This is a genomic window from Peribacillus cavernae (genome assembly GCF_003989135.1).
Lineage (GTDB): Bacteria > Bacillota > Bacilli > Bacillales > DSM-1321 > Peribacillus > Peribacillus cavernae.
The window spans coordinates 688,478-746,148 of sequence record NZ_RYZZ01000007.1; the positions used below are offsets into that span (position 1 = coordinate 688,478).

Annotated in this window: 55 protein-coding genes, 2 tRNA genes, 2 pseudogenes and 2 riboswitches (2 of these 61 running past the window's edge); of the genes and pseudogenes, 48 read left to right on the forward strand and 11 right to left on the reverse strand. The window is 40.0% G+C overall.

The genetic code is table 11. The features are described from left to right. The 14 genes from ELQ35_RS09405 to ELQ35_RS09470 all read left to right on the forward strand — a co-directional run. Positions 1 to 1,066, forward strand: the 3' portion of a protein-coding gene (locus ELQ35_RS09405; protein ID WP_126864558.1) for an NAD(P)-dependent malic enzyme. It extends 137 nt beyond the left edge of the window; 1,066 of the gene's 1,203 nt are visible here — the last part of the coding sequence; its start codon lies off the left edge, out of view; the stop codon is at positions 1,064 to 1,066. Positions 1,067 to 1,079: 13 nt separating this feature from the next. Then, entirely contained in the window at positions 1,080 to 1,859 is a 780-nt protein-coding gene (locus ELQ35_RS09410; RefSeq protein WP_126864559.1) for a fumarylacetoacetate hydrolase family protein, read from the forward strand. Between the two features lie 76 nt (positions 1,860 to 1,935). Continuing rightward, positions 1,936 to 2,712, forward strand: coding sequence for an IclR family transcriptional regulator (locus ELQ35_RS09415; RefSeq protein WP_126864560.1), 777 nt, complete (start codon positions 1,936 to 1,938; stop codon positions 2,710 to 2,712). A gap of 487 nt (positions 2,713 to 3,199) precedes the next feature. Continuing rightward, complete coding sequence (locus ELQ35_RS09420) at positions 3,200 to 4,891, forward strand: L-lactate permease (protein WP_126864561.1); 1,692 nt, start codon at positions 3,200 to 3,202, stop codon at positions 4,889 to 4,891. A gap of 355 nt (positions 4,892 to 5,246) precedes the next feature. Beyond that, positions 5,247 to 6,194, forward strand: a complete 948-nt coding sequence (gene miaA / locus ELQ35_RS09425; RefSeq protein WP_126864650.1) for a tRNA (adenosine(37)-N6)-dimethylallyltransferase MiaA — start codon at positions 5,247 to 5,249, stop codon at positions 6,192 to 6,194. A gap of 34 nt (positions 6,195 to 6,228) precedes the next feature. Then, positions 6,229 to 6,462 carry an RNA chaperone Hfq gene (gene hfq / locus ELQ35_RS09430; RefSeq protein WP_126864562.1) on the forward strand — a complete coding sequence of 78 codons (234 nt, stop codon included), beginning with the start codon at positions 6,229 to 6,231 and terminating at the stop codon, positions 6,460 to 6,462. A 334-nt stretch (positions 6,463 to 6,796) separates the two neighbouring features. Continuing rightward, the gene (gene spoVK / locus ELQ35_RS09435; protein ID WP_126864563.1) at positions 6,797 to 7,753 is read left to right on the forward strand and encodes a stage V sporulation protein K; all 957 of its coding nucleotides are present in this window, start codon (positions 6,797 to 6,799) and stop codon (positions 7,751 to 7,753) included. A 145-nt stretch (positions 7,754 to 7,898) separates the two neighbouring features. Then, entirely contained in the window at positions 7,899 to 9,152 is a 1,254-nt protein-coding gene (gene hflX, locus ELQ35_RS09440) for a GTPase HflX (RefSeq protein WP_126864564.1), read from the forward strand. A 13-nt stretch (positions 9,153 to 9,165) separates the two neighbouring features. Then, positions 9,166 to 10,434 (forward strand): methionine gamma-lyase family protein, encoded by a 1,269-nt coding sequence (locus ELQ35_RS09445; protein WP_126864565.1) that lies wholly within the window; start codon positions 9,166 to 9,168, stop codon positions 10,432 to 10,434. Between the two features lie 138 nt (positions 10,435 to 10,572). Next, entirely contained in the window at positions 10,573 to 10,977 is a 405-nt protein-coding gene (locus ELQ35_RS09450; RefSeq protein ID WP_126864566.1) for a MerR family transcriptional regulator, read from the forward strand. A 51-nt stretch (positions 10,978 to 11,028) separates the two neighbouring features. Next, on the forward strand, positions 11,029 to 12,363 hold the full coding sequence (gene glnA / locus ELQ35_RS09455) for a type I glutamate--ammonia ligase (protein WP_126864567.1): 1,335 nt from the start codon (positions 11,029 to 11,031) through the stop codon (positions 12,361 to 12,363). Between the two features lie 517 nt (positions 12,364 to 12,880). After that, a tRNA-Arg gene (locus ELQ35_RS09460) sits at positions 12,881 to 12,954 on the forward strand. A gap of 335 nt (positions 12,955 to 13,289) precedes the next feature. Next, positions 13,290 to 14,441 (forward strand): histidine kinase N-terminal domain-containing protein, encoded by a 1,152-nt coding sequence (locus tag ELQ35_RS09465; protein ID WP_126864568.1) that lies wholly within the window; start codon positions 13,290 to 13,292, stop codon positions 14,439 to 14,441. Between the two features lie 179 nt (positions 14,442 to 14,620). Next, positions 14,621 to 15,178 (forward strand): GNAT family N-acetyltransferase, encoded by a 558-nt coding sequence (locus tag ELQ35_RS09470; RefSeq protein WP_126864569.1) that lies wholly within the window; start codon positions 14,621 to 14,623, stop codon positions 15,176 to 15,178. Between the two features lie 122 nt (positions 15,179 to 15,300). Here the strand turns inward: ELQ35_RS09470 and lexA are convergent, their stop codons facing one another. Continuing rightward, complete coding sequence (lexA, locus tag ELQ35_RS09475; protein WP_126864570.1) at positions 15,301 to 15,924, reverse strand: transcriptional repressor LexA; 624 nt, start codon at positions 15,922 to 15,924, stop codon at positions 15,301 to 15,303. Positions 15,925 to 16,082: 158 nt separating this feature from the next. On the opposite strand from lexA, the gene yneA reads away from it, so the two are divergent. The 6 genes from yneA (at position 16,083) to ELQ35_RS09505 (ending at position 20,583) form a co-directional block, all read left to right on the forward strand. After that, positions 16,083 to 16,391 carry a cell division suppressor protein YneA gene (yneA, locus tag ELQ35_RS09480; protein ID WP_126864571.1) on the forward strand — a complete coding sequence of 103 codons (309 nt, stop codon included), beginning with the start codon at positions 16,083 to 16,085 and terminating at the stop codon, positions 16,389 to 16,391. Positions 16,392 to 16,404: 13 nt separating this feature from the next. Beyond that, positions 16,405 to 17,061 (forward strand): YneB family resolvase-like protein, encoded by a 657-nt coding sequence (locus tag ELQ35_RS09485; protein ID WP_126864572.1) that lies wholly within the window; start codon positions 16,405 to 16,407, stop codon positions 17,059 to 17,061. Between the two features lie 66 nt (positions 17,062 to 17,127). Then, positions 17,128 to 17,364, forward strand: a complete 237-nt coding sequence (locus ELQ35_RS09490; RefSeq protein ID WP_126864573.1) for a DUF896 domain-containing protein — start codon at positions 17,128 to 17,130, stop codon at positions 17,362 to 17,364. 218 nt (positions 17,365 to 17,582) lie between these two features. Beyond that, positions 17,583 to 19,589 carry a transketolase gene (gene tkt, locus ELQ35_RS09495; RefSeq protein WP_126864574.1) on the forward strand — a complete coding sequence of 669 codons (2,007 nt, stop codon included), beginning with the start codon at positions 17,583 to 17,585 and terminating at the stop codon, positions 19,587 to 19,589. 252 nt (positions 19,590 to 19,841) lie between these two features. Continuing rightward, complete coding sequence (gene sirA, locus ELQ35_RS09500) at positions 19,842 to 20,282, forward strand: sporulation inhibitor of replication protein SirA (protein WP_126864575.1); 441 nt, start codon at positions 19,842 to 19,844, stop codon at positions 20,280 to 20,282. 85 nt (positions 20,283 to 20,367) lie between these two features. Then, the gene (locus tag ELQ35_RS09505; protein WP_126864576.1) at positions 20,368 to 20,583 is read left to right on the forward strand and encodes a YneF family protein; all 216 of its coding nucleotides are present in this window, start codon (positions 20,368 to 20,370) and stop codon (positions 20,581 to 20,583) included. A gap of 317 nt (positions 20,584 to 20,900) precedes the next feature. On the opposite strand, the gene ELQ35_RS09510 is transcribed toward ELQ35_RS09505, so the two are convergent. Continuing rightward, positions 20,901 to 21,068: an aspartyl-phosphate phosphatase Spo0E family protein gene (locus tag ELQ35_RS09510; RefSeq protein ID WP_126864577.1), complete on the reverse strand. Its 168-nt coding sequence runs from the start codon at positions 21,066 to 21,068 to the stop codon at positions 20,901 to 20,903. A 309-nt stretch (positions 21,069 to 21,377) separates the two neighbouring features. On the opposite strand from ELQ35_RS09510, the gene ELQ35_RS09515 reads away from it, so the two are divergent. The 3 genes from ELQ35_RS09515 to ELQ35_RS09525 all read left to right on the forward strand — a co-directional run bounded on the left by ELQ35_RS09515 (position 21,378) and on the right by ELQ35_RS09525 (position 23,240). Next, entirely contained in the window at positions 21,378 to 22,085 is a 708-nt protein-coding gene (locus tag ELQ35_RS09515) for a cytochrome c biogenesis CcdA family protein (RefSeq protein ID WP_126864578.1), read from the forward strand. 164 nt (positions 22,086 to 22,249) lie between these two features. Continuing rightward, on the forward strand, positions 22,250 to 22,618 hold the full coding sequence (locus ELQ35_RS09520) for a response regulator (RefSeq protein ID WP_126864579.1): 369 nt from the start codon (positions 22,250 to 22,252) through the stop codon (positions 22,616 to 22,618). Positions 22,619 to 22,793: 175 nt separating this feature from the next. Next, positions 22,794 to 23,240 (forward strand): CcdC family protein, encoded by a 447-nt coding sequence (locus ELQ35_RS09525; RefSeq protein ID WP_246026028.1) that lies wholly within the window; start codon positions 22,794 to 22,796, stop codon positions 23,238 to 23,240. 278 nt (positions 23,241 to 23,518) lie between these two features. Here ELQ35_RS09525 and ELQ35_RS09530 read toward each other — a convergent pair. Further along, positions 23,519 to 24,681, reverse strand: a protein-coding gene (locus tag ELQ35_RS09530) for an IS3 family transposase (RefSeq protein ID WP_126864581.1) whose coding sequence is annotated in 2 segments (ribosomal slippage) — positions 23,519 to 24,366 and positions 24,366 to 24,681 — 1,164 coding nt in all. Because the reading frame shifts where the segments join, the coding sequence is not laid out codon by codon here. 251 nt (positions 24,682 to 24,932) lie between these two features. Here ELQ35_RS09530 and ELQ35_RS09535 point away from each other — a divergent pair. The 5 genes from ELQ35_RS09535 to ELQ35_RS09555 all read left to right on the forward strand — a co-directional run bounded on the left by ELQ35_RS09535 (position 24,933) and on the right by ELQ35_RS09555 (position 31,853). Next, on the forward strand, positions 24,933 to 28,976 hold the full coding sequence (locus tag ELQ35_RS09535; RefSeq protein ID WP_126864582.1) for a BC_2427 family protein: 4,044 nt from the start codon (positions 24,933 to 24,935) through the stop codon (positions 28,974 to 28,976). Between the two features lie 161 nt (positions 28,977 to 29,137). After that, positions 29,138 to 29,908: a CsxC family protein gene (locus ELQ35_RS09540; RefSeq protein WP_126864583.1), complete on the forward strand. Its 771-nt coding sequence runs from the start codon at positions 29,138 to 29,140 to the stop codon at positions 29,906 to 29,908. 368 nt (positions 29,909 to 30,276) lie between these two features. After that, positions 30,277 to 30,477, forward strand: coding sequence for a cold-shock protein (locus ELQ35_RS09545; RefSeq protein WP_117305052.1), 201 nt, complete (start codon positions 30,277 to 30,279; stop codon positions 30,475 to 30,477). A 163-nt stretch (positions 30,478 to 30,640) separates the two neighbouring features. After that, positions 30,641 to 31,075 carry a peptidylprolyl isomerase gene (locus tag ELQ35_RS09550; protein ID WP_126864584.1) on the forward strand — a complete coding sequence of 145 codons (435 nt, stop codon included), beginning with the start codon at positions 30,641 to 30,643 and terminating at the stop codon, positions 31,073 to 31,075. 241 nt (positions 31,076 to 31,316) lie between these two features. Next, the gene (locus ELQ35_RS09555; protein ID WP_126864585.1) at positions 31,317 to 31,853 is read left to right on the forward strand and encodes a type 1 glutamine amidotransferase domain-containing protein; all 537 of its coding nucleotides are present in this window, start codon (positions 31,317 to 31,319) and stop codon (positions 31,851 to 31,853) included. Between the two features lie 71 nt (positions 31,854 to 31,924). Here ELQ35_RS09555 and ELQ35_RS09560 read toward each other — a convergent pair whose 3' ends face one another. Next, complete coding sequence (locus ELQ35_RS09560) at positions 31,925 to 32,248, reverse strand: hypothetical protein (protein ID WP_126864586.1); 324 nt, start codon at positions 32,246 to 32,248, stop codon at positions 31,925 to 31,927. Positions 32,249 to 32,686: 438 nt separating this feature from the next. Between ELQ35_RS09560 and ELQ35_RS23065 the strand changes: the two genes are divergently transcribed. From ELQ35_RS23065 to ELQ35_RS09575, 3 genes are all read left to right on the forward strand, one after another. Then, positions 32,687 to 32,899, forward strand: a complete 213-nt coding sequence (locus ELQ35_RS23065; RefSeq protein WP_246026019.1) for a heterodisulfide reductase-related iron-sulfur binding cluster — start codon at positions 32,687 to 32,689, stop codon at positions 32,897 to 32,899. 112 nt (positions 32,900 to 33,011) lie between these two features. Next, complete coding sequence (locus ELQ35_RS09570) at positions 33,012 to 33,857, forward strand: ABC transporter ATP-binding protein (RefSeq protein ID WP_126864587.1); 846 nt, start codon at positions 33,012 to 33,014, stop codon at positions 33,855 to 33,857. A 16-nt stretch (positions 33,858 to 33,873) separates the two neighbouring features. Beyond that, positions 33,874 to 34,668 carry an enoyl-CoA hydratase/isomerase family protein gene (locus ELQ35_RS09575; RefSeq protein WP_246026020.1) on the forward strand — a complete coding sequence of 265 codons (795 nt, stop codon included), beginning with the start codon at positions 33,874 to 33,876 and terminating at the stop codon, positions 34,666 to 34,668. Between the two features lie 488 nt (positions 34,669 to 35,156). On the opposite strand, the gene ELQ35_RS09580 is transcribed toward ELQ35_RS09575, so the two are convergent. Beyond that, the gene (locus ELQ35_RS09580; protein ID WP_126864589.1) at positions 35,157 to 36,404 is read right to left on the reverse strand and encodes a hypothetical protein; all 1,248 of its coding nucleotides are present in this window, start codon (positions 36,402 to 36,404) and stop codon (positions 35,157 to 35,159) included. Between the two features lie 362 nt (positions 36,405 to 36,766). Continuing rightward, the gene (locus ELQ35_RS09585) at positions 36,767 to 39,406 is read right to left on the reverse strand and encodes a PBP1A family penicillin-binding protein (RefSeq protein WP_126864590.1); all 2,640 of its coding nucleotides are present in this window, start codon (positions 39,404 to 39,406) and stop codon (positions 36,767 to 36,769) included. 555 nt (positions 39,407 to 39,961) lie between these two features. Here ELQ35_RS09585 and ELQ35_RS09590 point away from each other — a divergent pair. The 9 genes and pseudogenes from ELQ35_RS09590 to ELQ35_RS23070 all read left to right on the forward strand — a co-directional run. After that, on the forward strand, positions 39,962 to 40,174 hold the full coding sequence (locus tag ELQ35_RS09590; RefSeq protein WP_126864591.1) for a hypothetical protein: 213 nt from the start codon (positions 39,962 to 39,964) through the stop codon (positions 40,172 to 40,174). 209 nt (positions 40,175 to 40,383) lie between these two features. After that, entirely contained in the window at positions 40,384 to 40,959 is a 576-nt protein-coding gene (locus ELQ35_RS09595) for a GNAT family N-acetyltransferase (protein WP_126864592.1), read from the forward strand. Between the two features lie 205 nt (positions 40,960 to 41,164). Continuing rightward, positions 41,165 to 41,365, forward strand: coding sequence for a cold shock protein CspC (cspC, locus tag ELQ35_RS09600; RefSeq protein ID WP_126864593.1), 201 nt, complete (start codon positions 41,165 to 41,167; stop codon positions 41,363 to 41,365). Between the two features lie 164 nt (positions 41,366 to 41,529). Continuing rightward, positions 41,530 to 42,027, forward strand: coding sequence for a GNAT family N-acetyltransferase (locus ELQ35_RS09605; RefSeq protein ID WP_126864594.1), 498 nt, complete (start codon positions 41,530 to 41,532; stop codon positions 42,025 to 42,027). A 939-nt stretch (positions 42,028 to 42,966) separates the two neighbouring features. Further along, positions 42,967 to 43,158 (forward strand): annotated as a pseudogene (locus ELQ35_RS23725) (6-carboxyhexanoate--CoA ligase); the annotation flags it as partial. Beyond that, positions 43,139 to 44,485, forward strand: a complete 1,347-nt coding sequence (gene bioA / locus ELQ35_RS09615; protein WP_126864595.1) for an adenosylmethionine--8-amino-7-oxononanoate transaminase — start codon at positions 43,139 to 43,141, stop codon at positions 44,483 to 44,485. The pseudogene ELQ35_RS23725 and the gene bioA, both read left to right, overlap by 20 nt. Beyond that, positions 44,475 to 45,647, forward strand: coding sequence for an 8-amino-7-oxononanoate synthase (bioF, locus tag ELQ35_RS09620; protein ID WP_126864596.1), 1,173 nt, complete (start codon positions 44,475 to 44,477; stop codon positions 45,645 to 45,647). Before bioA ends, bioF begins: the two co-directional genes overlap by 11 nt. Beyond that, entirely contained in the window at positions 45,644 to 46,345 is a 702-nt protein-coding gene (gene bioD / locus ELQ35_RS09625; RefSeq protein ID WP_126864597.1) for a dethiobiotin synthase, read from the forward strand. Before bioF ends, bioD begins: the two co-directional genes overlap by 4 nt. Continuing rightward, positions 46,342 to 46,428 (forward strand): annotated as a pseudogene (locus ELQ35_RS23070) (hypothetical protein); the annotation flags it as partial. The gene bioD and the pseudogene ELQ35_RS23070, both read left to right, overlap by 4 nt. Before the next feature lie 207 nt (positions 46,429 to 46,635). On the opposite strand, the gene ELQ35_RS09635 reads toward ELQ35_RS23070, so the two are convergent. The 5 genes from ELQ35_RS09635 to ELQ35_RS09655 all read right to left on the reverse strand — a co-directional run bounded on the left by ELQ35_RS09635 (position 46,636) and on the right by ELQ35_RS09655 (position 49,410). After that, positions 46,636 to 46,709, reverse strand: a tRNA-Gly gene (locus tag ELQ35_RS09635). Between the two features lie 27 nt (positions 46,710 to 46,736). Beyond that, positions 46,737 to 47,579, reverse strand: a complete 843-nt coding sequence (locus tag ELQ35_RS09640) for an energy-coupling factor ABC transporter ATP-binding protein (protein ID WP_126864599.1) — start codon at positions 47,577 to 47,579, stop codon at positions 46,737 to 46,739. Then, positions 47,579 to 48,367, reverse strand: a complete 789-nt coding sequence (cbiQ, locus tag ELQ35_RS09645) for a cobalt ECF transporter T component CbiQ (RefSeq protein ID WP_126864600.1) — start codon at positions 48,365 to 48,367, stop codon at positions 47,579 to 47,581. Before cbiQ ends, ELQ35_RS09640 begins: the two co-directional genes overlap by 1 nt. Continuing rightward, entirely contained in the window at positions 48,354 to 48,665 is a 312-nt protein-coding gene (locus tag ELQ35_RS09650; RefSeq protein ID WP_126864601.1) for an energy-coupling factor ABC transporter substrate-binding protein, read from the reverse strand. The genes cbiQ and ELQ35_RS09650 overlap by 14 nt, the downstream gene beginning before the upstream one ends. A 1-nt stretch (position 48,666) precedes the next feature. Then, positions 48,667 to 49,410: an energy-coupling factor ABC transporter permease gene (locus ELQ35_RS09655; protein WP_126864602.1), complete on the reverse strand. Its 744-nt coding sequence runs from the start codon at positions 49,408 to 49,410 to the stop codon at positions 48,667 to 48,669. A gap of 178 nt (positions 49,411 to 49,588) precedes the next feature. After that, positions 49,589 to 49,779: riboswitch (cobalamin riboswitch) on the reverse strand. A 217-nt stretch (positions 49,780 to 49,996) separates the two neighbouring features. Continuing rightward, a riboswitch (cobalamin riboswitch) is annotated at positions 49,997 to 50,190 on the forward strand. Between the two features lie 155 nt (positions 50,191 to 50,345). On the opposite strand from ELQ35_RS09655, the gene ELQ35_RS09660 reads away from it, so the two are divergent. The 8 genes in view from ELQ35_RS09660 to cobI are tightly spaced (at most 18 nt apart) and all read left to right on the forward strand, a layout consistent with a single transcriptional unit that may run on beyond the window. Then, the gene (locus tag ELQ35_RS09660) at positions 50,346 to 50,732 is read left to right on the forward strand and encodes a (2Fe-2S) ferredoxin domain-containing protein (RefSeq protein WP_126864603.1); all 387 of its coding nucleotides are present in this window, start codon (positions 50,346 to 50,348) and stop codon (positions 50,730 to 50,732) included. After that, positions 50,729 to 52,387 (forward strand): precorrin-3B C(17)-methyltransferase, encoded by a 1,659-nt coding sequence (gene cobJ / locus ELQ35_RS09665; RefSeq protein ID WP_126864604.1) that lies wholly within the window; start codon positions 50,729 to 50,731, stop codon positions 52,385 to 52,387. Before ELQ35_RS09660 ends, cobJ begins: the two co-directional genes overlap by 4 nt. Before the next feature lie 18 nt (positions 52,388 to 52,405). After that, positions 52,406 to 53,302, forward strand: a complete 897-nt coding sequence (locus ELQ35_RS09670; RefSeq protein WP_126864605.1) for a sirohydrochlorin chelatase — start codon at positions 52,406 to 52,408, stop codon at positions 53,300 to 53,302. Further along, the gene (gene cobK / locus ELQ35_RS09675) at positions 53,299 to 54,069 is read left to right on the forward strand and encodes a precorrin-6A reductase (protein ID WP_126864606.1); all 771 of its coding nucleotides are present in this window, start codon (positions 53,299 to 53,301) and stop codon (positions 54,067 to 54,069) included. The genes ELQ35_RS09670 and cobK overlap by 4 nt, the downstream gene beginning before the upstream one ends. A gap of 13 nt (positions 54,070 to 54,082) precedes the next feature. Continuing rightward, positions 54,083 to 54,733, forward strand: coding sequence for a precorrin-8X methylmutase (locus ELQ35_RS09680; protein ID WP_126864607.1), 651 nt, complete (start codon positions 54,083 to 54,085; stop codon positions 54,731 to 54,733). Between the two features lie 2 nt (positions 54,734 to 54,735). Continuing rightward, positions 54,736 to 55,869 carry a cobalt-precorrin-5B (C(1))-methyltransferase gene (locus ELQ35_RS09685; protein WP_126864608.1) on the forward strand — a complete coding sequence of 378 codons (1,134 nt, stop codon included), beginning with the start codon at positions 54,736 to 54,738 and terminating at the stop codon, positions 55,867 to 55,869. After that, a complete protein-coding gene (cbiE, locus tag ELQ35_RS09690) occupies positions 55,832 to 57,046 on the forward strand; it encodes a precorrin-6y C5,15-methyltransferase (decarboxylating) subunit CbiE (RefSeq protein ID WP_126864651.1) in 1,215 nt (404 codons plus the stop codon). The genes ELQ35_RS09685 and cbiE overlap by 38 nt, the downstream gene beginning before the upstream one ends. Next, positions 57,039 to 57,671, forward strand: the 5' portion of a protein-coding gene (cobI, locus tag ELQ35_RS09695) for a precorrin-2 C(20)-methyltransferase (protein WP_126864609.1). The gene runs 75 nt beyond the window's last position; only the first 633 of its 708 coding nucleotides appear in the window; it begins with the start codon at positions 57,039 to 57,041; its stop codon lies beyond the right edge, outside the window. The genes cbiE and cobI overlap by 8 nt, the downstream gene beginning before the upstream one ends.

Genomic DNA, 57,671 nt, shown 5'->3' on the forward strand with positions numbered 1-57,671 from the left:
GGAAATCTTCCAGCATCCCGAAAAAGTCTACGATTACACGATAAAAGGAAACCTGGTTGGGGTCGTATCCGATGGATCTGCTGTGTTAGGTTTAGGCAATATCGGCGCTGCAGCATCAATGCCTGTAATGGAAGGCAAGGCAGCTTTATTCAAGGCATTCGCAGACATTGATGCGTTTCCAATTTGTTTAAATACAAATGACGCAGAACAAATCATCTCGATTGTAAAGGCGTTGGAACCCACTTTCGGCGGCATCAATCTGGAGGATATTTCTGCACCGAATTGTTTCATTATTGAGGAAAGACTGAAAAAAGAAATGAATATTCCTGTTTTCCATGATGATCAGCATGGAACTGCGATTGTGACAGCAGCGGGGTTAACCAACGCCTTAATCGTAGTAAACAAGCGCATGGAAGATATCAAAGTGGTTGTCAATGGGGCTGGTGCAGCCGGGATTGCGATTACGAAATTGCTGCTCAATATGGGAGTCCGGAATATTATTTTGTGTGACACAAAGGGAGCGATTTATAAAGGCCGTGAAAACGGGATGAACTCTATGAAACACGCAATTTCTGAAATCACCAATAAAAACGGAGTGGCAGGCCCCTTGCATGAAGTCATAAAAGGTACGGACGTGTTCGTCGGCGTATCAGTAGCTGGAGCGGTAACGCCGGAAATGGTAAGGTCGATGAACAAAGACGCGATTATTTTTGCGATGGCAAATCCGGTTCCAGAAATTATGCCGGATGCGGCAAAGGCATCTGGAGCAGCCGTTGTTGGAACAGGCCGTTCGGATATGCCGAACCAAGTCAACAATGTCCTGGCATTTCCGGGAATTTTTAAAGGTGCACTCAGTGTTTTTGCTTCAGAGATAAACGAAGAAATGAAAGTGGCTGCTGTTTACGCGATTGCGAACTTAATCCAACCGCATGAGCTTACGTCTGATTACGTGATTCCAAATGCGTTTGATGATAGGGTGGCGGAAGCGGTAGCCAAAGCTGTTGCCGAAGCAGCTGTAAAAACAGGAGTTTCCCGTAAAAAAACAGAACTTGAAAATTTAGTTTGAGAGGAGTAATACAATGAAATTTACAAGATTTACAGTGAATTCAGAGATTCATACTGGTGTTGTAACGGATGATGCGATAAAAGAAATTAAAGGTAATTTGTTTGGTGACTGGGAGTACACCGGACAAACATTTTCCCGGAGCGATGTGAAACTACTTGCACCACTCGAGCCAAACCAAATTATTGGAATCGGTGCAAACTACGTTTCAAACGTGGAGGACCTGCCTTCCGAGCTTCCGGAAATCCCGGTATTCTTCTTCAAACCGACATCATCAGTGATTGGACCGGAAGAAGAAATTGTCATACCAGCGGGAATTGAACAAGTAAAGTTTGAATCAGAATTAGCGATTGTAATCGGAAAAGAGGCAAAAAATGTACCTGAAGCCGACGTACTGGATTATGTTTTTGGCTATACCGTCGGAAATGATGTTACGGCACCACAATATTTCCATCAAGATGGCCACTGGACGATCGGGAAATCGTTTGACACATTCACTCCTTTAGGTCCAGTTATTGAAACGGAAATCGACCCTTTAAATGTGAAGGTGGAAGCAAAACTGAACGATGTTGAAAAACAAAACAGTGCAACGGAATTAATGATCATTCCAATTCGTAAAATGGTTTCCTATCTAACGACTGTGATGACACTTAAACCGGGGGATGTGATCTTGACAGGCAGCCCAGTCGGTGCGGAGCTGGTTGGTGCCGGTGATGTAATTGAGTGCGGAATTAAAGAGGTAGGAACGCTTCGAAATACGTTTACAGCTGCAAGAGAAAACGCAAAAACGTATTAATAGTGTCTGTCCAATGCCCGGTGACAGATGTGCTATAATATAATTTACTACGTGTTTCACCCTGAGGTGGTTGATTGTGGAAAGAGAGAATATGGTTAAGTCTGTGAGCCGGGCGTTGGATATTATCACTCTAGTAAGCTCAAAAAAGGGCGGCTTAGGTGTCACAGAAATTGCCAAACAAATGGATATTAATAAAAGCTCTGTCTATCGAATCCTGATAACGCTTGTCCAGTATGGATATGTTGAACAGGATAAAGAAACGGGCCGTTATAAGCTTGGATATAAATTTTTAGAAATCAGTTCAAAGCTGCTTGACTCCATTGATTTAAGGTCAGAGGCAAAGCCGTACTTACAGGAGCTGGAAAATGCAACAAATGAGGTGATCCATCTTGTTGTATATGACCAGGGTGAAGTGGTCTATATTGAAAAGTTAGAAGGTAATGAAACTTTACGTATGCATTCGAAAGTTGGAAAAAGGGCTCCGATGCACTGCACTTCAGTAGGCAAAGCAATTCTTGCTTATTTACCTTCCGGTGTCGTGCTGGATATCCTCGAACGAAAAGGGATGCCGATCCATACAGACAAAACGATTACCAATAAAGATGATTTCATTCAAGAATTGGCACGGGTGAAACAAAAGGGCTACGCACTGGACCTGGAAGAAAATGAATACGGAATTACATGCATAGCTGTGCCTATCTTTGACCATTTAGAAAAAGTGAATGCAGCCGTCAGTATCTCGGGGCCGACGATGCGTATGACGGACGAACGAATGGAAACACTTCAAATGCAAATGCTGCATATTGGAAAACAAATTTCTACAAGGCTGGGTTATGGAAGCAGAATCAGTTAATGCAGATAAATTTGTTCGATTTTCTTTAGAAAAAAAGATATATCGAACAAATTTTTTTTGTGAATTTTTATTTAGTTAATCTTCTAAAAATTATTGAAATTACAAAAAAACTTTGTATAATTAAATGTAGACTAGCACAGCTTATATAACACTTTTTCTATTGTTATATAATAATGTTTTCTCATCCGCAACAAAAGCAAACGTCGTTTCTTATTAAGAAACAGAAAGGAGAATGGTCTTAAGGGTCATGGAAGTCTAGTTGTTTTCTCTCTTTCCCCAAGCCTGGCTATGTTTTTATCGTTCTACATAGTCTTCAAGGAGTAAATCGCATAAATTAAAAGTATGCAGTAGTAATTTATCTACCAGTCATCATATGACCCTATCACATGTTTAATAAAAAATGTAAGCGATTTCCTTTAGTAGAAATAGAAAACTAGGGATGTTTTGTTTGAACCTACAAAAAGAAAGAGCAATGGAGGATTAAGCTATGTCATTTACACAGAATTTTACAGCGGTAGGAGATAATCTTGGCCTAACCGCTCTAGTAGCACTTGTTCCAATCTTATATTTTTTCTGGGCATTAGCGATCAAGCGAATGAAAGGTTATGTTGCCGGGTTAACAACTTTGCTTATTGCTTTAGTGCTTGCTGTTGTTGCTTTTAAAATGCCCGCATCAATGGCTTTGATGTCGGCGACACAGGGTGCCACCTACGGAATTTTGCCGATTGGCTGGATCATCATCACTTCTGTGTTCCTTTATAAATTAACTGTAAAGACCGGCCAGTTTGACATTATTCGTAATTCTGTCGTCTCACTTACAGAGGACAGGCGCCTACAAGCACTTTTGGTAGCATTCTCATTTGGAGCGTTCCTTGAAGGAGCGGCCGGGTTTGGTGCACCGGTGGCCATTTCGGCAGCCCTTCTGGTTGGGCTTGGGTTCAATCCCCTATACGCGGCAGGCATATGCCTAATCGCCAACACGGCTCCGGTTGCTTTCGGGGCGATCGGAACACCGATCATCGCGGTCGCAGGACCTACGGGAATCCCAGCGATGGAAATTTCGAAAATGGTTGGACGTCAATTGCCGTTTTTATCACTATTTATTCCATTCTATTTAGTCGTCATCATGGCAGGATTTAAAAAAGCAATGGAAATCATGCCTGCTATCTTAGTTACTGGTGTATCATTCGCAGTGACTCAATACTTAAGCTCCAACTTCCTTGGGCCTGAACTTCCCGATATTTTATCGGCATTAGTTTCATTATTAGCTTTAGCCATCTTCCTTAAATTTTGGAAACCGAAGACGATTTTTCGTTTTTCTGCCGAACAAGAAATGGCTGCATCTGTTGCTGCGAATTCACCTAAGAATGAGCAGATTAAGTATACGGGAGGACAAATCCTTAAAGCATGGTCACCGTTTCTTGTCTTAACAGTATTTATCACGATTTGGGGCATTCCTACCTTTAAACTGGCTTTAACAGGCCATTATGAAGGTACCAACGTCTTTTTGAAAGCAGTTAATTCATTAGGGCATGCTTTAACCCTTTTGCCAGAGGTTCCCTTTTTAAACAATAAAGTGATAAGCTCTGCCGGAGACCCAATACCTGCCATTTATAAGCTTGAAATTTTAGGGGCAGCGGGTACGTCTGTTCTCCTTGCCGCGGTAGTGACAAAGTTTATTGTCAAAATATCATGGAAAGAATGGGTGTCTACCTTTGGTGAAACAATGAATGAACTGAAGTTCCCGATTATTACAATCGGTTCGGTTGTCGGATATGCCTATGTGACAAATGCATCGGGAATGAGTACAACCCTTGGCATGACGCTGGCTAAAACTGATTCCTTATTTGCCTTCTTCTCCCCAATCCTCGGCTGGTTGGGCGTGTTTATTACTGGTTCTGATACTTCATCGAACCTGCTGTTTGGCAATATGCAAAAGGTCACAGCTACCTCAATCGGCATGGATCCGGTCCTTGCCGTGGCTGCTAATTCCTCGGGAGGGGTTACCGGGAAGATGATTTCTCCGCAATCCATCGCAGTCGCCTGTGCGGCGGTGGGTCTTGCCGGGAAAGAAGCAGACTTGTTCCGTTTCACAATAAAGCATAGTATCTTACTGGTTGTTATTGTCGGAATCATGACTTTCCTCCAAAGCAATGTGCTGTCCTGGATGGTCCCATAAACAGATTATGGTTGAAATGAAATCATAAAAAAGGAGCCTGAAAACGTACTTAGAGCTACGTTTTCAGGCTTTTTTGTTTTGAAGGAGAACTTCCTGTTATATATTTATTATGAATATAAGATAAGCTGTTGGTTCGAGAAAAGTTAAAACTATGGGTGATGATGCTTATGTGACAGCCACAATGTGAAGGTAATTTCTACATTGCCAAGTTTTTGAATAGAACAATAGTACAATGCCTTTAGCTGAGCTGAATAAAACCAATCAAGTTCGTACATAATGAATTGATGTTTAACTGGTTAAAAGGATATTATGGTAAGATAGGAAGAAATGAAATAAGGCAGTGACTGGATTGGAAATAAAAAAAGCTCAGCTTCTTGTAATTATAGGCCCTACCGCCGCAGGAAAGACGAAATTGAGCATTGAGCTTGCAAAAAGGTTCAATGGTGAAATTATCAGTGGTGATTCGATGCAGGTTTATAAAGGGATGGATATAGGAACGGCGAAGATTAATGAAGATGAAAAAGAAGGCATACCTCATTATTTAATTGATATCAAAGAACCTGAAGAACCATTTAATGCTGCAGAATTTCAGGAAAGAGTAAACTTAACCATCAGCGAGATACATAGAAGGGGAAAGTTACCTATCATTGTTGGCGGAACAGGCTTATACATTCAATCTGTCATCTATGACTATCATTTTTCTGAAGCTCCATCAAATCCCTCTTACCGGAAGCAGCTCGAAAGACAAGTTCAAGAAGAAGGAATTGAGCCCGTTTTTGCAAAACTCCATACCATCGACCCTGAAAGTGCAGCGCGGATACATCCCAATAATGTCCGGCGGGTAATCCGTGCCCTTGAAATATATCATTGTACAGGTAAAACAATGAGCGGGCAGCTGGCAGATCAGCCATCGGATTTGAAATATGACACGGTGATTATTGGGCTCACGATGGACCGCGGCAAATTGTATGAGCGAATCGATCAGCGGGTCGATGTAATGGTGGCACAAGGCCTGGTAGATGAAGTCCGTTTTTTTTATCAACAAGGACTCAAGAATTGCCAATCAATACAGGCGATAGGGTACAAGGAGCTTTATGATTACTTTGATGGCACCTTAGCACTTGATGAAGCCCTGGAGGCTTTGAAGCAAAATTCCCGTCGGTATGCAAAACGACAGCTGACCTGGTTTCGAAATAAGATGGATGTGAACTGGTTTGATATGACTGCTGCAGGGGACTTTTCAAAAAAGTTTGAAGAAATATCGGCTTTTATTGCAGGAAAGCTCTCGGTTAAAAGCGAATAAATAACAATATAGAGAGAATAGAGGAGGATTTACAATGAAGCAATCCGTAAATATTCAAGATCAATTTCTAAATCAGTTAAGAAAAGAGAGTACGTATGTAACCGTGTTTTTATTAAACGGCTTTCAAATAAGGGGACAAATCAAAGGTTTTGATAACTTTACTGTTCTTTTTGAAACAGAAGGTAAACAGCAGTTAGTTTTCAAGCACGCCATCTCCACTTTCGCACCGCAGCGAAATGTCCAGATCGATTTTGACGCAAAAGAATAGGATATACCAAGCAGGCATGAAAACATGCCTGTTTTGTTTTTTTGCTCCGCTTTCCAAACGAGAAAGCTGAACCGCTGTTGTAAAATTCCCCTGTTTTTTAAACAAAGTATACTGACTTATCTTTTTTTTGAATATATATTAAAGGAGGAAATATTTCTTGGGAAAGCGCAGGAAATGACAAGCCTTCCGGATATCATGTTGGAATATAGCTACATTTGTCAGAAAATTGCGTAAAGTGTAAAGGTATAACTTCAGCTACTTGTAAAACCCAAGCCTACATAGGCATTCGCATAAACATCAGTGTATATTGTTTTGGAATGGAGAGGTGGATGCTTTGGAACAGCCTATCCGTATGAAAAATAACGGACAAATCAATGTCGTTTTAAACGGACAAAAACGTAAAACGATAAAAAAAGACCCTCCTAGGGAAATTCAGGATAGAGACATTCCTCTGCAGCACATGGTCTTAAAAGAAATGGAAGAGGAATTAGCAACGCTTGTCGGAATGGAAGAGATGAAACGGGTGATAAAAGAAATCTACGCATGGATTTATGTCAACAAGAGGCGGGAAGAACGGGGACTGAAAACAGGCAGGCAGGCCCTGCATATGATGTTTAAAGGTAACCCGGGCACGGGTAAAACAACAGTAGCAAGACTGATAGGAAAGCTGTTTCAGAAGATGAATGTCCTCACTAAAGGCCATTTGATCGAAGCGGAACGAGCGGATTTAGTCGGGGAATACATCGGCCATACGGCTCAGAAAACGCGGGATTTGATTAAAAAAGCAATCGGTGGAATTCTTTTTATTGATGAAGCCTATTCCCTCGGCAGGGGAGGGGAAAAGGACTTTGGGAAGGAAGCGATCGATACCCTGGTTAAACATATGGAGGACCGACAGCATGAATTTATCCTGATCCTTGCTGGTTACTCCCGGGAAATGGATCACTTCTTTACCCTCAACCCAGGACTACACTCGCGTTTCCCTATTGTCGTCGATTTTCCGGATTATTCGATCGACCAGCTCCTTGAGATTGCATATAAGATGCTTGATGAAAGGGAATATGCGATTAGCAGAGATGCGGAACGAAAGCTGAGGGACCACCTTACGTACTTGAAAAACGTGCTTGGCCCAGTATCATTCTCGAACGGCCGCTATATCCGCAATGTCATCGAGAAATCGATACGTTCACAGGCGATGAGGCTGCTGATGGAAGATGCTTATGACAGAAATGACTTGATTACCTTGAGAAGCCAGGATTTAGTTTTTGAAGAAGAAGTTGATGGTTTCTGAGGCAATCCAGGCGGGATATAATCTAAAAAAAACGGCTTCAGCCGTTTTTTTGTTAAGGATATTTCAGTAACGTGCAGTATTTTGGAAAGGTTTATTTTTCTGATAAGATAGTGAGTAGAGAAAACCCTAAAGGATGGTGCGTTTTTTGGAACATAAGGAAAAAGAAAACGTCATTTTGATCGGCTGCCAGACGGCAGAGGATGATGCACGCTATGAATATTCTTTGGATGAGCTTGTGTCGCTGACGAAAACGGCAAATGGAGAGGTTCTAATGACGGTCACTCAGAAAAGGGATCGTGTCCATCCATCTACATATATAGGCAAAGGGAAAGTAGAAGAGCTTAAAAATCTGGAAGAGGAATTGGAGCCCGATTTATTTATTTTCAATGATGAACTTTCGCCAAGTCAAATCCGCAACTTGTCCCAGCATTTCAATGCCCGGGTTATCGACCGTACCCAGCTTATTCTCGATATATTTGCAAACCGGGCCCAATCAAAGGAAGGAAAGCTCCAGGTGGAGCTGGCGCAGCTGCAATATTTGCTGCCGCGATTGGTCGGCCAGGGTACTGCCCTGTCAAGATTGGGCGGAGGAATTGGGACGAGGGGTCCGGGGGAAACGAAGCTCGAGAGCGATAGACGCCATATCCGCCGCCGTATCGATGAGATAAAAGGGCAACTTGATGTTGTGGTTAAGCACCGTGAAAGATATCGTGAACGGAGAAAGCGGAACAAAACTTTCCAGGTGGCATTTGTCGGCTATACGAATGCCGGCAAATCAACATTATTCAACCGTGTGACAGAGGCTGGCACGTTTGAAGAAAACCTACTTTTTGCCACTCTGGATCCAATGACAAGAAAATCGGTGCTTCCAAGCGGCTTCACGATGCTCATGACGGATACGGTAGGTTTTATTCAGGACCTCCCAACAACGCTGATTGCGGCATTCAGGTCCACACTGGAGGAAGTAAAGGAGGCCGACCTGCTGCTCCATATTGTCGATTCATCAAATCCTGATTCCTACAATCATGAAAAGACGGTTCATGATCTGTTATCCGACCTGGAAGTAAACCATATTCCCCAGCTGACGCTATATAATAAGAAGGATTTGAAACACGCTGATTTCATGCCTACTTCAAGCGGAAAGTCAATGCTGATCAGTGCCTTTGAAGAAAGGGACCTTGAGGCAGTATTGGCACAAATCGAGGAAAACGTCATTGGCGAAATGGAAATGTACCACGTTTTTCTTCCTGCAAGTGAAGGAAAGCTCCTTTCTCAGCTTAAAAATGAAACAATTCTGCGGTCTTTGTCCTTTAACGAAGAAAAGGAGCAATATGAATGCAAAGGCTTTTCTTTACTAGACCATCCTTTAACCGGACAGCTCGAGAAATACTCAAAGTAAAAGGAGAAACAACATGTACGAGAATTTAACAAACGGCGGCCAATTAAGGGTGCTGGCAAGTTCTGTAGAGGAAATGATTGCCCCGTTGCATAAAGAAGCAAATGACAGAATCGAAGCCAATCAGTATCGTGTATTGCAAAGCTTCCAGAAATACAGAGTAAGCGACTCTCATTTTATCCCATCCACTGGATACGGCTATGATGATATCGGAAGGGATACGCTCGAATCTATCTATGCGGATGTGTTCGGCGGGGAAGCAGGGCTTGTCCGCCCGCAAATCATTTCCGGGACACATGCGATTTCAATTGCGCTGTTCGGGATTTTGCGCCCGGGTGACGAGCTATTATACATAACCGGCAAGCCATATGATACGCTGGAGGAAATTGTAGGCATACGCGGGAGCGGCGTGGGTTCCTTAAGGGAATTCCAGATAGGCTATGACATGGTGTTACTGACTGATGAAGGCAAGGTCGATTTTGACGCCGTAGAAAAAGCGATCACCACAAAAACGAAAATGATCGGGATTCAACGCTCTAAAGGATATGCAACTCGCCCCTCCTTTACGGTTGCTGAGATCAGTGAAATGATCAGGTTTGTAAAAGGAATTAATCCGGAAATCGTCGTCTTCGTGGATAATTGTTACGGCGAATTCGTCGAAACCAAAGAACCCTGCCATGTCGGGGCTGATTTGATGGCAGGCTCGCTCATTAAAAACCCGGGTGGAGGCTTGGCCAAGACAGGCGGGTATATTGTCGGAAAAAAGGAATATGTGGCAGCATGCTCATACAGATTGACTTCACCAGGAATTGGGGCTGAAGCCGGCGCTTCCCTATATAGCCTCCAGGAAATGTACCAGGGATTTTTCCTCGCTCCCCATGTAGTCGGACAAGCCCTTAAAGGGGCGATTTTTACATCCGCGCTTTTGGAAAGGCTTGGAATGAACACCTCACCAAAGTGGAACGCAAAAAGAACCGATTTGATCCAGTCTGTCCAATTTGAGGACCGTGATAAAATGATTTTATTCTGCCAGACAATCCAATTTGCATCACCAGTAAATTCACACGTTACACCTTATCCAAGCTATATGCCTGGCTACGAGGATGACGTAATCATGGCCGCGGGAACGTTCATTCAGGGTGCTAGTATCGAATTAACCGCAGACGGACCAACGAGGCCGCCGTATGTTGCCTACATACAGGGCGGCTTAACCTATTCACATGTAAAAATAGCGGTACTTGCAGCAGTAAATTCATTGATCGATAAAAAGCTGTTTGCGATATAAACGAAGTGAGGCCGCCTTGAAACTGGTTGTCTCACTTTTTGAAAAAATTTCATGTAACACAACTTAACGTTGATTTGACAATAAAGGTAACATGTAATATAGTTATAGCAGGTCAACAAAACAAAGGAGATGCTTCGGATGAGCGGCAACAACATTCGGCGTTCGATGCCTCTTTTCTCTATCGGAATCGTTATGCAGCTGACAGAGTTGTCTGCGCGCCAGATCCGGTATTATGAAGAGCATCAACTGATAACTCCTGAACGAACAGAAGGGAACCGTCGGCTTTTTTCATTAAATGATATCGACCGGCTCCTGGAAATTAAAGAACTAATCGAGCAGGGTGTAAATCTCGCAGGGATTAAAAAGTTATTTTCTGTCAAAGAAGAATCACTCATGCAAGCATTAGAAAACAATAAGGAAAAACTGGAAAAACCTGATTTAAGTGATGATGAGCTGCGAAAGCTTCTCAGGAATGAGCTTTTGCATGGCGGCAATAACCGTACATTCCTCCGTCAAGGAGATATGTCTCGTTTCTTTCATTAAAAAGCATTAGTAAATGTAAAGTTTAATATTTTTAGGGAGGAATAATTGATTATGGCAAAGTATACTCGTGAAGATATTACCCGTTTGGCAAAGGAAGAAAACGTTAAATATGTCCGCCTTCAATTTACAGACATCCTGGGTACGATCAAGAACGTTGAAATCCCGGTTAGCCAGCTTGAAAAAGCGCTTGGCAACAAAATGATGTTCGATGGATCTTCCATTGAAGGTTTCGTTCGAATTGAAGAATCAGATATGTATCTATATCCTGATCTTGATACATGGGTCATATTCCCTTGGACATCAGAAAAAGGAAAGGTTGCCCGTTTAATTTGTGATATCTACAACACTGACGGAACTTCATTTGAAGGAGATCCACGTGCTAATCTTAAACGTATTCTGGCCGAAGCAAAAGAGCTTGGCTTTACAGACTTCAATCTTGGACCTGAACCTGAATTCTTCTTATTCAAGCTAGATGAAAAAGGGGAACCAACCCTAGAGTTAAATGATAGAGGCGGTTATTTTGACCTGGCGCCGACTGACCTTGGTGAAAATTGCCGTCGCGATATCGTTCTTGAACTTGAAGAAATGGGCTTTGAAATCGAAGCTTCCCACCATGAGGTTGCCCCGGGACAGCATGAAATTGACTTTAAGTATGCGGATGCCATTACAGCTTGTGATAATATCCAGACTTTTAAATTGGTTGTAAAGACAATTGCCCGCAAACACGGATTGCATGCGACATTCATGCCAAAGCCATTATTCGGTGTGAACGGCTCCGGAATGCACTGCAACGTTTCATTATTCAAAGGAAGCGAAAATGCATTTTATGACCACAACGGAAAACTGGAACTAAGCGAAACAGCCGAGCAATTCATCGCCGGTATCATCAAGCACGCTCCTAGCTTTACAGCGGTAACCAATCCGACTGTCAATTCGTACAAGCGTCTTGTTCCTGGCTATGAAGCCCCTTGCTACGTAGCATGGTCAGCGAAAAACCGCAGTCCGCTGATCCGTATCCCAGCCTCACGCGGCGTCAGCACTCGTGTGGAAGTACGAAGCGTAGACCCGGCTGCGAATCCATACCTTGCAATTGCCGTTTTATTAAAAGCCGGCCTGGATGGAATCAAGAATAATCTTACTCCGCCGAAACCAATCGACCGCAACATCTATGTCATGAACAAAGAAGAAAGAGAAAAAGCAGGCATCATTGATCTTCCAGCAACTTTGGCTGCAGCTCTGGATACGTTAAAATCAAACGAAATTATCTGTGCTGGACTTGGAAGCCACTTATTAGAGCATTTCATCGAAGCGAAAGAGATTGAGTGGGATATGTTCCGCACCCAGGTCCATCCTTGGGAGAGAGAGCAATACATGACGATGTATTAATAGAGGAATCCCTTGGCGCTCACGGATGGGCGTTGAGGGATTTTTTGTGGTTAATAAGTAAGGGCGATGAAAAAAGTGGAGGCCAATCCCCACTTACATAAGCGGAAAGCAAGAAACTTTGCAACGATCACTATTCCGGAATCTCAGAAAAACTAATGGCTATTGGAGGTTTTCATTGTGGAAAAAGAAATTATCATTCAAACTATAAAATGGACGATTCCGGGGTAAATATAACTAAGAGATGAGAGGTTCCTGATGAAAAAAAACGAATATGAAACAGGACAAGATGGCGACTGGAGTATTTAACATATATAAGATCATGTAATTCTTTTGAGAAGCAAATGCACAAAAACGATTTTTAAAAGGAAATCTTACCTTATTCTAAGTTTAATCGATAAAAATGATTGATAACAGCCCACTTATTTGTTATTATTAGAAAGTTAGCGCATTCGGCAGGAGTTAGATAATCCAACCGAAATAGCAATAGCTGTATTAAAAGGCAAATAGCCTTGTGCATGTCCCAGTAGCTCAGCAGGATAGAGCGACAGCCTCCTAAGCTGTAGGTCGTAGGTTCGATTCCTATCTGGGACGCTAAGTGAAAAGGAGCCAGACCCTTAACAGATGAGGGTTTGGCTCTTTGTGCTTTTGATGGTGATGGTCTAAAGCACTATTCACTGTTTACATTTAGTAACTGATTTAATTTTCACTTCTAATCCTGATAAAAGGGTCCAGGCAGTAAAAAAGCAGGAAAAAGTAAAATCGATAGCGAATAGATATTATGGGCTCTTTTGCTTCAGAAAAAACGAGGGTGCCATCAACTTTTATAAATATAAGGTACTCTTTTAATATAACTGTATTTGCTTTTCGAAATTTTCCATTGAAGGTAAGCTTTTGATCTTTACCATCATAGAGAGGGTGGACATGAAGTGGTTACTGCACAACTTTTAGCCGACTATCTCGATAAAAGATTTCCGGCCTTTTTTCAGGATTGGCAAGATAGTCTTTTTGTTTCTTCAGATGATATTCACTTTAACCGTATTAACGGAAATGGTGCGGAAATGTACTACCTGGTGAAATTAAATATGGTAAAGCCATTGAGCATTGAAGAAATCATGAATTTAGCATATAAGGTGGCAAAAGAAAGGGCTGAGGCTGACATAAATATCGGCCACTTTGTTTATAATGTCAACAAAGGACGCACCCTCATTATTAAACATCTTAATAGCTCTGGATTTTTACTGGAAGATTTGGATCCGTACATTGAAGGCACTAACAATTTATTTGATCAATTCTGTTTCTATGCAGTTACTAAATACACGGAATTGAAGATACAAGAATTACATCGCAAAGATTCCTTTATTCAACAGACTCATAAAGATCGACTTTTTTTTCTGGGGCAAATGTCTTCGAGCTTTGTTCATGAATTTAGAAACCCATTGACATCGGTTATTGGATTTACAAAACTGCTAAAAAATGAAATTCCCAACCATAAGTATATCAAAATTATCGAACGTGAATTAGAACAGTTAAACTATAAAATCACGCAATTTCTTCATGTATCGAAAAAAGATATCCTACGTAAGGAAAAGGAAGACGTATTTTTTTCTGAATTATTTAATGAAATTTTGGATTTTTTATATCCCAGTATAGTAGATAGCGATGTAGAGATAATCAAGGACTTTGAATATACCGAAAAATTTGAGGCGAACAAAGAGGAACTGAGACAAGTTTTTATAAATATAATCTTGAATTCCATAGAAGCTTTGAAGCAGAAAGAAACTCAAAGGACAATCACAATACATTTTCATGAAAATGATGAAACTGTAACGATCAAAATTAGTAATAATGGTCCAAATATTTCACGAGAGATGATGGAGATGATTTTTGAACCTTTTTATACAACAAAGGAATTGGGAACAGGCATAGGCTTATACGTCTGTAAACAAATCATTGATAAGCATAACGGTAAAATATCTTGTACTTCGGGAGAAGATTTCACTTCTTTCATTATTTCTTTACCAAAGACAGCCATTTCCCATAAACCTGATCCTGCTGCTTCAATGCTTGCAAAAACGTAGGGAATTTTAAAGGTTTCAGAATAAAATAGTGAATGTAACCATTGAGAAGTGTCAAATTTTCGAAAAATATCGCTTTTTTTAAAAACAGCTTATAAGATAAAAGGGATAGAATATTTCTGAAAAGTTATTTAATGGCTGCTATTAATGGGGTAATAAAAACTTGTCCAAAGGAGATTAATATGACGCTTAGTACTTCCAGTCTTTTTCGTGGAGAACTTGTAAAACTATCCGCACCCAGAGAAGAAGATGCTGAAATAATGGCAAAATGGGAAGAGGATTCAGAGTATCTTCGAAATGTAGATACAGATATTGCCCTTCCGCATGCAAAAATGCAATTTGAAATAGAGGAAAGTCCTGACCCCAACGAAGCTTACTTTCGGTTAAGGAAGATGGAGAATGATGAATTAATTGGCTTTGTCGTCATTCACCGTATTGAATGGAACAATCGAGCGGGATTTTTAGCGATCGGAATTGGAGATTCGAAAAATCGTAATAAAGGCTATGGAACAGAGGCATTACAACTGATTCTCCGTTTTGCCTTTCATGAATTGAATTTAAACCGTGTAAGCCTGGATGTAATTGAGTATAACAAAAGAGCAATCCATGCTTATAAAAAAGCTGGCTTCCAGCACGAAGGAAGAATGAGAGCGGCTGTTAGCCGTGACGGAAAACGCTATGACCGCATAATTATGGGCATTTTATGTCCGGAATGGGAAGACCGATATCAGGTAAAATAAGGGGATGGATAAAACAGCCGATCAACTTGGATCGGCTGTTTTCATTAATGAAAGTGACTATGTGCTGCTGCGTTCTCTTTTTTTCTTGGACCAATTAGCAAAAGCAGCTAAATCTAATATATTTAATGAATCTGTCTGTATAAACCAATCACTTTTCCAAGAATGGAAACGTTGCTTAAAATGATTGGATCCATATTTGAATTTTCCGGCTGTAAGCGGATAAAGTCCTTTTCTTTAAAGAACCTCTTGACAGTTGCTTCGTTATCTTCCGTCATTGCGACAACGATATCGCTATTATTTGCGGTATTTTGCTGCTTGACAATGACAAAATCTCCATTCAATATCCCCGCTTCGATCATACTTTCTCCCATGATCTCCAACATGAATACCTGCTCGTCCTGGGGAGCCATATTTTCCGGAAGCGGGAAATATTCTTCTATATTTTCAATCGCAGTAATCGGAAGGCCGGCTGTAACTTTACCTAGTAAGGGTACATTTATTACCCCGTTTTTTGGAATGTTATTTGTTTCCTCCAATTCTAGAACCTCGATTGCCCTCGGCTTAGTCGGATCTCTTCTGATAAGCCCCTTGCTCTCCAATCTTGATAAGTGGCCATGAACCGTAGAACTTGAAGCCAGGCCTACAGCTTCACCGATTTCACGTACGGAAGGCGGATAGCCTTTCTTGCGGACTTCCTCTTTAATAAACCCCATAATATCTTGCTGCCGTTTCGATAGTTTTGTCATTTCACGCACCCCATCTCAAAATCCTTGTGTTAATTATAGCATGTACTCAAAATAGATACAAACATAAGTTCGAATTTTTTTATTGACATAAAACAAACGTTCGGTTTATACTAAAAACTACTAAGAGCGAACAAGCATTCGATATGGAGGAATGATTAATGAAAACATTTTTACAAAAACACTCATATACGCTTCTTCTTCTGGGAGCGGTGTTTCTTTTTTCCTTATTCTTTTTTTCCTTGCAATCTGATAAAGAAAATATCAACAACTATGTCACGGTCACAGTATCTTCGGGGGAAACACTTTGGGAGATGGCTGAACGGTATGGAAACGAGAATTTGACAAAAAACGATTTCATTGATTGGATAGAAAAGCATAATCAATTACAGGCAGAGTCACTAAAACCGGGTGAGAAAATTGTAATTCCAGTTGAAAAGGACATTAACGTGTTAGCTAGTGAGCGATAAAGGTAGGGTAGAAATGAAAGCTATTATTTACTGTCGGGTAAGCACTGAAAAAGAATCCCAGGAAACCTCCCTGGCAAGGCAGGAGGATGAATTGAAAGCTCTTGCAGCAAGATTAGAGTTTGATGTGGCGGAGGTTATCAAGGAACGGGCAAGCGGTTTTGAATTAGACAGGGACGGAATATTTGAAATGCTCGATCTATTAAAAGAAAAACAAGCAGAAGCTGTATTAATACAGGATGAAACCAGGCTTGGACGCGGAAACGCAAAGATTGCTCTTTTCCATGTCGTCCTCAAGGAAGGAGCCAAGATTTATTCTCTTTCGAATCACGGTGAAATGGAATTATCCGATGCCGATACAATGGTCCTGGAGATTGTCGGAATTGTAGAGGAATATCAAAGGAAGCTGCACAATCTTAAAATTAAGAGGGGGATGCTTCGTGCAGTGGAAGAAGGATACAGGCCGGAAAAAAACCTGAAGAACCGGGGAAATCCAGGAGGAAGGGACCGGAAGCGGGTTCCCTTTGAAGAAATTGCCCGTTTGAGGGGAAACGGTCTTACCTTTGAAGAAATTGCCGCAACCCTAAGAGGATTTGGGTATTCCGTCTCAAAGGCTACAGTCCATCGCAGGTACCTGGAACATCAAAAGGATGAACTAAACAACAAATCATAGAACTTGTTTTTTTTCTATAATTTCGATAGCATTGGCAGTATCAGAAAATATAGAAGGAGCGAAACGATGCTGTCGAAAGATAAAATTGCCCGTATTAACGAGCTTTCTAAGAAATCAAAAGAAGTTGGATTAACACATCAAGAGGCAAAAGAACAGACAAAACTGCGAAGCGACTATCTACAATCCTTTAGAAATTCAATGGCAAACACCTTAGAAAATGTTACGATAATTGATCCGGAGGGCAATGATGTGACCCCGGGGAAAATAAAGGAAATCAAAAAAAATAAAAAACATTTACATTAATGATTTTTTTCATTATATCCATACTTACAGAGAATACATAAGAGAATGTATTCTCTTTTTTTAGCTAATCATAAAAAAACAGACATTTACTGGCTATGCTGCGTCTTTTTTTTCAGAAACCAGGTAAATTCCCCAAGAAATAAGGGATTTTAGTTGTCTTTATATAGAGGTACCTATAATATATAAGAGTAATTTATCAAGGAAAGGATGTTTTTTGCATGTTTGATAAGATTGATGCACTTTCCATCAATACCATTCGGACTTTGTCCATTGATGCTATTGAAAAAGCTAAATCAGGCCATCCAGGGTTGCCGATGGGTGCTGCTCCAATGGCCTATACGTTATGGACACAGTTCATGAACCATAATCCAAAGAATCCCCAATGGTTCAACAGAGACCGCTTTGTTCTTTCAGCAGGGCATGGTTCTATGCTTCTTTATAGTTTATTGCATTTATCCGGATATGATTTATCCATGGATGACATAAAAAATTTCCGTCAATGGGGAAGCAAAACTCCAGGCCACCCGGAATTTGGCCATACCGCCGGAGTCGATGCCACAACGGGTCCACTCGGGCAGGGAATTGCGATGGCAGTCGGGATGGCAATGGCTGAGCGTCATTTAGCCGCTACTTACAACCGCGATTCTTTTAATGTGGTCGATCATTATACATACGGCATCTGTGGTGATGGCGATATAATGGAAGGAGTATCTGCTGAAGCCGCTTCATTGGCAGCTCATCTGAAGCTTGGAAGACTGGTTGTCTTTTATGACTCGAACGATATTTCATTAGATGGGGATTTAAATAAATCTTTCAGTGAAAGTGTTGAAAACCGCTTCAAAGCATATGGATGGCAATATGTACGTGTCAATGACGGAAACGATTTACAGGAAATCGTCAAAGCAATTGAAGAAGCTAAGACGGATGATTCACGCCCTACATTAATCGAAGTGAAGACTGTCATCGGCTACGGTTCGCCAAACCGGGCAGGAAAGTCAGCTGTTCATGGGGCTCCGCTTGGTGCTGAGGAACTGAAGCTTACAAAAGAAGCTTATAAGTGGACATTCGAACAGGACTTTCATGTACCTGATGAGGTGTACAAGCATTTCGAGCAGACTTGTGTGGAACAAGGAAATAGGAAAGAAGCCGCTTGGAACAGCCTTTTCAAGAATTATCAAGAGGCACATCCTGATCTCGCTGCCCAGCTTGAAAGTGCAATAAAAGGCGAGCTTTCCGAAGGCTGGGATAGGGGAATTCCGGTATATGAAGAAGGGAAAAGCCTTGCATCCCGTGCATCAAGCGGAGAGGTACTTAATGCAATCGCTAAGAATCTTCCAAGCTTTATCGGGGGTTCGGCAGACCTGGCTGGTTCAAATAATACAATGATTAAAGGATACGCTGATTATACGCCTGATGAATATGAAGGCAGAAATATCTGGTTTGGTGTACGTGAATTCGCCATGGGTGCAGCACTAAACGGTATGGCACTTCATGGAGGTATTAAAGTATTCGGGGGAACCTTCTTTGTATTCTCTGATTATCTGCGTCCAGCGATTCGTCTGGCCGCTTTAATGGGCTTGCCTGTCACTTACGTTTTCACTCATGACAGTATCGCAGTAGGTGAAGATGGGCCCACTCACGAACCGATCGAGCAATTGCCTGCGCTTCGTGCCATGCCAAATCTTGGCGTAATCCGTCCGGCTGATGGAAATGAAACAGCAGCAGCATGGAAAGCAGCACTTGAATCAAACAATAAACCGACGGCCCTCGTACTAACCCGTCAAAACCTTCCGACACTAAAAAATACCGCTGAATTGGCATATGAAGGCGTAACAAAAGGAGCTTATATTATTTCTCCGGCTGGAAAAGATCAGGCGGATGCCCTCCTTCTCGCAACTGGATCTGAGGTAAATCTCGCGGTGGAAGCCCAAAAAGTACTGGCCGATGAGGGATTTGATGTTTCGGTTGTGAGCATGCCTTCATGGGATCGCTTTGAAGCGCAATCCAGGGAGTATAAGCAAAGTATCCTCGATCCTGCTGTCAAGAAGCGCCTTGCAATTGAGGTGGCTTCACCATTTGGCTGGGATCGCTACACAGGGGATGAAGGTGAAATCCTTGCTATTAACCATTTTGGCGCTTCTGCCCCAGGTGGAAAAATCATGGAAGAGTTCGGTTTTACGGTAGAAAATGTAGCAGCACGCGTTAAAGCAATGCTTCAAAATTAAGTGAAAGGAACCTGTCCACAGTCGGACAGGTTTCTTTCATGAAAATACAGTAAACACCCACATAATCCGTCGAGTTGCTAAAAAGTGAAATCATTTTACATGCAAATTAAAATAGAATATAGTAAGTTTATACATTAATTTTCAGAAAATTTATAATTCGACAAAAAAAGAAATTATTTTTACCATCAAACAACATATCTTTTTATTTTTCAAATATATAATTAAAAAAAGGAGTGTTAGGAGGCGGTTGGAATGAGGAATTACCGAATCTATCTGATAGAGGATGAATTTGCACAACATTACTTTGGCAGAGAGAAACTATTTTTCAATTTGTTTTTGGAGTATACTAATTCGTCCGGAAGACAAAAGGGTATTCTGCAAAAACAAATCGAATATATTACTAAGCCTATTCCCACTGCTGAACTGCGAGATATATTAGAAAACCAATTAATGAGGAAAAAGGATTTTTTATATAAAGATGGCGTCTATTATTTAGATAAGAGATCCGGTAAAGCAAGAGCTGCTCTAAAACTCGATGGCCAGTTTATTGTCTTACAGGCTGAAGGAGATTTTGAAGCAGAAACGTCTTTTTTTGAATCCATTCGCAAGTATGAATCGGGCTTTCTCGCCATAGATCTTGAAAATACACATTATGGCTGGCTAAAGCCCGTCAAAGAAAGAAAATTTGTCTAAAAAGAGGACAATCCCAGCTTGAATATTGTATAATAACCCTTGGTCTAGTACACTGTATGATAGACAACATGAAGGAGGAAATAGCATGTGGGAATACATTCTAGTTGGTGTTCTGGCGCTGCTCGTCGGGATAGCACTAGGATTTTTCATTGCTCGCCGCTATATGATGAGCTACCTAAAGAAAAATCCGCCAATTAACGAACAAATGTTAAAAATGATGATGATGCAAATGGGCATGAAGCCTTCCCAAAAGAAAATCAATCAGATGATGAGCGCCATGAATAAGCAACAATTGAAATAAAACCCTTTGATGAACCCCATGAATAAACAAATAAAGTAATGGCTGAAAAGCACTCCACGAGTGCTTTTTGTTTTGGGCAGGCGCGGGACATAGAAGCGATACTGAATGCACATGAGAAGGTGTCGGAAGCAGCAGCGGGGTTACTGTTTGAATGAAAATAATAAGGAACCGTACAGCAGGTATTCTACTCTATGAATTAGCTGTTTTATTGTGGGAAGTGTGAAGGTAAAGTGAGATAGGGTAATGAAAATATGGAGGCGCAGTAAGGGGAAGCCGTGTGGAACAGATGTAGTGGCACACAAAAATACCCCTTCTCACTAGGAAAGGTCAATCTTTAAGAAGGTTTTGTTATACTGGTTAAGCAACTGATCTAATTCCTGGCTGTATTCCAGAGTCACTTTTGAGTTCAAACCATTCTTAGAAACGATTTGAAATAATTCCACTCTCTTTTTTTCAATTAATGTAAGAAATTCAATTTTTGTCACAATAATTGGTCCTTTCTTTGGAACTTTTTCATAAGATAATAATGAAGATGTATTGATATAGTAAAAATGTATGATTATTGAAATTATAAACCCTTATGGAAATTAACTCAAATATATTTTATCTATTTTCTTGCAATTATATTTTATCAATTTTTCTTGGTAAGGTCTCAATAAAAATTTTGGTATATTAGTGAAAGATGAGTCAGGCCGTAAGCCTGTGATTCATTGCTCATCAATATCCATTCAATATCTTTTTTAGAGGCAATTTGTTAGAATAATGATAACTGTCAAGAATAGGAGTTGGCGTAGTTGAATGATGTAAACGTATTTCTTGCTTTCGGGGCAGGGTTTTTAAGCTTCATTTCTCCGTGTTGTTTGCCGCTCTATCCAGCATTCCTTTCATACATAACCGGAATGAGCGTTGGAGAGATTAAATCGGAAAATGCCATGCTTCAAAGAAGAAGTTTATTACATACTTTGTTTTTCTTGCTTGGATTTTCGCTTATCTTTATTGCCCTCGGTTTCAGCGCCTCCATATTAGGACGTTTTTTTGAGACCTACCAGGATTTAATCAGGCAGATTGGCGCGATTATTATCATCTTTTTAGGTTTGATAATAATAGGTGTTTTCCAGCCGAAATTCTTAATGAAGGATGTGCGCTTTGAATTAAAGAACCGTCCAGGGGGATATTTTGGCTCTGTGTTGATAGGGCTTGCATTTGCGGCGGGCTGGACGCCCTGTACAGGGCCGATCCTTTCAGCTGTATTTTACATGGCAGGTACTAATCCGGGTTCTTCAATGCTCTACATGATCGCTTATATATTAGGATTTGCCATCCCGTTTTTTATCCTCTCCTTCTTCATAGGCAAATTGAAATGGATTAAGAAATATAGCAATCAAATCGTAAAAATCGGCGGTTATATTATGATTGTGATGGGGGTTGTTTTGTTTTTTGACTGGATGACCAAGATCATTATTGTTTTCTCCAATCTTTTTGGAGGGTTTACAGGATTTTAAGACTGAAGGGCAGGGTATTGAAAACGATCTAGCTTTTCAATTTTTATTAGATAGTTTTCATTGAAATTACTACTAAAGTCCGATATATTTAGAAGTATATTTATGTTTTAAAATGGTAATTTACATGTCTATATCTGTTTTGGTGATACGAGGAGGACCAGTAAATGGCAAGGATACTAATTGTCGATGATGCAAAATTTATGAGATTAAACCTTTCGAATATTTTGAAAAGAGTTGGACATGAAGTTGTTGGAGAAGGAGAAAATGGCAAAGAAGCGATAAAAATGTTCCGCGAATTACATCCCGACTTAGTCACGATGGATATAACAATGCCTGTCATGAGCGGCTTGGATGCCGTGAAGGAAATTAAACATGAATTTCCCGATGCCAAAGTGATTATGTGTTCTGCCATGGGCCAGCAAAAAATGGTTGTCGAAGCCATCGAAGCGGGCGCCAAAGATTTCATCGTAAAGCCTTTTGATGAAAACCGTGTCTTGGAAGCGATCAATAGGGTGATCGGATTGACCGTTTAGTACTTCTAAACGGTTTTATATTGAAAAAAAACGCGTGGTTTGAAAAAGGACTTTATCGTGATTAAGAAAAATTTCTCTTTCATTTGGTAATACTATATAATAGAAAAGAAATTATCTTCATTGATAAAAGGGATGATTATAGGTGATATATATTTCATCAGCTTTAGCAATTTTTATGGCGATTATGGTGCTGATTATTAGGATGAAAGCTGCTAAACGGCCTGTTAGTGCAAGGAAAATCGTTTTACCGCCCATTTTTATGAGTACTGGTGCGCTTATGTTTTTATTTCCATCCTTTCAGGTAACCGCAAAGGAATTATTGGAAGCCATTACAATCGGTTTACTATTCTCGATTCTTCTCATTAAAACTTCGACTTTCGAAGTGCGTGATGACCAAATATACTTACAGCGTTCCAAGGCTTTTGTATTCATTCTGATTGGTTTATTGATTATTCGCATCATTGCGAAATTAATCCTAAGCTCGTCCATTGATGTAGGAGAGTTAAGCGGAATGTTTTTCTTACTGGCATTCGGGATGATTGTTCCATGGCGCATTGCCATGTTCCTGCAATACCGTAAACTTAAAAACGAATTTAATGATGGAAATCTAAAGCGAATATAAAGACACTGGGTAGGTGAACTGACCTAGTGAAATGAGACACATATAAAACACCTAACCGTTAAGTTACATTTAACACTCTTTTACTAATTTGAAATTGATTCTTTACTGGAAATTAGGTCAGGCACTTTGTCACTTTACTTGGAGCCTCTGCGGGCAAGATTTCTAGCCAGGAAGCCAGATATCCCAATAAAATCTGGCTCAGCCGAAATAGGCTATCATGCCCGCCTCTCCAAATAAAGTGCGCGTCTTTGAAAAATGTTGAAGTTCACTATATCACTTTAGGCTGCCTTAGCTCCAAATTCTTTTGGCGTGAGGTAGCCTAATTTTTCTTGAATTCTTTCCTCGTTATAGTGATAAATATACTCATCGATTTTCAAAACAACTTCTAAATTGGATATAGAATTACATTTACAATATTGGAATTCCTCCGTCTTTAAATTTGAGTGAAAAGACTCTATAACAGCGTTGTCCCAACAGTTTCCACGTCTAGACATACTACTTATTAAATGGTTCTTTTTCAAATGATTTTGAAAAACATACGAAGTATATACACTACCTTGATCAGAGTGAACCATTACACCTTCTGGATTATTTCGATTATTCAAAGCTTCCTCTAGCGTATCAATTACTAAAGGAGTTTGTTGGTGATTATAAAGCTTGTAGGCGACGATTTCGTTATTATATAAATCTAAGATTGTTGAGAGATAAAGTGTCTCCCTACCATATTGAAGATAGGTAATATCAGTTACCCATTTCTCATTTGGTTTACTTGCGCTAAAGTCTCGATTAAGGATATTAGGTGCGATTACTTCGCTTTCCCCTTGCGATTTCCATTTGCGTTTCTGTTTCACCTTACACTGTAAATGATGTTTCTGCATGATCTTTTGAACCGTATTCCTATTTAAATGTATGTGATACTGTCGATGTAAAATGGCTCGAATTTTACGATGGCCATTTCTATATGTAGTTGCCTTACAAATTTCAATTAGTAAAGTCTCATGTTCGTTCCTGTATTCCTCAAATCCTTTTGTCCAACGATAATAACTAGAACGAGGAATCTCTAAAACTTTTAAAATGGAAGTAACACTATACTTTTTACGAAACTTTTCTACCAGCTGTACTACTACTCCTTTATCCACTCCTTTCTCATCGCCATATACTTTTTTAATATCTCATTCTCCATCTTCAAGTGGGTTAATTGATTGTTCATTCGATCATCCTCACTTGAGAATTCAGGTCCATGCCCAAATGTATATTGTTTACCAATTGGTTGGTCAAATCGATAGATTTCTCCATTCCTATACCATCTCATCCATGTTTTAATTTGAGAGTTATTCTTAATTTTGTATTTATCCATGATTTCCCTTGTTGTTAACTTACCTTCTAACTTATCTCTTACTACCGCCCATTTAGTTTCACTTGTATACACATTTTTGCCCATGCAAAAACACCTCCGATAAATTATACCTTGTTAAAAGTATTACCATTACGGAGGTGTTTTATATTGTCTCATTAATTAAGGTTAGTTCAAGGCTCTCCTTTTTTAGGAGGGTTTTTTTATTTAGATTTAATCTGAGGAGTGCAGACAAATATTGGATGGCGCCTGGCAATCTATATTTTGACAGTGACAAAAGCAGAAATAAAGCATAAATAAATATAGTAACAATTAGTTTGTTTTGGGAGTGAAATATGATGAAAACTCCATGGATTAACTATGAGAAGATGGAGCAATTACGTTTTAAACAAAAAAGCACTTTTAAAACTTCAGTAATTCAGAAAAAATTTAAATCTTCCAGTTATCATCATATTCACAAAGAGCGAATAAATACGGATAATGATGCCTGCGGATCAGTTATTGTACGTAGCTGTGACGATACAGTTGAAACAGATGATTCACATGAAAATTACGACATAAACAAGGTTCCTGAACTACACGAAAAAAATAATGTATCCAAACAGATGAGCATACACAAATCTTGTGAATATGTGAGAAATCATACAGATTGCACTGATAGTCTCAGCGAATCATATGATTGTGCGGTTTCTGAGCACGTATCCCAAGATGATAAATCTGATGAAAATGATAATGTTTTAATAAAGAATGATTTTCAAACTGCTGTAAATGCCGGTGAAACGAGTTATGAGCCACAAACCGATTCATCTATAGAACCTATGCAAACTCCTGAATCCGTCTGTATGAATGATATTCTTGACGGAGATGATGTCTATGAAACAAAACCAGCTGATGATACAGAGGGCATCGAAGATATCGGTGAATCATCTGGTGGTAGGGATTCAGAACATGTTTCTCAAGATGCTAAGGCTGCTGAAACCAAATTTGGTTTTAAAAAGAGTGATTTCACAGATAGTAAGAAGCCTGATCTTCAAACTGGCCATGCCGTTGAAATAAATGATGAGTCACAAACCGATTCTGCTTCGGAATCTGTGCAAACTCCTGAATCCAGCTTTGTGGATGAAATAAATGAGATTCTTGACAGAGAGGATGTCTATGAAAAAAAACCAGCTGATGAAACAGATGGCATCGATGATTTTAGTGAATCATTAGCTGTTTCCGATTCTAAGCCCGTTTCCCAAGATGTTAAGGCTGCTGAAACCGAATTTGGTTTTAAAAAGACTGATATCACTGATAGTAAGAAGCCTGATCTTCAAACTGGCTATGCAGATGAAATAAATGATGAGTCACAAATCGGTTCTGCTTCTGAACCTATGCAAACTCCTGAATCCAGCCTGGTGGAAGGCATTCTTGACGGAGAGGATGAATATGAAACCAACTATGCTGATGATACGGTTAACGCCGACAATCTCAGTGAATCATCGGATGTTCCCGATTCAGAACATGTTGCTAAGGCTGCTGAAACTGATAATGTTTTTAGAAAGTCTAATTTCGCGGATAAGCCTGCTGGCCATGCCGATGAAATAAATGATGAGTCACAAACCGATTCTGCTTCTGAACCTGTGCAAACTCCTGAATCCAGCTTGGTGGAAGGCATTCTTGACAGAGAGGATGTATATGAAACCAACTATGCTGATGATACGGTTAGCGCCGACAATCTCAGTGAATCATCGGATGTTCCCGATTCAGAACATGTTTCCCAAGGTGCTAAGGTTGCTGAAACTGATAATGTTTTTAGAAAGTCTAATTTCGAGGATAAGCCTGCTGGCCATGCCGATGAAATAAATGATGAGTCACAAACCGATTCTGCTTCTGAACCTGTGCAAACTCCTGAATCCAGCTTGGTGGAAGGCATTCTTGACAGAAAGGATGTCTATGAAACAAAACCAGCTGATGATACAGATGGCATCGATGATCTTAGTGAATCATTAGCTGTTTCCGATTCTAAGCACGCTTCCCAAGAAGCTAAGGCTGCTGAAACCAGATTTGGTTTTAAAAAGACTGACTTCACAGATAGTAAGAAACCTGATCTTCAAACTACCCATGCCGATGAAACAAATAATGAGTTACAAACCGGTTCTGCTTCTGAACCTATGCATACTCCTGAATCCAGTTTGGTGGAAGGCATTCTTGGCAGAGAGGATGAATATGAAACCAACTATGCTGATGAAACAGATGGCATCGATGATTTTAGTGAATCATTAGATGTTTCCGATTCTAAGCACGTTTCCCAAGATGTTAAGGCTGCTGAAACCGAATTTGGTTTTAAAAAGACTGACTTCACAGATAGAAAGAAACCTGATCTTCAAACTACCCATGCCGATGAAACAAATAATGAGTTACAAACCGGTTCTGCTTCTGAACCTATGCATACTCCTGAATTCAGCCTGGTGGAAGGCATTCTTGACGGAGAGGATGAATATGAAACCAACTATGCTGATGAAACAGATGGCATCGATGATCTCAGTGAATCATCAGATGGTCTGGATTTAGAACATGTTTCCCAAGAAGCTAATAAGGCTGCTGAAACCAAATTTGGTTTTAAAAAGACTGATTTCATTGATAGTAAGAAACCTGATCTTCAAACTAGCAATGCCGCTGAAACAAATGATGAGTCACAAACCGATTCAGCTATAGAACCTGAACAAACTCCTGAATCCAGCCTGGTGGAAGGCATTCTTGACAGAGAGGATGTCTATGAAACAAAACCAGCTGATGATACAGATGGCATCGATGATCTTAGTGAATCATTAGCTGTTCCCGATTCTAAGCACGTTTTCCAAGATGCTAAGGCTGTTGAAACCGAATTTGGTTTTATAAAGAGTGATTTCACTGATAGTAAGAAACCTGATCTTCAAACTACCCATGCCGATGAAACAAATGATGAGTCACAAACCGGTTCTGCTTCTGAACCTATGCATACTCCTGAATCCAACCTGGTGGAAGGCATTCTTGACAGAGAGGATGAATATGAAACCAACTATGCTGATGAAACAGATGGCATCGATGATATCAGTGAATCATCAGATGGTCTAGATTCAGAACATGTTTCCCAAGAAGCTAAGGCTGCTGAAACCGAATTTGGTTTTATAAAGATTGACTTCCCTGATAGTAAGAAACCTGATCTTCAAACTAGCAATGTCGCTGAAACAAATGATGAGTCACAAACCGATTCAGCTATAGAACCTGAACAAACTCCTGAATCCAGCCTGGTGGAAGGCATTCTTGACAGAGAGGATGTCTATGAAACAAAACCAGCTGATGATACAGATGGCATCGATGATCTTAGTGAATCATTAGCTGTTCCCGATTCTAAGCACGTTTTCCAAGATGCTAAGGCTGTTGAAACCGAATTTGGTTTTATAAAGAGTAAATTCACTGATAGTAAGAAACCTGATCTTCAAACTACCCATGCCAATAAATCAAATGATGAGTCACAAACCGATTCTGCTTCTGAACCTATGCATACTCCAGAATCCATCTTCATGGATGAAATAAATGAGTTTCTTGACAGAGAGGATGTCCATAAAGTCCACCCTGCTGATGATACAGACCCGCTTCATAAGTCTGGAAAAATATGTTCTAAGACTGTAAAAAGCCCGTTTTCCACTTTTGTGGAAATTGACGATTTTCTTCATCATCCTATCTTTGGGGGAAAAGTTCAAAATACATTTGAATTTCTTGACCCAAACAATAAACAAATCCCTCAATTAAACACAAAACTATTCAATACAACTACTTATTATCCTGAACAGCCTTATTGTTGTTTAATTTTCTCTGAAGTTCATGAAATGATATTCTTATCAGACACTGATCACCCTTATGGAACGAATAATAAAAATGAAAATTATGAATCAGCTGTGATTCCTGTACATCGACCACCATCTACGAAAACAAGAGAAGCAAATCATGCATTTAATACTTCTCAAGATATCATAACTATGAGAGTCCCGGTTGTAGTAGGGGAATACAAAATTGAAATAATTGTGGAAGAAGAAGTTTTGTTTAAAGAAGATATTATGAGGGTTAAAGAAATCTCTAAGGAGATTGTATTGACAGATTGCCAATTTGTACCTACTCAATTTTCCCAATTATTAGAGGATGGGACATGTACAGCAATAAAAGGAAATTTATTTATAGAAGGATATATACATCAAAATATTGAGTATAGTACAGCAGCTTGTGCGATAAATGCAGGTTCCGTACAAAAAGAGTCAAAAACTAACTTATATCAGTTACATCAAAAAATTGTATTAGAATTAGTCGTTCATTTACTACAAGTGCAACGAGTCCGAGTAAGTTTTAATGAAAAAGAGAGCTAGATATTTTCTGAAAGTATCATAATTCGAAAAAATCATCTCTTAAATTGAAAAAATGTGAAAAAATGACTATTATACTAACCTAGACAATAAAATTATTGCCGAATATCGTATTTATGTAGAGTTCAAAAGCTCACAAAAATAAAAAGGAGATGATTTTTTATATGACTGACCCAAATCACAAGCCTGACCCTTCTTATGAAGTAAAAGCGAAAGAACAAATACCATTAGACGATGAAGCAGTCGCACTAGTTGGAACAGTATTTAACCCAGCCGCAATTGTTAAAGTTCCAGTTGTATTAGCAGAGAGAAGCATTCAAGTTGTTGTAGAGGCAGATATTCCGCTTCATCCGCCAGCAACTGAAATTAAGAGAGTGACAAAGAACGTATTTCTAGAGCAAGTCAAACTTGTACCTGTTAGATTTGCAGCGATTCCCGGAACTGCTGACTTTTTTCGAGTAACAAGAGCTAAATTGTTTGTATCAGGATTCATTCGCAAAAATATTGAATATTCTTCAAAAGAATATAATGGTGTACTTCAGGATAAAATCGCGGAGGTTCCGTTTTCCGGTTTTGCAGAACTTGATGGAGTTGTACCAACTGGAGATTTCATGGTTTTCCCAGTTATCGGTATTTCCGAAACCAGTAAGGCTCAATTCCTTAATGAGAAAAACGATATAGTTCCCCGCCTGGATAAATATTTCTTTCAAAATCTCGTCAAATATAATGAACAACCATACGGTGAGTTAGTAGCCGCCAATTTCTTTGAACTTGATTTTTCACCAAAAATGGTAACACCCGGAGGAGAGTTTGGCTTGTTGCGTGAAAAAATCGTAATGGACCTTGTTGTAAAAGTATTGCAAGTCCAACAATTGACTATCCCTGGTGCTATACAACAAAATCCTAATCTTAACGTAGGTACTATTGATAGCTAATAGACCTTTCAAAGATTGAGAGTGCCAGGCACCAAACTATATTCGTCAGGTGCCTGGCACTTTATTGCGAATCGCCAAATCCATCATGTATTGTACGAAGATGTAAGCGGAATCACGCTATTTTTATCAATGATGTTTGAGTGAAAGAAAGGGTACTTTATTTGGATAGCATTATGCATCTAAAATTAAAGGTATTTTTACTTTCAGTTCTCAATTCACTTGCTTATTTAAGGAAAAACTGTTATCCTTAAGAGGAATTATTTTTGTTCGGTATAAACGATAGTAAACATGCTGTTTTATCGTCTTCATATCACTAAGAGCAAGGATAGTAATACATTGTGTGTTTAGCACACTGGGAGGCAACATAAATGGAACAAGGTAAAGTAAAATGGTTTAATGCAGAAAAAGGTTTTGGATTCATCGAACGCGAAGGCGGAGACGATGTATTCGTACATTTCTCAGCTATTCAAGGCGAAGGATTCAAGTCTCTTGAAGAAGGCCAGGACGTTACATTTGAAGTGGAACAAGGCCAACGCGGACCACAAGCATCTAACGTTCAAAAAGCATAATTACCCTATCGTTTGTAAAAACAGACCCGGCTACTGCTGGGTCTGTTTTTACTTATTAAAGTAAAATGAAAATAACTGAGAAACTGCAGCTCTTTTTTTCTTAAATTCAGAAATAATGGTATGATTAGGACTGTAAAAGTTTTTATAAAAGGAGATGTTTTAGATGGCTAAAAAAGGATACATAGAATTAACAGATGGTAATAATATTAGTTTTGAGCTTTATCCTGAGGAAGCTCCTAACACAGTTGCTAACTTTGAGAAACTAGCTAATGAGGGATTTTATGATGGACTTAACTTTCATAGAGTAATCCCAGGGTTTGTAAGCCAAGGAGGCTGTCCAAACAAAAATGGTACGGGGGGCCCTGGCTATACGATCAAGTGTGAAACAGAGGGCAATCCTCATAAACATGAGGCAGGTTCTTTGTCAATGGCCCATGCAGGTAAAGATACAGGTGGCAGTCAGTTCTTTATTGTACATGAGCCTCAGGCTCATCTTAATGGGGTTCATACTGTTTTTGGCAAAGTCAAAGAGGGATTGGAACACGCTAGAAACATGAGTCAAGGAGCAGGAATTAATTCAATTAAAATATCTGAGTAATTTAGTGAGGGGAGCAAAATGCTCCTCTTTTTTCTTATGTTTAATGAAGACAAGCTGCTTCAATTAAGAAACTTTGATCTATATGTAGAATTTTTGAATGGTAAAGTTCCTAGTCTTTCAAGAGCAAAATTCATTAGCTGCTGCAAATCGAACTGATAAAGGGATCAGGGTACAAAATATATTTTAGTGTAAAATTGTAGAGGTTGAAAGTAAAAGAATAGAAGAAGGGGCGGATCATCAAATGCGCTTAGAAGGAAAGAAAATTGTTAGCCTCGTCCATCATGAATTTGAAGACCTTGAACTTTGGTATCCGATATTAAGGCTGCAGGAAGAAGGGGCAGTGGTGCACCTGGCTGGAGAGAAAGCAAAAGAAAAGTATATGGGGAAATATGGTGTACCAGCAGTATCTGATTTTGCATATGGCGATATAAAGGCGGAAGAATACGATGCAATCTTAGTTCCAGGCGGTTGGGCACCAGATAAAATCCGGCGCTTTCCGGAAGTGATCTCACTCATTCAGCAAATGGACGAAAACAAAAAGCCGATAGGACAGATCTGTCATGCCGGCTGGGTCTTGATCTCGGCAAAAATATTGCAAGGAAAAAAAGTGACAAGCACTCCCGGTATTAAAGATGACATGGAGAATGCAGGAGCAATCTGGTTTAATGATCCGGTTGTTACGGATGGCCACCTGGTATCAAGCAGGCGACCGCCGGATTTGCCGGATTATTTGAGAGAGTTTATAAAAGTAATCGAACAAAATAAAGGTTTGCAGTGAATAAAGAATAGGGAAAGTGATGATTGACTAAACCACCATCATAAATGATTGGTGGTTTTTCTGGATTAAAATTAAAGAATACTTATAATCAACTTAGAATCAATTACATCAAACTTTTCATTAACTAAGTTATCTCTTTTTAGCACACATTCAGCTGCAATATTATCGGTATAATTATCGACAATTTTAAGACTGTATTCACCAACATTTAGCTGTTTGCAAATGATTGAATAATGGTCTTTTATAGCCGAAATATCTTTTTCAGTAAAACCATCTTCTACTTTGTAACTTTCTTCATTCCATGCTCCAATTAAAGAAAATTCTTTAATCTCTTGCTCCCGCTCGGTTTGAGCCAAGCTTATTTTTACTCTAAAATATCCAAAATCAAAATCCATATACATAACCTCCTCATATATCGATATCCTTATAAAAGTCATTGGTTTGTCACATACTTTTATCAGCGAGGATATGGTCCGCCTTCTTTGATATACTTTTCCATTAAAAGAGGGAAGGTATTCCTTAAAGTTTGAAACACCGCCTCAATGGGGTATCGGATCCTTTAAAAAAGAGAGAAGATAAATAAAATTGAAAAATGGGCAAGAGAGTGGATTCTCTCCTGCCCATTTATCTTTTTCGGTTATTGTTAGTTGTGAAAATATCAGTGTTTTTGGCAGTGATGATCCTGTATGGCCTGGATCACGCTAAACTATTTTCTAAGAAAATTCGTGACATCAGTGAAATCATTCATGGGAAGGGTGAAATGCCAAAAACAATTGGAAAGGGTGAACGTGTAACCTACCGGCCTTCATGCCATCTTCAATACGTTATTGAAGGTGAAGGATGCACCTGCCAAACTTGTTAAAGGCGTACCGAATGCTGAATACGTGGAACTCTCCGATAAGAAATATTGCTGCGGTTCTGCCGGGATTTATAACTTATTGCAACCAGAACTGGCTAATGAGATACTGGATAAGAAGATGAAGAATGTAAAGAAAACGGACTCGGGTGTACTCATTACCGCCAACCCGGTTCCTTTTTGCAAATGAAATTTGGAATTGATAGAGAAGGTATGGAAGAAGTCATTGAAACCAAACATGTAGTTGACTATTTAGTTGAATCAATTGAGAGAGCGGAAACCATTTAAACAGGAGGATTTAAATGAGTCAAACTAACAGCAGCAGCGTAATTTCAGTCAAGAACATTGATTGGAAACGAAATGGGAAGCAAATATTAAACGAGGTTTCATGGGATGTTCAAATGGGGGAGCATTGGGCACTTCTTGGGTTAAATGGATCAGGAAAAACTTCTCTGCTTAAGGTGATTACCGGGTATCAATGGCCTAATAGCGGAGAAGTTTCTGTTTTAGAAAAAAGATTTGGAAAGACGAATATTCCTGAATTGCGGAAAAGTATCGGCTGGGTGAGCGCCTCATTAGATGACCAGTTTCAGACACGTCTTAGTGATACAACGCTTGAAATCGTATTAAGCGGTAAATTTGCTTCAATTGGTTTATATGAGGAAATTACAGAAGGTGATGTAGAGAGAGGAAAGCAATTACTTGAACAGTTCAAAATAAGGCATTTGGCTGATCAATCAATTACCTCTCTTTCTCAAGGTGAAAAAAGAAAAGCAATGATTGCTAGAGCACTAATGGCTTCACCACGCTTGTTAATCCTAGATGAGCCCTGTAATGGATTAGATATCTACTCTAAGGAAGAACTATTGTCCACGATTGAAGAGATGATTGCTGCACCTGATGGCCCGACTTTATTGTATGTAACACACCATATTGAAGAAATCGTCCCTTCTATTTCCCATGCTTTGCTAATTAACTCTGGAAACGTAATAGCCAAAGGAGACAAGAAAACAACGTTAACAGAATCATTGCTAGAGAAGACTTTTAATGTCCCAATGTCACTAGAGTGGGAGAATGAACGCCCTTGGATACGTATTAAATTAGACAAGGGGATCGTGAAACAATTTCCGCATGTCGTTTCCACATAAGAAGGAGTTGAAAAAGTTGACTTTGACCGACGAAAAAAAAGTTTATTTGGATGTAAAAGATGGAGTAGGAACGATTTACATTAATCGGCCTGAAAAAAGGAATGCACTGACCTATGAGATGTGGGTTGATTTAGCCCGGTTAGTGGATGAGTGTAATGAAAACAGCGAAATAAAGGTGATTGTTTTCCGCAGCACAACGGATGTGGCTTTTTCAGCGGGAGCCGATATCGGGGAGTTCAAAACGATCCGTTATACAGCGGAAGGAGCCGCAAAATATAATGATGCAACCATGGTGCTTGAAGAAAAGATCGCAAAAAGTCCGAAACCAAGCATTGCCATGATATCAGGTTTCTGTGTCGGCGGGGGATGTGAAATAGCAGTCGCATGCGATTTTCGTTTTTCTGATAACAGCGGCCGTTTTGGAATCACTCCGGCCAAACTCGGACTGATCTACAATACACCTGGCACGAAGAATCTAGTTGATTTGGTGGGCCCGGCACATGCAAAAGATATCTTGTTCACGGGTCGGATTATGGAAGCCGAAGAAGCTTTCCAGATGGGGTTAATTAATAGAATAATAGATAAAACCCAACTGGAAGCAGAAACGTATCAGTTTGCTAAGCTTATCTGCCAAAATGCTCAAATGGCTGTCAGGGGGTCAAAAACGATTATTAATCGCGTTCTTGAGGGGGATGTAAAAGACTCTGAAAAAACAGCGGAATTAGTGCTTGAATCGTTTGAATCAGATGATTACCGTGAAGGAGTTTCAGCGTTTTTAGAGAAAAGGAAACCAAACTTTACGTTTTCTTAACAAATTTTTCTATCAGCAGCATTCTTTGTGAAAGTGTTCAAATCTTAAACATAGAGGTGATCACCAACAGGATTTATCGACTGAACGAGTTTGAGCCGAACATTGACCCGTCCGCCTATAATAGCTCCGGGTTCAACGCTGTACTTAGAAGAGATCAACATAATTCATAGAGTACCTGTAATAAATAAAAATAATAGTTAAGAATATTTTTTATTATAAAGCAGGGGATGAAGGCTGTAACAAGAATAAGGTGATCCAGTCCATGCAGCAAAAGAACTTCATAATTCTACATTAAAGCCATGGTTAATATAATAGGGTTCTATGTACATTTGACTTGAAAAAGGTACCTAACTCAAATCAATTATGTCCATTAAAGACATAATAATATAGCTGATTTCTCCTTAGCGTTGGAGAAATTAGCTTTTCTTTTCCAATAATTGTCTTATAGTGGATTTTACGTCAAAATGTTAGCGGTACCTCTTATATACTTACTGATGATGCGCAAAGTGTTCCATGATTTTTGCCCAAATACGTTTTGTTTCAAGGAAGTCACGATAATGCTTTTCAACATTTTTATGGTATTTCTCCAATTCAGCTAAGACATTAATAAAATCCGGCTGTCCGAAATAAGCGCAGATTTTAGGCAATGTCACCTTAAGCTGTTCGCGCATCTCTTCAATCTTTTCCCCATAACGATCCGGCTGTGTGATATAGAGCAGTAATGGCTTATAACGAATCCAACCTATACAGGCATTATAAAAGCGAGTGGTAATCTGTTTGGTATCAGCTTTGATGAACTTCAATCGGATTGGGAGAACACCTTCTAAAAGGTGGTTATAGGTAGAAAACCCATCATGGAACGTGTAGCATGGCACGTGCAAAACTTTTCGTTCGCTTAGGCAGGTACTTAAAAAAGTATCCTCTCCTCTAGCTCCCGGTGGATTGTAAAACGGAAAAATACGGCGAGAATCGGTAAGGTTAATACACAGATTAGCGCCTGAGATGAATTTGGCATGGTTTGTTTCCTGCACCTCTATAGCATCATCGCTAGTCAATATCTTTGTATCAGCATATGTTACCCCGCCGTTTTTCATAACGGTTTTCAAGGTATCCCAGTTAATGATATCATTGCTGATAACCTCTATAAAAGAGCGGAAATCCGCTTCGGTCATAGTGTCGTTAAATTCCATATAGGGAATAGGCGATATATAGCCACAATGATTTCCATGGGTGATGTCCGCTTGAGTGATATATTTAAGATGGTTTGACAGAACAAACTGGCCTTCCCAAGTTGCAGTTTTGCGCGTATTGGTCACTGCCATTGGGTATTCGTCGTCGTCCATAAAAACCAGATAATCCATATTGTGCTTTATAGCGTGGTATAGCACAGCGTTACGCTTGGCTGCATACCCCTTGCCAAAAATCATGCGAGCTTCATCAATATTGATGACGTTTTCTCGAATTAAATAGTCAATTTCTTCTTGTATAGCGATGCTTCCAATAAATTTGCTACTATCAATCTGTTCGACTAGTTCTGGGTGCACATTGGTGTAATCCGTTATTTTGGTGTTATGATAATTAAGATCATATGCGACAAAAAGATTTAAACTGATCCTTTTGTTTTCTACCAAACCGGATTCATTCCAGTTGTATATGTTGGTTCTCAGCACTCTTTGAAAACTCTTTCTCCCAGTCGCAAAACCGATTCCAACTTTAATATTTTTGCTCTTCTGCATTTAATCACTCCTTTTCAATGCAAAAGTAAAGTATAGCTAGATCATTATTATAACATCACTAAACCTGAATTATTCACAGAGCCTCAAATCGTGTGAATTCGCCCTGGGAGTTCCATAAAAAACAATCATGATCCTTCGCTCCCAATCCATGCATGATAACGGGAATATATAGACCATAATAGTAGTGACACGAACAGTTTCCATACATGACTCTTTATGGTGGTTCAACCCTGTTTAAAAAACTGTTTGGGTAAAATTGGTGTTCAACCCAACTGAAAAGAGCCTGGAGTAATTTTTCTTCCGGGCTCTTTAACGGTTTTATTGATTTGCTTACTATCAGTCACCAAAATTTTTCTGCATCTTTACGGATTAGCTGATTCAACTGGTTTGGATTCTTTTTTTACTTTAGGCTCCTTTGGTTTGACTTGCTCCTGTCCGGTTGGAGGAGGCTGTGTCTTACCAGGATTTTTGGAATCGTTGCTATTGCCATTGTTTCCGGCACCTAAACCATTCTCTCTTGATCCATCATCTGTCGATCCATCGTCGGGTGTTCCATCATTCGTTGATCCATCATCGGGTGTCCCGTCATCCGCAGATCCATCGTTCGGTGGTGTTCCACCACCTGCTGAACCATCGTCCGGTTTCACATCATCCGCGGATCCATCGTCGGGTGTTCCATCATCATCCGCTGAACCATCGTCTGGTTTCTCATCATCCGCTGATCCATCATCTGTTCCATTCTCTGGGTCATTGCTATTGCCATTGCCATCTGGACCACTGCCGTTACCATTGCTGTTTTCATTACCGTTTTGGTCGTCATTGTCGCCTTCACCGTTGTTTTCATCTTCCTTATTGGGCTCTTTTTCTTGTTCAGGCGGTTTTACCTTAGAATCATCGGTTTCTTCATCCTTTTTATCTTCTTCAATAGTTTCTGGAGTCACTGCTGGTTCTGCAACTGGCTCACTTCTTTTCTTGACTGGCTTATTATTCTTTTTTGCAACCGTAATCGGCTGATGCCCTTTTACATAATATTCACCAGAACTTGCAAAAACGCTGTCAGGCTGTTTGAAATCCTTAGTTACTACGTCCTGTGAGACATATTCCATTAAATTCTTAAAAAGATATTTAGGTATCTTTTGAGATTCCGTTCCCAAATATTCCTTCTTATCCTTTTCAGTGTCATAGCCAGCCCAGACTGCCACGGTATAATTTGTCGTATACCCGGCCATCCAGCTATCCGGGACTCCTTCAGCAGGGATATTATACTTAAGACGGTCTTCTTCTTCAAAGTTTGTCGATCCGGTTTTACCTGCTATAGGCAGCCCTGAAACATTTGCAAGGCGTCCGGTACCGTAGCTTTCGTTAAGGACGCTCTTTAGCATATCCGAAATGATGAATGCAGTTGAGTCCTTCATAACCGCTTTCGGTTGCACCTGATTTTTAACAGTCGTCTTATCTCTCAGCACAATTTTTTTGACTGTATGAGGTTTTATATATTTACCGCCATTTCCAAACGCACTGTATGCACCGGCAAGCTGCAAGGAAGAAATTCCGTTTGTTATACCACCGATTGCATAAGCTTCGTGGATTTCTTCTGGAAGAGGGATGCCTAAATTGCTTGCAAAATCCCTTGCTCTATCAAGCCCGACTGCCTGAATCGTCTTTACTGCGGGAATATTCAATGAACGTCCCAGCGCCTCCCTGATTGACATCGAACCATAATAACGATTAGACGCATTTTTTAGTGGAGTCCCGTTGGTGTATTCATATTCCTCATCTGTTATTTGCTGAGAAGACGACCAATTGAGGTATTCAACCGCAGGGCCGTAATCAAGAATTGGTTTAATGGTCGAACCCGGCTGTCGTTTTGAATCCACCGCGTAATTGAAGCCACGTGAAACCTTCGTATTCCTGCCGCCGCCGATAGCCCGGATTTCACCTGTTTTCGTATCCAGCAAGGTAATGCCAGCTTGAAGTTTTTCACTTGGATATTTAATAACCTCTTCTGTATTCAACATTTTATAGACATATTCCTGGGCATCACGGTCAAGTGTCGTGTGAATTTCCAACCCATCGGTATACACATTATAATCACCCATGCTTTCCACTTCTTCGATCACTTGATCGATGAAAGCATCATACGTACTCATATCCTTTTTTGTTTCTTTCTTCACAAGCCCTTCGGCAATGGATACATTTTGTGACTTTTCCATTTCTGCTTTACTGATAAAACCATGTCTGTTCATAAGATAGAGAACAACATCACGCCGCTCCTTGGCACGATCCGGATGTTCATACGGATTATACCGGTTAGGGCTTTGCGGCAAGCCGACTAGCATTGCGATCTCATTCATCTTTAAATCTTTTAATTCTTTTCCGTAATAGACCTTTGATGCCGTAGCAATCCCGTTTGCCCGTTCGGAAAAGAAAATTTTGTTCACGTACATTTCAAAGATTTCTTGTTTTGTATATTTCTGTTCAAGCTGAAAAGCCAACCACATTTCTTGTACTTTCCGTTTCACTGTTTTATCTGCGGTCAGATAAGACCGCTTTACAACCTGTTGTGTTAGCGTACTGGCACCCTGTGAACCAAAACCGTCAGTAAAATTGGCCAATACTGCTTTTCCCAGGCGAAGTGCGTCTATCCCGTGATGTTCATAAAAACGGACGTCCTCTGTTGCCAACACAGCATTTTCCACCTTTTTAGGTATGTCTTCGTAGGCGACAAAGTCACGCCGCTCCAGTTCGACTCTCGTTAAAAGCTCACCATCGCCATATAAGATCTTTGAGGAAACCGGATCTTTTAACAGCTTTTCATCAAGCTTAGGAGCATCGCTGATAAAGTAGGCAAACGTGGCTCCGCCAGCAATAATGCCGATAATTCCAATTGTAACGAGGACAAGAAAAATACGTTTAAAAAGACCGCCTTTTTTGGGTTTTCCTTTCTTCTGAGCCTCGTTTTGCTTTCGGCGTTCTTGTCTCGTGGTATAGTTTTCCGCCATGTTAGTGACCTGCCTTTCTTAAACAAAAATCTAAACCTGTAGTTTAGGAAATTCTTACTCTTGCAGAGGAAAAATCAATGAGCTATTTTAAAAGTTTTTTTTTTACCAGCTTGCTATAGTATATCAAAGGTTTGCTAGGAGTGTCGGTTTGTGAAAGATAAGTTAATAATATGCTAAAAGTTGAAATCTATGTTGACTGAAGAATTAAGTAACGATGCAAAAAAAGAAGCTGATAAGATAATTCATCATTATTCGGTAGTTGTAGCGATAATAAAAAGAAGTATAATTCCATTATATAAAACTTTTCCAAGAATTTGGAGCAAAATGTATGAGAAGAGGCAAGGGTTGGCCTTATTATATTGTTTTTATTCCTGACAGGGTGTAAAGAGGAGGGAAAAGTGGAGAAAAAAGAAATAGAGAAAATTGCTTCTAATGTTGCAGCAGAGAGTTTCTAAAAGTAAATGAATGCTTTGCTTAAATTGAGCAATAATGCGGAGTAAAAGAAGGGGAATGCTCCCTCTATGTCGAAAAGAGTAAACAAAAGGGGATGGCCCAATGAATAAAGATAGACTGTTAAAAAACCTTCAGACCGCCAGTCGAGGAAATTTATTTTCAATAGAGATTCCTAAATCCACTAAAGAAGATGAAAATACGATTGAAGAATTGTTGAAAGAATTAGAAAGAGAAGGAAAAATCAAATTAAGAGAGTGTGTCCAACGAGAATACTCCGTTTTTTTGCACGGAATAATGAAGTATTCATCCGAATGATCGGATGCTTTTTATTTTGAAGGAAAAGGAATATATTCACGTAGATAGGTTTGGAAGAAAAAGAAAAAGAAACGTACTGGTTATTTTTACCATAATTGTAAAAGAATGAAGCGGTATTAAATGAGGAAAGTCAACAAATACTTCCATTATTAAGGTTTTCTATATTGTTAAAATTTGAGCACGGAAAAACGTTATAAGGGAGTAGATCCATGCATTGGTATGAAAAATTAAATCAATATTTTCCGATTGAAGAAATGAAATCAAGAGAGCACATGGAAACCTTACTTAAAGAGCGTTCAGAAATCTATTATAAAGATGAGAGTCCTGATCATGTGTTAATGTATGTTGAACTAGACAATTTTGTATTTATTGATTATCTGTTTGTTTCGAAAAAAACCCGTGGCCAGGGACTTGGCCATAAACTATTGGGAAAATTGAAACGAAAAGGAAAACCAATCATTCTTGAGGTTGAACCAATTAACTATGATGACAGTGATTCAGAAAAACGGATGCGCTTCTATAAACGTGAAGGGTTTGAACATGCAAAGTCAATCGGGTTTAAGAGAAGATCTCTGGCCACAAAAGAGATTAATGAAATGGAAATCCTCTTTTGGGCACCAAATAATGAGTCTGAAGAAATGATTTTTGAAGCGATGAAAAAAACATATGATATGATTCATACATATAGGGCCCAACACTTTTACGGCGAATCATATCAGCCAGTTGAAGAGGTACTAACCTTTAACCAAGAATCTAAAAATGAGAATTTATCAGACAATCTGTGAATAGTATCACGTTGGATTTAAATAGTATTTGGTACTTATTTTCTGTTAATTTGCTTTCACTTCCATTTTCTGTTACGATAAAGGAGAATTATTTTTGTTCGGTGCAAAGGATAGATAGTATAAGTATTCGGCTTTTCGTCTTGATGATCACTTTGGGCAAGGATAGTAACACATTGTGTGTTTAACGCACTAGGAGGCAACAAATATGGAACAAGGTACAGTTAAATGGTTTAATGCAGAAAAAGGTTTCGGATTTATCGAACGTGAAGGTGGAGACGACGTATTCGTTCATTTCTCAGCTATCCAAACTGAAGGATTCAAATCATTAGACGAAGGTCAAAAAGTTTCTTTTGACGTTGAGCAAGGTGCTCGCGGAGCTCAAGCTGCAAACGTTCAAAAAGCGTAATATATTTTTTTATAAAAAACAGGTCCTTTTTAAAAGGTCCTGTTTTTTTGATTTCTAAAAAAGTGCAATAAAAAACCTGCTCAGGCGCCTGAGCAGGTTAATGGTACAAGTAAAGTAAGACAGATTTAAAAGGTTTAACTAAGTACTGACAGAAGGAGCATTTTATGTTAATTAGAGAGATAAAAATTGAGGATGCAGAGAATTTTATAAATCTCATTAAGAAAGTAGAAGCTAAATCAAATTTTATGCTTATGGAAGCTGGAGAAAGAAAAACTACTCCTGAACAGCAACGTAAACATTTAGAACGTCTTGGACAGCAAAACAATTCAACAATCTTTGTAGCTGAACAAGAAGGAATTTTAATAGGTTATTTGATTGCTATTGGTGGAAGTGTAAAGAGGACTAAACACTCTGCTTACATTGTTGTTGGAATTTTAGAGCAAAACAGAGGACAGGGGATTGGAACAGCTTTATTTCAACGCGTAGAAGAGTGGGCGAAAAGTCACCACATTTCACGATTGGAGCTCACAGCGGTTACTAAAAATGAAGCAGGTGTAGCTCTATATAAAAAGTGCGGATTCGAAATAGAAGGCACAAAAAGAAATTCTCTTATGATAGATGGAACTTTTTATGATGAGTATTATATGTCAAAGGTATTTTGACCTTGTAACCCAATTATAGGGGGCTTTAATGGAAGGTCCCCCGTTTTTCAATTTGATCATTCTTTATTCAAGAAAAGGGTGCATTCCTGAAGGAAGGCGTCTGTTTTGTTTTTAGGACATTTAATTGATAAAAGGTTGTATAATCTCCTCTTTTTTATTATGCAGCCGCCTGGCTTCTTCAGGAGCCAAAAACATTGATTTATCAACGTTGTGTAAAATTCTGCATAAACGGTAAAAACGGGCAGTTTGAAACCCCTTGGCTCCCATAGGCCACTGAAAAAGTCTTCTTAATGTAAAAAAAAGGTATAATTATCGTATCAAAATCATGTGGGTGGGTGCGATGATTCAAAAACAGCAATCAATGACATTAAGTCCGTTTATGGATATCTATGATTTAGAGTGTTCCAAAGAATAATCTGTTGCGAAAAAATAACGAGCTGGTCGACACAGGACAGTCAAGGCCGATAGGAGTTCCACCTAATTTCGTTAACAATATTGACAGAATAGATTAACAATTTTAATATATTGTTAACCAGTTTTCATTTTTAGTTTACATTTAAAAGGTAATGTGGTTGATAAGTGGGAATTTCAGTAATTAATTGGATTGTTACGAGTGGATTTGTTTCGGTTTCTCTTTACTTATTACGGCAAATTCGCTAGAAATCAATTATTGGTAGATCGTTATTATTACAGCGATCCCAGGATAATATTTAATTGACGTTATTCCACTAACAAATTGAAACAATAACAAGGGGGAGGATAGAAGGTATGCAAGAGGGAAAGTATTATAGCGTTAGAATGAGAGCTGCCAAGGATGGATCTCATGAATATGGTGGAAAGCATATATCTGGTGGAGAACTTACTTTCAACCTATAGCGATATAAACATGCAGTGAATGCCTTATTAGAAACTTAACTCATTCAAGAGGAAAACCAGATTTTAACCGGCTATGTAGCAAGTAAAAATCTAGGTTATCAACGTATCACTAAGCTAAAAGAATACGGAGATGAACGAGGCTGTCGAATCTTCTTTGTTGATTGCTCAAAAGATCCGAATTCATATTTACACTATCTAGAAAAGCAGCCAGTCTTCATTCAATGGGGGGAAGAAAATGACACAAGGATTAATTGAAAAAAGTAAAAAGTACCTCTGGCTACCTTTCACACAAATGAAAGATTATGATGAACATCCTTTGATTATTGAGAGTGGTAATGGAATAAAAGTGAAAGACATTTATGGAAAGGAATATTATGATGGATTTTCTTCTGTTTGGCTCAATGTACATGGCCATCGAAAAAAGGAATTAGATGATGCGATTAAGAAACAGCTTGAAAAAATCGCTCACTCAACATTGTTAGGAATGACAAATGTTCCAGCAACAGAGCTGGCTGAAAAACTAATTGAAATAAGTCCAGAAAAGTTGACACGCGTCTTTTATTCAGATAGTGGAGCAGAAGCAATGGAAATTGCTCTTAAAATGGCGTTTCAATATTGGAAGAACATAGGTAAGCCAGAGAAACAAAAATTTATTGCGATGCAAAATGGCTATCATGGCGATACGATTGGTGCAGTAAGTGTTGGTTCAATCGAGCTTTACCATCATGTATACGGACCATTAATGTTTGAGAGTTTTAAGGCACCAATCCCTTACGTGTATCACTCTGAGAGTGGTGATCCTGCACAGTGTCGCGATGAATGTCTATATGCACTTGAACAGTTACTTATTGAAAATCACCAAGAAATAGCAGCACTTTCCATTGAATCGATGGTACAAGGGGCTGCTGGTATGATCGTTATGCCAGAAGGATTTTTGGTAGGTGTACGTGAGCTTTGTACAAAATATGATGTCTTAATGATTGTTGATGAAGTTGCGACGGGCTTTGGCCGGACAGGGAAAATGTTTGCTTGTGAACACGAAGGTGTGCAACCAGACTTAATGGCAGCTGGGAAGGGAATTACAGGAGGCTATTTACCAATTGCTGCAACATTTACAACAGAGGAAATCTACATGGCATTCTATGATGACTACGAAAAGTTAAAAACCTTGTTCCACGGTCATTCTTATACGGGCAACCAGCTTGGATGTGCGGTTGCGATTGAAAATTTACGTTTGTTTGAATCTGAAAAAGTCGTTGAACAGGTAGCCCAAAAAGCAGAGGATCTTGATTTACTCCTTAATGAGCTACAATCACTCCCTCACGTTGGAGAGATTAGGCAGCTGGGTTTTATGTGTGGAGTAGAACTTGTTAGCTCAAAGGAAACAAAAGAGCCTTTTTCTCCAGAAAAACGAGTAGGATATCAGGTTTCATTAAAAATGAGAGAGCTTGGTATGCTAACGAGACCATTGGGTGATGTAATTGTATTTATGCCTCCACTTGTCAGTACAAGGGAAGAACTTGAAGCCATGGTAACGATCATGAAAGAAGCAATCCATGAGGTAACTAGTGTTGAACTTTGATGGATGGTTAAGCCGACAATTAGATAAGACGAAAGAGTCTGGCTTGTATCGAAAGTTACGAACAATGAATACAGCTCCTCGACCTGAGATGTCTATTGATGGTCAGAGACAAATCGTCTTTTCATCAAATAATTATTTAGGGCTGGCGAATAATAAACGAATGGTCTACGTAGCAGGAACGGTACTACATGATTTTGGAGTAGGAAGTAGTGGCTCAAGGTTAACTACAGGTAATTCTGAATGGCATGAAAAACTCGAAGAACGAATCGCAAGTTTTAAGCAAACGGAAGCAGCCCTTCTGTTTTCAAGTGGCTATTTAGCTAATGTCGGTGTATTGTCATCATTACCTGAAAAAGGGGACGTACTATTAAGCGATCAATTAAATCATGCGAGTATTATCGATGGTTGCCGCCTCTCAAAAGCTGACACAGTTATTTATAAGCATGTTGATATGGATGATCTTGAAGGAAAGCTGAAAGAAACAGAATCTTATCTGCGACGTTTTATTGTAACAGATGGAGTATTTAGTATGGATGGTACGATTGCGCCTCTTGATAAGATTATGTCACTTGCTAAACGCTATCATGCTTTCGTTATTGTTGATGATGCACACGCAACCGGTGTTTTAGGAGATAACGGTAGGGGAACTAGTGAATATTTCGGTGTTTTTCCTGATGTGGTGATTGGTACCCTAAGCAAAGCCATTGGTACGGAAGGGGGTTTTGTCGCTGGTTCAAAGGTGTTAATTGACTTTCTGCTAAACCATGCTAGAACGTTTATCTTTCAAACGGCTATCCCACCATCCATCTGTGCTGCTTCGTATGCAGCCTTGGAGATTATTGAACAAAGTAAAGAAAAGCGCCAACTGTTGCTTTTAAAAGTAAAACAGATAAAAACCAGTCTAGAAGAAATGGGCTATACAGTGAAAGGGGATCATACACCGATTATTCCAGTGATCATTGAGGATACCCAAAAGGCTGTAACATTTGCGAACAGATTACAGGAAAAAGGAATATACGCACCAGCTATTCGTCCACCAACAGTAGCAATAGGAGAAAGTCGTATTCGGTTAACTGTCACCACTGACCATACTTCAAAAGAAATAGATTACTTGTTAGAGACATTTAATTTAATCGGAAAAGAGTTGAACATGATTAAATGAAGGGTTTTTTTGTAACAGGAACTGATACTGGAGTTGGGAAAACAACTATATCTTGTGGACTTGCAGCTGTATTAAAAGAGAAAAAGATTGATGTTGGAGTATTTAAGCCATTGTTAAGTGGCATTTCGCGTGACCATCCAGAAAGCGATACAAGCTTACTAAAGCAAATGTCACAAACGTCTCTTTCCTATGAAGACATTACCCCTTTTTCATTCAAGGAGCCACTTGCTCCGTATGTTGCAGGAAAGCTGGAAGGGAAGGTAGTTGACATTGAAGATGTATTGTACCGCTGGGAAAGGATTAGAGAAATACACGAATATTTTATAGTAGAAGGTGCTGGAGGTATTTCAGTGCCATTGGGTGAAAATTTCTTAGTCAGTGATTTAATTAAAGCTTTACAGCTTCCAATTGTTATTGTAGCTCGCCCTAATCTTGGTACGGTCAATCATATTTTTCTAACTGTTCAATACGCAAAAAGCATAGGACTTAAGATTGCCGGAATAGTGATTAACGGAATAAGTGATCATCCTGACATTGCGGAAAAAACAAACCCGAAATTAATTGAAGAGTTATGCGATGTGCCTATTTTAGGAATAACACCTAAGCTTAAAGAAATATCAAAAGAAAGCGTTCAAAACATGGTAAAGGATCACATAGACGTGACATTACTTATAAATCAGATGGGGGTAGGAAGATAAATCAATGGATGGAACTTGCAGATCGAGCGTTAGATGGTGTGGAAGTAACAAATGAGGAGGCCCTTTCATTCTTAGAATGTCCACTGTGGAAAATTAAAAGAAAAAAATGTTTCAAGAGGACATTAGTAAAAGACTTTTTCTGGAATGCTGAAAGAGAATACCGAATGTACGAACAGGATCTTCAGATAACTGTTTGAACGTAGGGCAATTTTTTTGAAAAAGCTTAAATTGACGACAAAATAAGGTAGCCAAAACCTTTGCACTACAAGGTTTTGGCTGCTTCTCTTTAGCGTCCCAGATAGGAATCGAACCTATGACCTACAGCCTGGGAGGCTGCCGCTCTATCATGCTGAGCTACTGGGACATATAATGGACGACTCTCTTATTTTTCTTATTCTAAACTTTTCAAATTCCATGTTTGAAACAATTCTTCCTTACTTCTTGGGGAGGCTTCTACGCTAAAAATCCCTGCTTCGCTAAGAGATTGGTATACTTCGACAATCCATGGTTTTTCTAAATGCGCTTGGTGCAAAAGTTCTTCGTGATGAAAAATAGTGGCGGGGTCTCCTTGATAGATAATTTTTCCATCATTCATGACAATGATTTCATCCGCCCATTGATAGGCTAGATTTACATCATGGGTTGATAAAATGATCGTTTTATCAGGCTGATGAATATGATCGAGTAATGTTAAAATCTGTTTGGAAAAGTAAGAATCCAATCCAGCCGTAGGCTCATCCAAGATCCATACATCTGGTTCCATGGCTAACACCCCAGCAATGGCGACGCGCTTTTTTTGTCCTAAGCTTAAAAAATGGGTGGGTTTATCTTTCAATTCCGTTACCTCTGTTTGCTTCATCGCCCATTCCACTTTCAGAAGCACCTCATCCTTCGCCCAACCTAAGTTCATCGGTCCGAATGAAATATCCTGTTGTACATTAGCGGAAAAAAGCTGGGAATCAGGGTCTTGAAAAACGATCCCGACTTGCTTTCGTAACGATAATAAGGCTTTTCGATCATACTTCAATTTCTTTCCCTTAAATTGGATGCATCCGGATGTTGGCTGTAAAAGACCGTTTAAATGTTGAAATAAGGTAGATTTTCCGGCACCGTTATTGCCTAATAAAGCGATTTTCTTCCCTTGTTGAATCGTAAGTGAAAGATTTTTTAAAGCGATCGTCCCATCCGTGAATTGATGGGTTAGGCCATCTATTTCAAAAATAAACTCTGCCATTATAAACTGCCTCCAACTAAAATATATGTAATGATCAAACTTACTAGAATCCCAATGGTAATCAGCCAATTGATTGGAGAAAAACGGTAAGAGTCTTCGATGAACGATATATCCTCTTGATATCCTCTTGCGTTCATGGCCATCGTTAATTGCTTAGAGCGCTGGAATACACCTAGAAATAGGGCAGATATGAGCATGCCGAGTGACCGGATTCCCCTTCGCATTGTACTATAACCAAGTCGTGATGACTGCGATTGATAGATGTCCATAGCTGTTTCTAAAAAAATAAAAATAAACCGATAAGTCAATTCAACTAAATCAATCAACAATGATGGTAGTTTCAGCTTTCGCAACACATGTAGAATGGCTGTGATTGGTGTGGTTAACGTTAAAAAATATAAACAGCTGATACTGCTTAATACAACAACGATCAGACTGATTACCGTTTTTATACTATCTTCGCTTATAAAGATTTGCCAGCTGCCGACATTCCAGGACAACCATACATTTGGAATCGACGTATTGTTGCTTGAAAAGGAAAAAAGGATTGTGAACGTACCCGACAGTAAAAAAAATCCAGGTAATAAGAGTAATTTTAGATAATAAGAGATTGGGATTTTTGCCCCGAAAATAATAAAAGCACTCATCAAGGTAAACGTGATGAGTGAAACGAACACATCCTTCACAGCTAATGAAAACAGTAAAAGGGAGAGGGCAAGTATCATTTTCTCTAGCGGATGAGCATTCTTTAGCCGATTAAAATAAGCATATTTATCAATGAGTAACATGTGATGCCTTTTCCTCCTTTTCTTGAGTTGCCTGTTTGTTTTTTTGTCTCATAACTCCGATGAAATAACCAATGAATCCAGATCCGATTGCAGCTTGAAGCGCGAACAATAAGCTTTCAGTTTCACTACCTGGCGGCTCCCAGATACTGTTGAACCAAGGCTCATAGTCCGGCTGGATTTCAATGATGGCTTCCTCGGCCTTTCCATCTGCCCCGCCAAATTCAGTTCCTTTTTGGGTGATTAACGGAAATGTCGCCAGAATGACCACTAGGAAGAGAAGCAGTAGACTTTTTTTCATTTTAACGAGCCTCCTTAGATAAAACTCGAAGTAATTTCAATTCGCTTAGATTGTATTTCTTTAAGAAGTTCATGACAACGACTGTCAATAATCCTTCGCTGATTGCTAACGGTATTTGGGTTAGCGCGAAGATTCCTGCAAATTTAGTGAATGAGGCGATAAACCCACCTACCTCCGATGGGAAAGCTAAGGCAAGCTGAACCGAAGTCACTACATAGGTACCCAAATTTCCGAAGGCAGCCGACAGGAAAACGGCAAGAGAGAAGGACCAACCAACAATAGTAGCGCCTTTGAATACAAAATAGGCAATGAACGGCCCGCAAACAGCCATGGAAAAAGCATTAGCTCCTAACGTTGTCAATCCTCCATGTGCAAGTAATAAGGATTGAAATAAAAGAACAATAGAACCAACAACGGTCATGGCCAAGGGTCCAAACAAGATTGTCCCTAAACCGACGCCGGTAGGGTGTGATGAGCTCCCTGTGACGGAAGGGATTTTTAGGGCTGATAAAACGAAAGCGAATGCGCCGGATAGGCCAAGCAACATTTTTGTTTCGGGATTTTCCTTCACCTTTGCCCGGATGGAACGGTAGCCCATGATTAAAAATGGAAGAGTTACGGCCCACCAGAATATCGCCCATTCAAGCGGTAAAAAGCCCTCCATAATATGCATGGCAGCTGCTTGTTTTGGTACAATGAGCAGTAAAACGACAAAATAAAGTACTTTCCAACTGACTTTTTTCATTTTTTCTCCTTTCGACACTTTGATATTTGCTGAGCGTACAGCTGTGGTGAGAAGCGGCTGGCAAAACAAAAAGCACTTCTCTCGAGATGAAAGAAGTGCACAATGAACAGTAAAATTGCAGTAAGGTCAAAAATCACCTATATCTGCCTGATCCGCACACCCATCCTCGTAGGTTGAAACAGTTTCACGCTTCATGGCAGGTTTCCTGGCTTTGGAGCATCAACCTGTTACATCCTTCCCATCATTAGACAGTGGATCTTTCATACGTAACAGGATTTCCCTTTACAGTGGCGGGACCGCGCCGGAATTGCACCGACTTCCCTTTTAAGCTAAAATTTGAAAATTAGCACCAAAAAGCATATGTAGTTTTCAAAAATTTCTAATTTAGTGTATCACGAAGAAACTTTTCCTTCTATACCCATTTTAAATTTTATGCAAATATAAAGGCTAAGGGGAAAAGAAAGAAGTTAGTTAGATTTTGTTTTTTTAAAAAAATATGAGTAAACTATTTTAATTTTTAAAAAGTTATTATATGATAGATATAGTTCACTAGAAATGTAATTTTTGGAAAATGTTCTTTTATAATTGAATATTAAATTTTAAAAGTGCCCTTGGATGAAAAACGACACAAGGGATAATAGGGAAATCGGTGTGAATCCGATGCAGCCCCCGCTACTGTAACGCTGATGAAATTGTCAATAACCACTGGCCTAAAGCTGGGAAGGGACAAGAGTAAAGTGAAGCGTAAGCCAGGAAACCTGCTTTTAAAATCGAACGATACTTTTCGGAGGGAAAGGTAGAAGGGCTATGAAGAATTTTGAGAGTTTCAGCATGCTTGCTGGAGACTACTTTGTTTATATAGCTTTTTATAAAACCTTAACTCTAGCAGTTAAGGTTTTTTATTTTGCCTTTCCTCTGAATTTAGGAGGGAAAAGATGACAACCTGGAACTTGGAAGGCATGAATTCGCATCTGCTGATATGTAACGGCAGCAGCTGCATGAGAAAAGGCGGCGAAGAAGTGACCCAGGCGATCCGCGATGAAATTTCATTACTTGGTCTGGATCAAAAAATACATACGACTAGGACACGCTGTAATGGAAGATGTAAGGATGCATGTGTCGCAATTGTCTATCCTCAAGGCACATGGTATCGAGTGGATTCACCTGATTTTGGCCGGGAGATTGTCCGTAACATCAACGGTGAAGGGCTTCTTCCTCACATGATTTATCAATTTATGGATGGAGAAATGACACCTAATGCGGCTTTTCCAGCACAAACGGGAATTTCAAAGAACAAACCGGTAAAGGAGATGTCTAAATGAGCACGAACGGAAAATTATTTGTCGTTGGCTTTGGACCGGGAAACTTTGAACATATTACGGCACGTGCTGTGGAAGCGCTTCAAGAAAGTGACTTCATCATTGGGTACAAAACGTATGTCGAACTCATTCAGGGCTTGCTTACTGATCAAACGATTATTAGTACAGGTATGACCGAAGAAGTATCACGTGCCCAAGAAGCGGTGAAACAGGCGGAACTTGGAAAGAAAGTAGCCGTTATCTCGAGTGGGGATGCCGGGGTATACGGAATGGCAGGACTTGTCTATGAAGTGTTGATTGAAAAAGGATGGAAAGAGGAAACGGGAGTTGCAATTGAAATCATTCCCGGCATTTCGGCCATCAATTCATGTGCGTCGTTACTTGGAGCACCAGTCATGCATGATTCCTGTACAATCAGCCTCAGCGACCATTTAACGCCTTGGGAACTGATTGCCAAACGAGTGGAAGCGGCTGCGATGGCTGACTTTGTCATTGCGCTTTATAATCCTCGCAGTGGTAGAAGGACAAGGCAAATTGTTGAAACGCAGAGGATTTTATTGCGCTACCGTTCCCCGGAAACACCAGTAGGATTAGTAAAAAGTGCGTATCGTGAACGTCAGGACATCGTTATTACCAATTTGAAAGATATGCTGAATCATGATATAGGGATGCTGACAACCGTCATTATTGGGAATTCATCGACTTTTTTATATGACGATAAAATCATCACGCCGCGTGGCTATCAACGAAAGTACACGTTGAATTCGGAAAAGCAACCTTTGAAGCCGCATCAACGTTTGCGAAAAGAAGCGGAGCCATGGGCATTGGATCAAGAAACCGGCCTTACGCAAGGCTCTTACTCCGAGGCTGCTGCTGCCGGAGTTAGAGTGATTACTAAAGCACCTGAAAAAAAGAGCACGTCCTTTGAAACGGCAATGGAAGCTCTATCAAGAGTTAAAGGTCAAACAGTCACACAATCTGTTACGCCTATCGTTCAACAAAAAATGGAGTCGGTGTTCGAGCTTGCCGTCAGCCCGGGTGTGGCGAACAAGCAATTTACCCCAAAGCAACTGATGACACTTGCGGAAGTTGTCGGGGAAAAGGGAACGATGGAATACACGCCGAATCATAAAATCGTGCTAAAGATCCCTACAACTGAACCAGAAGTCATTACAGAAAAATTGCGATCAGCAGGCTATTTACTTTCACCGATTGGGGATGTACTGACTCTCAAAGCTTGTGATTTCTGTGATGGTGAAAAAGCGGAATCCATTCCTTACGCGGATGAATTGCAACGTGTGCTTGGTGGCATAGATACGCCTAAGGAGCTGAACATCGGTTTTAATGGGTGTGGAATGGCTTGTTATAGTGCGGTGATGGATGATATCGGGATTGTTTTCCGTAGAGGGAAATTTGACTTGTTCCTTGGAGCAAAACCGGTTGGCAGAACGGCTCATCCGGGCCAGCCAGTTGCTGAAGGAATTGAACCTAATCAACTTGTCGAATTAATTTCGAGCATTGTCAACGAATACAAACAAAACGCTCATCCAAATGAACGACTATTTAAATATTTCAAGCGTGCGAAAAAGATACAAGGCTATCAATATCAAGATATTGCTCCAAAAATAAAAATAGAGCCGGCGCCTTGTGAAGATTAATCAAGAGGGGGAAAGCTAATGAAAGCAGTATTATTCGTAGGACATGGTAGCCGATTAGCAGCTGGAAACGAAGAAGTGATTCGTTTTATTGAAAAAATGATTCCGACAATGGACGACAGCTCATTGATTGAAACATGCTTCTTGGAATTTGCTTCGCCAAGTATTTCCAAAGGCATTGACAATTGTGTGAAAAGAGGAGCCGCTGAAGTTATCGTCATACCGATTATTTTGCTTCATGCAGGACATTCAAAATTGCATATTCCAGCTGAAATAGAAGATGGAAGGACTAAGTATCCAGGGGTTCAATTCACATATGGGCAAACGATTGGGGTCAACCAGGAAGTATTAACGATTTTAACGGATCGGCTAGAGGAAGTTGGCTTTGATACATCTTCGGAACACCCTGATACGGCAATTTTGCTAATTGGCCGAGGTGGAAGTGATGCTGATGCAAATAGTGATTTTTATAAAATTTCACGATTGCTGTGGGAAAAAATGAATGTCAAATGGGTCGAAAGTGCCTTCATGGGTGTATCGGATCCGTTAGTCGATGAAGGAATTGAACGCTGCCTTAAGCTAGGTGCTAAAAAAATTGTGATGCTTCCATATTTCCTTTTCACCGGTATTTTAATGGAAAGAATGGCGAAAATGCTTGCAGGCTATCAAGAGCAAAATCCAGAGCATGAATTTGTTTTGGCAGAATACTTTGGTTATCATCCAACATTACAAACTATCCTGAAAGAACGTGTAATCGAAGCCAGCGAAGGAAGGTCAAGTGGTGCCCGTGATTTAGAAAACTATCGTAGGTATGTCGCGGAACATGGTCATGCCCACCATCATCACCACGATCATGATCACGATCACCACGACCATGATCATCACCATGATGAACAATTGGCGGGGAAGTCAAAATGATTTTGTTCTTGGCAGGTACAAGTGATGCAAGGGAATTGGCGATTGAAATCCAGCAGGCGGGATTCCAGGTCTTGGCAACGATCGTAACCGAGACGGCAGCAAAAAGCTTGCAGGAAGCGGGGATATTAACTCAAATTGGACGATTAACGGCAGCAGATATGACATTGTTAATCAACGAAAAAGGGTTTCAAGCGGTAGTAGATGCGAGTCACCCATTTGCAGAAGAGGCATCGAAAAATGCTCTCCAGGGAGCAAAGGAAGCCAACGTTCCTTATATTCGTTATGAACGTGAGAGTCAAAGATTCCAGGATGAGAAATTAATCATGGTTAGCGATTATGCCGAAGCAGCCAAGCTTGCCGCGACAAAGCGGGGTGTCATCATGCTAACGACGGGAAGTAAAACGTTAGAGATTTTTGCCGAAGAGTTAGTAGGTCTTGAGAATACGAGAGTCATTGCAAGAATGCTGCCACGTATCGACAATATGGAAAAATGCGCTCAGTTAGGCATCGAGCAAAAAAATATCGTCGCGATTCAAGGTCCATTTTCAAAGGAATTAAACAAAGCGCTATACAATCAATACGAAGTCACGTTAATGATTACAAAAGAAAGTGGCAAAGTTGGGTCTGTCGATGAAAAATTGGAAGCCGCATTGGAATGTGGAATCGAGACGATTATGATTTCCCGACCCAATGTTGATTATCAAAATGTTCATTCCAGTTTCGATTTTGTCATTGCCGATTTGAACAAACAGTTACACGAAAAATAGGAGGAATTTTACGATGGATTTTAATACAGACTTTAAACCTTTAACGGTCGATCCAGACAAAATATATGATTATAGCTTTTCTATAATTGCTGAAGAAATGGGTGCTCATGATTTTTCGGACGATGAATGGATGATAGTACGTCGCATTATTCATGCTTCTGCAGACTTTGAATTAGGAAGAAGCGTCATCATCCATCCAAATGCAATTCGAGCTGGTGTAGAAGCGATTCGCAAAGGAAGGCATGTCATTGCCGATGTGCAAATGATTGAAAGCGGAACAGGGAAAACCCGCTTTCAAAAGCATGGCGGGGATGTGCACTGCTATATTTCAGACCCCGATGTAACAGTTGAAGCGAAACGGTTGAAGACGACAAGAGCCATCATTTCGATGCAAAAAGCCGTACGTGAAAATGCGGGCGGGATTTATGCGATTGGTAATGCACCAACGGCCCTTTTAGAGCTCATCCGTCTGATCAAAGAAGGTATAGCTAAGCCAGACTTGATTATCGGTATGCCTGTTGGCTTTGTTTCCGCCGCGGAATCAAAAGAAGAACTGGCAAAAATCGCGGAAGTGCCTTTCATCACAAATGTTGGCCGGAAAGGCGGAAGTACTGTTACAGTTGCCGCTTTAAATGCGATTTCCCTCTTAGCTGATCAGGTATAATCATGCAAAAGAAAGTCAAGAAAGACCCTTCCCAAATGCGGCATGGGTATACGACCGGAGCCTGTTCAACAGCCGTGACAAAGGCGGCATTGACCGCACTGATTACCGGTGACGCGCTTGAGGAGGCAACGATTCATTTGCCTATTGGGCGTAATGCCACTTTTACGATTGAGAAATATGATATAACAGAAAATTCAGTTAGCGCGGAAACGATTAAAGATGCTGGCGATGATCCGGATGCCACCCACCTGGCACGAATTATTTCTACGGTCAGCTGGATCGATACTCCTGGCATCATCTTGGATGGCGGAGTTGGTGTTGGGCGAGTGACCAAAGCAGGCCTTCCAGTTCCTGTCGGAGAAGCGGCCATTAATCCGGTGCCACGCAAAATGATTGTAACAACCGTGCAGCAGACGTTAGAAGAATTTCAGATTAATAGAGGTGTTAAAGTCGTTATTTCCGTGCCGGCTGGTGAAGAAATTGCGAAAAAAACGTTAAACGGCCGGTTAGGAATTATCGGCGGCATCTCCATTTTAGGGACAAGGGGCACGGTCGTTCCTTTTTCCAGTTCCGCTTATATGGCAAGTATTGTGCAGGCGATAAGTGTCGCCAAGGCGGGGGGCTGCGAGCATCTTGTCTTAACGACCGGTGGCCGCAGTGAAAAGTATGCAATGGGTCTCCTTCAGGATTTACCTGAAGAAGCCTTTATTGAAATGGGTGACTTTGTAGGCTTCTCGCTAAAGCATTGCAATAGGCAGGGGATTAAAAAGGTATCTCTCGTCGGGATGATGGGGAAGTTTTCAAAAGTTGCCCAGGGCGTGATGATGGTTCATTCCAAAAGTGCTCCGGTCGACTTTGGTTTTCTATCTGAAATAGCCCGAAGTGTCGGTGCCGATGATGACCTTGTTTTCGAAATAAAGAACGCAAACACCGCATCCCAAGTTGGGGACTTGATGGCAGAGGCGAATAACGTTGAGTTTTTCAATAAACTCTGTGAGGCTTGCTGTCATTCGGCTTTAAAACAAGTGAAGGGCGGCATTGAAATGGAAACGGCGATTTATTCGTTGAAAGGACAATTACTAGGAAGGGCTGTTGGAATTGACTCAATCGATGAAATTAATCGGGATAGGGGATAACGGTCAAGAAAGCTTGCTGCCCCAATATACACAATGGATTGAAGAAAGTGAAGTGCTTGTCGGCGGTGAGAGGGTCTTGTCATTCTTCCCGAATTATCAAGGAGAGAAGATTGTCATAAAGGGTGGGTTAAAAGCAGTTGTGGAACGACTACAGGAAGAAATGCGCCAGACTGTTGTTTTAGCTTCTGGTGATCCACTATTTTACGGGATAGGTGGCTATCTTTCTAGCAAAATGAATATAGAAGTATACCCGTATTTAAGCTCTGTTCAGCTTGCTTTTGCGAAAATGGGTGAAAGCTGGCAAGATGCTTTCCTTGTGAGCGTTCATGGTCGGAGCATGAAAGGATTGGCGCAAAGGATCGATGGGAAGGCAAAAGTGGCGTTGCTCACTGATGCCGAAAATAGTCCCAATCAAATTGCTAAATATCTTCTTTTGTTTGGAATGACAGAGTATCGGGCATTTGTGGCTGAGAATATACAAGGAGAAAACGAAAATTCAGGCTGGTATGAACTTGAAGAAATGGTAGATCGCGAATTCTCTCCGTTAAATGTCGTCATTTTGAAAAAGGTAGCCGAAGGACCGCGCTGGTCGTTAGGCATTGAAGATGAAGAGTTTACGCAACGCAAGCCGGAGAAAGGCCTCATTACCAAAAAAGAAATTCGAGTATTAAGCCTTTACGCGTTAAAACTTCAGAAAAATAGCATAGTCTGGGATGTCGGGACGTGTACAGGCTCGATGGCCATTGAAGCAGCAAAGCTAGCTCCGGAAGGCGATGTTTTTGCGATTGAAAAAAATGAACCGGATTTAGAAAATTGTTATCAAAACCAACGTAAATTTCGTACCGATTTAACGGCGATCCATGGAAAGGCGCCAATTGGGTTAGACACTTTCCCAGATCCAGATGCCATTTTCATCGGAGGGACAGGTGGCGAAATGGCAGACCTGATCCATACTTGCTGCAAGCGCTTGAAAGAAGGCGGGCGAATTGTCCTTAATGCCGCTACGATAGAAAATCTATACCGTGCTAACGAGGCTTTTGCAGAAGCGGGCTTTCAAACCTCCATCAATCATGCGCAAATTTCCCGAAGCAAGCCTATTTTAGGAATGAACCGATTTGTACCGCTTAATCCGGTTTATATCATTACTGCACAACGAAAGGAAGACACGAATGAGTAATCTTGGCACATTATATGGTCTTGGCGTCGGTCCAGGAGATCCGGAGCTTATTACAGTAAAAGCGTTTCGCGTCATTCAGGAGTCGCCGGTTATTGCGTATCCAAGAAAAAGAAAAGGCAGTAAAAGCTATGCCCATCGTATTGCAGAAGTGTACATTCGACCTGAGGAGAAGGAAATGCTCGGGCTTGTTTTTCCGATGACGAAGGACCAAGCGATTTTAGATCGGGAATGGAACGATACAGTCAAGAAGGTTTGGCAAAAGTTATATGAAGGCAAAGATGTCGCTTTCGTTACAGAAGGGGATCCGCTTTTATACAGTACATTCATACATATGATGAAATTGATGCAGGAATTGCACCCTGAAGTTGAGATTAAGACAGTACCAGGCATTTCTTCGTTTAACGGGTCAGCGTCAAGACTTGGCATTGCTTTGGCAGATGGCGATGAACATGTCGCGATTGTTCCGGCTAGAGATGATTATGAAGCGATGAAAAAAGCAATTGAAGATCATGACGCGGTCGTGTTTATTAAAGTCGCAAAAGTGATCGATTTAATGATTACCGTTTTAAGAGACTTGGACCTTCTGGAAAAAGCCTCCGTTGTAACCAAAGTCACTTCCGATGAA

Excerpts from the sequence above, each read along its gene's own strand:
- ELQ35_RS09550 (WP_126864584.1), top strand. The coding sequence starts at position 30,641 with ATGGCTAAAAAAGGATACATAGAATTAACAGATGGTAATAATATTAGT.
- ELQ35_RS09450 (WP_126864566.1), top strand. The coding sequence starts at position 10,573 with ATGAGCGGCAACAACATTCGGCGTTCGATGCCTCTTTTCTCTATCGGA.
- ELQ35_RS09445 (WP_126864565.1), top strand. The coding sequence starts at position 9,166 with ATGTACGAGAATTTAACAAACGGCGGCCAATTAAGGGTGCTGGCAAGT.
- ELQ35_RS09585 (WP_126864590.1), bottom strand. The coding sequence starts at position 39,406 with ATGGCGGAAAACTATACCACGAGACAAGAACGCCGAAAGCAAAACGAG.
- hfq (WP_126864562.1), top strand. The coding sequence starts at position 6,229 with ATGAAGCAATCCGTAAATATTCAAGATCAATTTCTAAATCAGTTAAGA.
- lexA (WP_126864570.1), bottom strand. The coding sequence starts at position 15,924 with ATGACAAAACTATCGAAACGGCAGCAAGATATTATGGGGTTTATTAAA.
- cspC (WP_126864593.1), top strand. The coding sequence starts at position 41,165 with ATGGAACAAGGTACAGTTAAATGGTTTAATGCAGAAAAAGGTTTCGGA.
- ELQ35_RS09570 (WP_126864587.1), top strand. The coding sequence starts at position 33,012 with ATGAGTCAAACTAACAGCAGCAGCGTAATTTCAGTCAAGAACATTGAT.
- ELQ35_RS09485 (WP_126864572.1), top strand. The coding sequence starts at position 16,405 with ATGAAAGCTATTATTTACTGTCGGGTAAGCACTGAAAAAGAATCCCAG.
- tkt (WP_126864574.1), top strand. The coding sequence starts at position 17,583 with ATGTTTGATAAGATTGATGCACTTTCCATCAATACCATTCGGACTTTG.
- glnA (WP_126864567.1), top strand. The coding sequence starts at position 11,029 with ATGGCAAAGTATACTCGTGAAGATATTACCCGTTTGGCAAAGGAAGAA.
- ELQ35_RS09595 (WP_126864592.1), top strand. The coding sequence starts at position 40,384 with ATGCATTGGTATGAAAAATTAAATCAATATTTTCCGATTGAAGAAATG.
- ELQ35_RS09545 (WP_117305052.1), top strand. The coding sequence starts at position 30,277 with ATGGAACAAGGTAAAGTAAAATGGTTTAATGCAGAAAAAGGTTTTGGA.
- ELQ35_RS09655 (WP_126864602.1), bottom strand. The coding sequence starts at position 49,410 with ATGAAAAAAGTCAGTTGGAAAGTACTTTATTTTGTCGTTTTACTGCTC.
- ELQ35_RS09560 (WP_126864586.1), bottom strand. The coding sequence starts at position 32,248 with ATGGATTTTGATTTTGGATATTTTAGAGTAAAAATAAGCTTGGCTCAA.
- ELQ35_RS09520 (WP_126864579.1), top strand. The coding sequence starts at position 22,250 with ATGGCAAGGATACTAATTGTCGATGATGCAAAATTTATGAGATTAAAC.
- ELQ35_RS09490 (WP_126864573.1), top strand. The coding sequence starts at position 17,128 with ATGCTGTCGAAAGATAAAATTGCCCGTATTAACGAGCTTTCTAAGAAA.
- ELQ35_RS09650 (WP_126864601.1), bottom strand. The coding sequence starts at position 48,665 with ATGAAAAAAAGTCTACTGCTTCTCTTCCTAGTGGTCATTCTGGCGACA.
- ELQ35_RS09685 (WP_126864608.1), top strand. The coding sequence starts at position 54,736 with ATGCAAAAGAAAGTCAAGAAAGACCCTTCCCAAATGCGGCATGGGTAT.
- ELQ35_RS09420 (WP_126864561.1), top strand. The coding sequence starts at position 3,200 with ATGTCATTTACACAGAATTTTACAGCGGTAGGAGATAATCTTGGCCTA.
- ELQ35_RS09580 (WP_126864589.1), bottom strand. The coding sequence starts at position 36,404 with ATGCAGAAGAGCAAAAATATTAAAGTTGGAATCGGTTTTGCGACTGGG.
- ELQ35_RS09680 (WP_126864607.1), top strand. The coding sequence starts at position 54,083 with ATGGATTTTAATACAGACTTTAAACCTTTAACGGTCGATCCAGACAAA.
- ELQ35_RS09505 (WP_126864576.1), top strand. The coding sequence starts at position 20,368 with ATGTGGGAATACATTCTAGTTGGTGTTCTGGCGCTGCTCGTCGGGATA.
- ELQ35_RS09525 (WP_246026028.1), top strand. The coding sequence starts at position 22,794 with ATGGCGATTATGGTGCTGATTATTAGGATGAAAGCTGCTAAACGGCCT.
- sirA (WP_126864575.1), top strand. The coding sequence starts at position 19,842 with ATGAGGAATTACCGAATCTATCTGATAGAGGATGAATTTGCACAACAT.
- ELQ35_RS09590 (WP_126864591.1), top strand. The coding sequence starts at position 39,962 with ATGAATAAAGATAGACTGTTAAAAAACCTTCAGACCGCCAGTCGAGGA.
- ELQ35_RS09555 (WP_126864585.1), top strand. The coding sequence starts at position 31,317 with ATGCGCTTAGAAGGAAAGAAAATTGTTAGCCTCGTCCATCATGAATTT.
- ELQ35_RS09540 (WP_126864583.1), top strand. The coding sequence starts at position 29,138 with ATGACTGACCCAAATCACAAGCCTGACCCTTCTTATGAAGTAAAAGCG.
- ELQ35_RS09410 (WP_126864559.1), top strand. The coding sequence starts at position 1,080 with ATGAAATTTACAAGATTTACAGTGAATTCAGAGATTCATACTGGTGTT.
- ELQ35_RS09640 (WP_126864599.1), bottom strand. The coding sequence starts at position 47,579 with ATGGCAGAGTTTATTTTTGAAATAGATGGCCTAACCCATCAATTCACG.
- ELQ35_RS09470 (WP_126864569.1), top strand. The coding sequence starts at position 14,621 with ATGACGCTTAGTACTTCCAGTCTTTTTCGTGGAGAACTTGTAAAACTA.
- cobJ (WP_126864604.1), top strand. The coding sequence starts at position 50,729 with ATGAGCACGAACGGAAAATTATTTGTCGTTGGCTTTGGACCGGGAAAC.
- yneA (WP_126864571.1), top strand. The coding sequence starts at position 16,083 with ATGAAAACATTTTTACAAAAACACTCATATACGCTTCTTCTTCTGGGA.
- cobK (WP_126864606.1), top strand. The coding sequence starts at position 53,299 with ATGATTTTGTTCTTGGCAGGTACAAGTGATGCAAGGGAATTGGCGATT.
- ELQ35_RS09535 (WP_126864582.1), top strand. The coding sequence starts at position 24,933 with ATGAAAACTCCATGGATTAACTATGAGAAGATGGAGCAATTACGTTTT.
- ELQ35_RS09670 (WP_126864605.1), top strand. The coding sequence starts at position 52,406 with ATGAAAGCAGTATTATTCGTAGGACATGGTAGCCGATTAGCAGCTGGA.
- bioD (WP_126864597.1), top strand. The coding sequence starts at position 45,644 with ATGAAGGGTTTTTTTGTAACAGGAACTGATACTGGAGTTGGGAAAACA.
- ELQ35_RS09660 (WP_126864603.1), top strand. The coding sequence starts at position 50,346 with ATGACAACCTGGAACTTGGAAGGCATGAATTCGCATCTGCTGATATGT.
- bioA (WP_126864595.1), top strand. The coding sequence starts at position 43,139 with ATGACACAAGGATTAATTGAAAAAAGTAAAAAGTACCTCTGGCTACCT.
- ELQ35_RS09605 (WP_126864594.1), top strand. The coding sequence starts at position 41,530 with ATGTTAATTAGAGAGATAAAAATTGAGGATGCAGAGAATTTTATAAAT.
- cbiQ (WP_126864600.1), bottom strand. The coding sequence starts at position 48,367 with ATGTTACTCATTGATAAATATGCTTATTTTAATCGGCTAAAGAATGCT.